This window comes from Pseudoalteromonas sp. S16_S37, assembly GCF_014694405.1.
Taxonomy (GTDB): Bacteria; Pseudomonadota; Gammaproteobacteria; order Enterobacterales; family Alteromonadaceae; genus Pseudoalteromonas.
Genome location: NZ_JAAUWV010000002.1, coordinates 173015 through 230685, shown reverse-complemented (window position 1 = coordinate 230685; position 57671 = coordinate 173015). Strand labels below are relative to the sequence as shown.

Here is a 57671-nt window from a genome sequence, read left to right as displayed (position 1 = left end):
TTTACAAAAAGAAAACCAAAAGCTCAGAGCGCTATTAAATGCATCTGCAAGAGAGAAAAATACTCGGCAGATAGCGCAGGTATTGTCAGTTCATTCAAATCCATACAGTCACCAAGTTGTAATCAACCGAGGCACCATAGATGGTGTGACTGAAAGTCAACCTGTAATTGATGAAATGGGACTTGTCGGGCAATTAACCCAAGTAGGAACCACCACATCGCGGGTTTTGCTGATGACGGATATCACTCATGCAACGCCCGTCAGGATATTGCGTAATGATGTGCGTACCGTCGTTGAAGGTATTGGCAAGATTAATAAATTAAAGTTATCCCATGTCCCGCATAGCTTAGACGTACGAATTGGTGATGTGCTGGTAACATCTGGATTAGGTGGTACCTTTCCAGAAGGTTATCCAGTCGCTGTTGTAACTGAGCTTAATCGTGATGAAGGCTTGCCGTTTGCACAAGTATATGCCGAGCCAATTGCTCAGTTAGATAGGGTTCGCTTGTTATTGATTTTAGGCCGGACTTCACAAGAGAACTTAGATAATGATTAAGCGCTATTACTTTCTTATTGCCTTTAGCGTCTTTTTAGCCTTAGTTATGGCGCTAATGCCACTGCCGATATCCGCTGAGCCATTTCGCCCTGATTGGGTTCTATTGGTGTTGATGTATTGGTCTTTGGCTGTGCCTCATCGTGTTAATATTGGTTGGGCTTGGGTGGCAGGTTTACTGATGGATCTCGCTATTGGTGCGCCACTGGGAGTTAACTCATTAACTTACTCTATATGTATCTATATCACGGTAAGCAACTTTCAAAAAATACGTAACTTCTCAATTTGGCAGCAGGCCATGTTGGTTGGGTTGTTTTTAACGCTTTACCACTTACTGCTGTTTTGGTTGAACCACTTTTTACTCGACGTGTATTTTAGTCCTCATTATTTGTGGCCCGCTCTTACTGGTATGTTATGTTGGCCATGGATCTTTTTATTGCTACGTAAATACCGTCGACAATTCAGGATCCGTTAATGACACCAAGTTTGTATTTGGCATCCGCATCGCCAAGACGAAAACAGCTCCTCGCTCAACTAAACTACGACTTTATTCAATTTTCAGTAGATGCAGATGAAACGCAATTGAACAATGAGCCCCCGTTGCAATACGTTGAACGCTTAGCGCGTTTGAAGGCTGAATCTGCAGTGGCTCAAGGCTACAGCGATAGACCGGTATTAGGCAGTGATACAGTGGTGGTGATTGATAATATAGCGTTGGGCAAGCCCAAAGATGAACAAGATTTTCTGAATACGATGAGGCGTTTATCAGGGCGTACTCATCAAGTGTATACTGCAATAGCTTTGGCAGATAGCAATCATACGATAAGTACAGTGGTCTGTACCGAAGTGACTTTTAAGCAGCTAAGTACACAAGAAATGCACCAGTATTGGTTAAGTGGTGAACCGTTAGATAAAGCTGGCGGCTATGGTATTCAGGGCATTGGCGGAAAATTTATAACAAAACTGTCGGGTAGCTACTTTGCAGTAATGGGTTTACCTTTATATGAAACTGATCAACTAATTAAAGAGTTTACTAAAGGCTATTATGAGTAGTGAATTATTAATAAATGTGACGCCAAGTGAGAGTCGCGTTGCGCTCATTGAAAACGGTGTCCTGCAGGAAGTGCAAGTAGAGCGGATCGGTAACCTTGGTATTGTTGGCAATATTTATTTAGGTAAAGTAAGCCGTGTGTTACCTGGTATGCAAGCCGCCTTTGTTGACATTGGATTAGATAAAGCTGCTTTTTTACATGCATCTGATATCGTCAACAGTGCCTCATTTGAAGAAGGTGTGGATGAGCAGCCTGTAAAGAAAGTTCAAGATATCAGAGAGCTCGTTAAGCAAGGCCAGTACATTATGGTGCAAGTGGTTAAAGACCCATTAGGTACTAAAGGCGCGCGCTTAACCACAGATATTACCATTCCCTCACGATACCTAGTTTTTATGCCCGATGCGACACACGTGGGGGTGAGCCAAAGGATAGAAACAGAGCAAGAGCGCGCTCGCTTGAAAGAAATTGTCTCTGAGTATAACGATGAGAATGGTGGTTTTATTGTTCGTACTGCAGCCGAAGGCGCAAGCGAAGCCGAGCTTAAACATGATGCCGAGTTTTTGAAAAAGCTGTGGCGAAAAATTGTCAGTCGACGTAAAAAAACCAGCAAAGCGACGATTTTGCATGAAGATTTAACACTCGCATTTAGAACTTTAAGAGATTATGTTGGTGAGGATATGGAGCGTATCCGAGTCGACTCTAAGTTAACCTATCAAGAACTAAAAACTTTTACAGAAGAGTTTGTTCCTTTACTAGGCAAAGCGCTAGAGTATTATCCTGGTGAAAGACCTATTTTCGACTTGTTTGACGTTGAAAGTGAGATCCAAAAAGCGTTGCACAGAAAAGTTGAGTTGAAATCTGGTGGATATTTAATTATTGATCAAACTGAGGCAATGACTACTGTTGATGTTAATACAGGCGCGTTTGTCGGTCATCGAAATTTAGAAGAAACAATTTTTAATACCAACGTAGAAGCCACTTCCGCTATTGCTAGGCAGCTAAGGTTACGCAACCTTGGCGGTATTATTATTATTGATTTTATTGATATGGTTTCGGATGAGCATAAGCGACGCGTGCTACACTCTTTAGAGAGCGCTTTGGCCAAAGATCGAGCTAAAGCCAACATTAACGGTTTATCGGCGTTAGGTTTGGTAGAGATGACCCGCAAACGTACCAGAGAAAGCCTTGAGCATATCCTCTGTGATGTTTGCCCTGCATGCTCTGGAAGAGGCTCATTAAAAACTGTAGAAACAGTTTGTTATGAAATTTTGAGAGAAATTGTAAGGGTTAATCGTGCTTACGATGCAGACAAGTTTATGGTTTATGCGTCACCTGCAGTGAGCGAAGCGCTCATCAATGATGAATATCATAATTTAGCGGAATTGGAACTCTTCATTGGAAAACAGGTCAGTATTCAAACGGAAAGCTTATATAGCCAAGAACAGTTTGACGTCGTAATGATGTAAGGTGACGTAGTGCCCAATGCAAGTTAAAACTTTTTGTTTCTTTTGTGTGCGTAAAGTATGGCAGGTGTTTGCGATAACACTTGTTACGCTTGCGGTGTTGGTGTCTGTTATCAAATACAGTTTACCTTACGCTAATGAGTACCGTGAAAGTATAGAAGATGTTATTCATCAGCAATTTGGTGTGAACTTAAGTTTAGGCTCAATTAGTGCTAGTTGGGAAAGTAGTGGGCCTGCGTTGGTGTTAGAAAATCTCACCTTTGTCGATAATGAAAGTGCCCCAATCGCGTTATCGATAAAAAAAACCAGTTTACAGCTGAACCTCCTCGAATCATTAAAAAACTGGCAGATAAGATCGAACTACTTTGTTATTGATGGATTTTCTGCGCAAGTTAATTTAGCACAGCTTGCGCAAGCTAACGATGAACAGAGCGCTGACTTTGAACAGCAATCACTGATTGAAAGTTTATTCCTAGGTGAAACTGGGCACTTTTCTATTCAATCTAGTCAGCTCAATTTGCGTACAAAAAATGGCTATATTCATACGTTATTGCTGAATGATTTGACTTGGCAAAATAGCCCACAAAGCCATAAAGGTGAAGGTGAAGTAGCCATCCCTGGGCTTCAACAAGGGCGTTTCTCTGCACGGTTAGCCTTAACTGGAAGTACACTTCGAGATCTGGCTGGGCAAGTCTATTTGCATGCGCAAAATGTAGATGTAGCAGAGTGGCTTACAGAGCGGCTATCAACTGAGCAAAAGCATGTTTCAACAGAACTAAATGGGGAACTGTGGCTTGCACTTGGCAATGGTAAAATTCAAGATGTCACAATCAACACCCTACCTAGTAAAGTACAATGGCAAGATGCACAACTGCCGCATCAATTAACTTTGCAGCAGGGTCAATTGCAACTCATCCCCACACAAGGGCAGTGGCAATTACGAAGCTCTGAATTGCTATTTAGTTTAGATGATAAAAACTACATTCCAGCAAAATTGCAGGGGGAATTTGCTGAACTAAACCGCTACGTTTGGTTTGAAGATGTCAGCGTTGGACTTATTAAAGAGCTGTCGCAATTGCTAAACATCAAAGGCATTGAAGCACTAGCCGATACCGATGTTACAGGACAGCTCCAAGGGCGTATCGCTTGGTCTGCAAGCTCCTCTTATCAAGTTTGGCTAAACATGGAAGATTTAGGATGGTCGGCATTTAGTGGTATCCCAAGTTTAACTGACGTGAGAGTTGAATTATCGTGGCAAAACGCCGGCGCTGCGGTGCATATCTTTAGTGAACAATCACAACTGGCATCGCCAGGAGCATTTAGAGCGCCACTCGATTATGAGCAACTCAATGCAGAGTTACAAATTTATCAACAAGATGATGTTTGGTATGTCAGCAGTGATTCTTTATGGTTCAATAACAAAGAGCTGACGATTGCCGCAGAAATGCACCTAGCATTGACGCCGCAGCCAACGTTAGACCTTTATGCTGAAGTGTTAGGTGGGAATGCGAAAACGGCAGGAGATTACTATCCGCGCTCAGTCATGTCTGAAAATTTAATTGAGTACCTTGATAGAGGTATCTTGGCGGGACAACACCGTAAGAGCCAAGTTTTGCTATCAGGCGCATTGGACGAATTTCCTTTTGAACAAGGTCAAGGCCAATTTGAAGTGCTATCTCATATTGACCAAGCCGAGTTTTTATTTGCGCCAGATTGGCCTGCAATCAAGAATGCGGATGTTACCTTGCACTTTGCAAATGAACGTATGGATATTTATGCCAACCAGGGCGAGCTTATCAACCAGCAGCTTAGCAGCCCTGTTATTGTCACCTTACCTAACCTTAATCAGGCGGATAACCTTTACGTTGCTATTAATCACGAAACAGATGCGCAAACATTGTTGCCCTTTTTTGATGCTACGCCACTAAAAGAGCCGCTTGTTAATGTATTACGAGTTGTTCAGGGCCGAGGGCAAGTAAAAGGACAAGTGAGCCTTGATATTGATCTGAACACTTTGGATGTTCATGCTTTCGGAAAAGTTGATTTAAATAACGCGAATGTATTTTTAACTCAGCTAGGAATGCTGTTATCCGATGTGCGCGGTATCTTACATTTTGATGATGACCGTATAGAGCTAAAGCAAAGCTCAGCAACATGGCTTGATATGCCGCTAAGTTTTAATGTGGTAGGAGATGGTGATAATCGCAACTACGAGGTTAATGTTGATGCGATATTAGCGGCACAAGCTGACAAGCTCATTCCTTATTCTCAAGGATTGTTGGATGGTTTTATTGAGGGAAGCAGTGAGCTGCAAAGCAAAATTAATTTAAAATTTAAGGAACAAGGGTTTAATTACAGCGCGCAATTTAATGCCAACTTGAATGGTGTTACTAGCTATTTCCCAAGCCCATATCAAAAAAGTAGTGATGAAGAGTGGGCGTTGAGAGCTTTAGTACAAGGTGATGATATTTCTAACCTCATTACTGCTAACTTAGCCGATAGACTGTTCTTTAATGGTATTTTAGATAACCAGACTGGTCAGCTAAGTCAGGCACAATTAAGTGTGGGGCAAGAAAATAAAGGGCTAGTTGGCAAAGGCTTCCATGTTTCAATTTCACAGCCAAGCATTGTGATTGATCCATGGTTAACGTTTATTGACCGATTAATTTCCCTGCCAAGCTCTGCAAAGCAGAATGACTCTTTATTGCCACCACTAGAAATGATAACGGCTCAGTTTGCTAAAGCGCAATTTACTGATATTCCTTTTACTGATCTAGAAATGCGACTATCGCCAAGTAGCGATGGTATGACTATGAAGCTAAATGCAAAAGAGCTCAGAGCAAATGTACTGCTTCCTCAAGAGGGGTCAAGCCGACCTATCAGAATAGATAGTGATTACTTACGAATTAACCTTATTGAGCAGTCTGAACCCGCTGAAAAACAGCCCGTTTCTGAACTGGATTGGTTAACACGTATTCCTGCAATCGAATTTAATTGTGGTGATTGTAAGTTAGGAAACTATCAACTCGACAAAGTGAGCGCTTCATTATTTGGAGATGGAAAACAACTTACCATCTCAGAATTGGTTGTAGACAAAAATGATCATGTACTGCGAGGTCAAGGTCGCTGGATTGATGGACGCAGCTACGTTGATGGGATCTTAAATAGTAAAGATATCGGTGAGTTATTTGATGAGTTTGATCTTACCTCGACGATTAAAGACTCTCGAGCGAATGTGGCGTATCAACTAAATTGGCAAGGCGCACCCTATGATTTTGATATTGAGACACTATCAGGTGAAATTAATTGGCAATTGGGAGAAGGCCACTTAACTGAGATAAGTGATCAGGGAGCTCGAGTTTTTTCATTACTCAGTTTAGACTCGCTAATAAGGAAGTTGAAACTAGACTTTAGAGACGTGTTTTCGAAAGGTTTCTTCTATAACCAGATGAAGGGGAGTGTTCAGATAGACAAAGGAATAGCGTATACAAAAGATACCAAGCTGGATGGTGTTCCAGCTGATTTGAGTATTCAAGGCTATGCAAATCTGAACACCCAAGAAATCAATTATGATTTAGCAGTAGCACCGCAAGTGACTTCAAGTATTCCTGTGATAGTGGCATGGATGGTTAACCCGGTTTCTGGATTGGCGGCATTGGCGTTGGACAAGGTAATACACTCAGCAAGGGTGATTTCAGAAATCAAATTCAAAGTAACCGGCACCATGAGTGAGCCTGTGGTACAAGAAATAGACCGTAAAAGCCGTGAAGTTGAAATACCACAAGCAGCACAAAATGAGCCACCCAAACCTCAATTAGGCCTTGAGCCGGTAAAGTCCTTACAACTAAATGACCAAGGAAGCACGCCAGTTGCGGGGTAACTGCGTTGTTTAATTGCGCATATTGGAGTCGCTATATGTCAATATCACATGTGATAGCAGTACAAATGTGTTCTACGATGAACCCTGAGAAAAACTATTTACAGTTAAAGCAGTGGTTAAGTGATTTTAATCTAGAAAAACCAGCACTGGTTTGCTTGCCAGAGACATGGCTGGCGTTTATGAAAACGGCAGAGCAATCTTTAAGTTTATCGAAACAATATGACTACTGGATAACTAAGTTGGGACAGTTATGCAGAGAGTTTAATATTTGGATTGCCGCGGGCACAATGCCAGTTTGTGGTGAGCAAAATAAGTATTACGCAGCGAGCTTTTTACTCAATGAAAAAGGTGATGTTGTCGCCAGATATAACAAAATTCACTTATTTGATGCCGATGTTGCTGATGGCAGTGGTGGATATCGTGAGTCAAAATCAACCATAGCAGGTACAGATGTAGTGGTGGTTGATAGTCCATTTGGCAAGATAGGCTTAAGCGTGTGCTATGATCTGCGTTTTGCTGGGCTATTTCAAGCTATGCGAGAGCAAGGAGCTGAGCTGTTTTTAGTACCAAGTGCGTTTACAACTGCAACAGGGCAAGCTCATTGGACGCCTTTACTGCAAGCTAGAGCAATCGAAAATCAGTGTTATGTCGTGGCGGCTGCACAATGTGGTGAGCACGAAAATGGCCGCAAAACACATGGACATAGCCTAATATTATCACCATGGGGTGATATTATGGCTGATGCGCAACAAACGTTAGGCTTCATCAGTGCACAGATAGACTTGGCGCAACTACATCAGCTTCGCACGGATATGCCAGTACAGATCCACAACAGATTTAAGAGTGAGTTTTATGAATAATGTCGAACAACGTTTACTAGCAGATAGTCAACTTGATAGAGAACTGTTAGAGCAAACATTAAGTTATATCCATCAACATAAAGTCGACTATGCGGATTTGTATTTTCAATCAAGCCATAATGAAACTTGGGTGTTAGAAGATGGCTCAGTGAAAGAGGGTAGCTATAACATTGAGCGTGGTGTTGGTGTTCGAGCTGTCGCAGGCGAAAAAACAGGCTTCTCTTATTCCGATGCAATTAATTTGGAGGCTTTAAACAAGGCTGCAATGGCGGCGAGAAGCATTGCGCAAGCAGGTGAAGAGAAAAAAGTTCAGGTATTTAGCGAAGCGGATGTTAAGCGTCAATTTGAACCTGCTCAGCCAATCCAAAGTATGACGGATGCAGATAAAGTCAGTTTGCTCAAGGAAGTGGAAAATGCAATCAGAGAGCTGGCACCAGATGCTCAGCAAGTTGTCAGTTCTATTTCTGCAGTCTATGAAGAAGTGCTCATCGCGGCCAGTGATGGCACATTTGCTACAGATATCCGCCCTTTGATCCGCTTAAACTGCTCTGTGCTATTAGAAAAAAATGGTCGTCGCGAACGCGGTAGTGCCGGTGGAGGTGCCCGTTTGGATTATGGTTATTTTAAAGAGCTGGTGGATGGTAAGCCCCGCTGGCTAGAATACGCCCAAGAAGCCGTCCGCCAAGCGCAAGTGAACCTAGAAGCTGTGGATGCGCCAGCGGGTACAATGCCTGTGGTATTAGGTGCTGGGTGGCCTGGCGTACTGTTACATGAAGCTGTTGGTCATGGTCTTGAGGGTGATTTTAACCGCAAAGGTGCATCGGCATTTAGCGGCAAGGTAGGTGAAAAGGTTGCTTCTAGTCTATGTACAGTTATTGATGATGGCACGATGGCAAATCGTCGCGGTTCACTGAATGTAGATGATGAGGGCACTCCTGCGAGCTTTAACGTGTTGATCGAAAATGGCATTTTAAAAGGCTATATGCAAGATAAGCTAAATGCCCGTTTGATGGGCGTGGCGCCAACAGGAAATGGGCGCAGAGAGTCTTACGCTCATTTACCGATGCCTAGAATGACGAATACCTATATGTTGCCTGGTCAAGATAGCAAAGCTGATATTATTGCCAGTGTGAAAAAAGGCATATACGCCCCAAATTTTGGTGGTGGACAAGTTGATATTACTTCAGGGAAGTTTGTATTTTCTGCATCCGAAGCGTATCTCATCGAAAATGGTAAGATCACTCAACCCATTAAAGGCGCAACCTTGATCGGAAATGGGCCTGACGTAATGAATAAAATCTCCATGGTAGGTAATGATTTAGAACTAGACCGAGGTGTTGGGGTATGTGGTAAGGACGGCCAAAGTGTACCGGTAGGTGTTGGCCAGCCCAGTCTTAAAATTGACGAAATTACGGTTGGAGGCACAGCCTAAATCTGCTTTTCTGCGCGTTTGTTCGGGCTTAAGGCTGCTTTAAGCCCGACTAAATTATTGCTTGCGCTTCTCCTTGATTAACTCTGGCGTATACTTGCTGTCGTAACTCCCGCTTTAATATTTAAAAAAGAGAACTAAGAATTTATTGGCTGAAAATTACTCGCAATTTGGTACTTTTGGATTACAGTTAATTTTGTACTTAACCCAACTTAAGAGTAATGGATATGTTTTTAACTAGGTTAATTTATGCTAGCACCATAGGTGATAACTTTTCACAGCACACGATAGAAGATATTCTCGAATCTGCTCGCCATAATAATCTTAGGCATAATATCACCGGAGTGCTGTGCTTTAACTGTAGTTATTTTTTACAATGTTTAGAGGGTGCAAGAACTGAGGTTAACGAGACATATAAACGCATTCTGAATGATGAGAGACACCAAAATGTCGTGATGCTTGATTATCGGGAGATAGACTCTAGAGAGTTTTCCGATTGGACAATGGGATACATCCCGAGCTCTACCATTTCCATACCAATTAACTTAAAGTTTTCAGAAGCCTCTGAATTTAATCCGTATGCGATGTCGGGGGCGAGTGCCTATATGATGTTACTAGAACTAAAACGCTCCGTACCAACGCTATAATAAATTTGCTGCAATAAATAAAAAACCAGCCTGATGCTGGTTTTTTATTTAGTAATACGTGCGACAAGATTAAGGCATAATCACTTCTTTCAAATATTGAAACAGCTCTTTGTAGCCCTTTGCTGGTTTTTCAGCTTTAAACTCTTTACTGGCTTGTCTCACCAGTTGGCGCATTTTTTGGCGCTCAAGCGTTGGGTATTGCTCAAGTAAGTCGTTTATTTTGCTGTCACCTTGCTCAATCAACTCGTTTCTGATCAGTTCTACTTTATTGAGTAGCACGTCAGCTTGGTTATTTTTGTTTAACATCACAGCGATCGCGGCTTCAATTTCAGCTACATTTTCCGTTAAACGTAATGTTTTGGTTATATAGTTGATATGACGTCTATAAGCTTCAGTTTTTTGGCGAATTTTGTCAGCGACAACCATAGCTTCAAGCAAATCACCCGTTAGAGGTAATTTATCCCGCTGCTTTTTAGGCATACTTGCTAAGTCTTGTGCTAATTGTTGATATTGCTGCGCATCGCGTTTAAGTTCGCTTTTAGATACGTAGATGATTTCTTCTTCAATATTTGGTTTATTTTGCTTAGCCATGATTTATTCAGGTTTTACCGATTTATACTTCAGTATACCAATTTTATGACATAAATGCTTTGTCATAATGGGGCGAACGTTTAGATGTGTGTTAGCATTAAATAAGCATATAAATTACAAGAGATGGGAACGATGGTGCAATCTCAACAACACCCAATTTATAAACACATAGATGAAGTAAAACAAGCAGTTTCAGAGGCCCTAAGCCATGCTAAAAAACTTGGTGCAACGGCGGCTGAAGCGGCTATGTCGAGTACATCAGGGTTATCTGTTAGTACCCGTATGGGAGAAGTTGACACGATTGAGTTTAACCAAGATGGCGGCTTAGGTGTTAGTGTTTATGTAGGTAATCACAAAGGCAATGCATCAACCGCAGACTTAAGTCCAGCTGCAATTAAAACAGTTGTTGAGAAAGCGATTGATATTGCTAAGTTTACTTCCGATGACCCTTGTAATGGCGTTGCAGATAAAGAGTTACTAGAATTCTTTCCCCCAGATTTAGACTTATTTCACCCTTGGGAGGTTACGCCTGAACAAGGGATTGCAATGTGTTTAGAGGCTGAAAAAGCCGCCTTAGGAGCAGATGAGCGCATTGTTAACTCTGATGGTGCGAGTTTTGCTAGCCACCAAGGTTTGCGAGTATATGGTAACAGCCATGGACTGATTGCAGGTTTCCCGAGAACACGTCATACACTCAGTACAGTTGTTATTGGCAAAGACGGCGAGCAAATGCAACGAGACTCTGCTTACACCATTTCCCGTGAGCAACAAGGCTTAAAGTCTGCTACTGAGGTGGGCTTAGAAGCGGCGCAGTCGACTTTGGCCAAGTTAAATAGTCAAAAACTGCCGACCATGAAAACCCCTGTTATATTTCGTGCAGATATCGCAAATAGCCTGTTTGGGCACCTTGTTTCTGCGATTGGTGGTGGCGCTTTGTATCGTAAATCGAGCTTTTTATTGGACCAACTAGGTAAGCAAGTATTTAACTCGTGTGTCAATATTACTGAGCGTCCTCATTTGCTAAAAGGCCTTGCTTCAAGCCCATTTGATAGTGAAGGTGTTAAAACGATAGACCGAGATATCATTCATGGTGGAGAGTTACAAACTTATCTATTAGCCAGCTATGCAGCCCGTCGATTAGGTATGACAGCGACAGGTCATGCCGGCGGTATTCATAATTGGCTGGTGCAGCAAACGCATGATGATCTATCTGCCTTACTGAAGGAAATGGGCACTGGTTTATTAGTTACAGAATTAATGGGTCAAGGAGTCAGTACTGTAACTGGTGACTATTCGCGAGGTGCGGGGGGATTTTGGGTTGAGAATGGGCAAATACAGTACCCAGTAAGCGAAATCACTATTGCTGGTAACTTAAAAGACATGTTTCTTGGTGTGCAAGCGATAGGCGGTGACATTGAATATCGTGGCAGTGTCCAAACTGGCTCAGTACTTATTGATTCTATGCAAGTTGCAGGTGCTTAGTATTTTGAAAAAGGAGCCTGAGGCTCCTTTTGCTTTAAACTAAGAACCAAGTTGCGGTGCCTAAAAATGCAAAAATCCCAACAATATCGGTAACAGTTGTGAGTACAACACTGCCAGCTAGGGCAGGGTCTATATTCATACGTTTTAGAATAATTGGAATACTAGCACCTGCGATACCTGCAGCGAGTAGATTCATAAACATTGCGAAAGCAATAACTGCACCAAGTACAAAATCCCATTGCCATAATGCCACTACGCCTGCGATCAAAATTGACCATAGAACACCGTTGAGTGCGCCGATAGCCAGTTCTTTACTGAGAATAAAACGTTGGTTTGTTTGGTTAATGTGACCCAGTGCAATACCACGAATAACTAAGGTTAATGTTTGGCTCCCTGCGACTCCCCCCATGCTTGGTACGATGCCATTTAGTACGGCTAAAAATGGCAAAATATCGAGGGTGTTTTCGAAAAAGCTGGCAACAAATGCAGCGAGTAAGGCGGTTAGTAAGTTTATACCTAACCAAATCGAGCGTCGTTTTGAGCTTTTGAATACAGGCGCGAAGGTATCTTCTTCATCATCTAGACCCGCCATGCTCATTAAGCTGTGCTCTGCATCTTCACGAATTACATCAACGATGTCATCGATAGTAATACGTCCTAATAGATGCGCATTATCATCAACAACCGCAGCTGAGATCCAGTTATAGCGTTCAAATAGTTGCGCAACTTCAGTCTCATCCATAGTGATAGGAATAGACTCTTTATCCGTATCCATTAATTCGCTTACTAACTTATCCGGAGAGTTAGTTAGCAAGCTATTTAAAGACAGCGCACCAATAAAGCAATTGTCTTTATCAACCACATATAAGTCATCGGTGCCTTCAGGTAATGTTCCTCGTAAACGCAAATAGCGTAAAACAACGTCCAAAGACACATCCGGTCGGATGGTTACCGTATCGGTATTCATCAAAGCGCCAGCAGAGCGCTCTTGATATGACAAAGCGAGCGTCGCACGTTCCCTGTCTTGGGAGTCCATTGCCCCGACAACATCTTGATAAACAGTTTCAGGTAAGCTTCTTAAAACTTCACCTAAATCGTCGTCATCCATATCTTCGGTTGCGGCAGCGATCAGTTCAGGTTCCATTTGAACAATAATGCTCAAACGCACATCTTCAGACAGCTCTTCGAGTACATCACCTTGGATGTCAGGATCGACAAGCTGCCACAATTGACGACGAACTTTATGAGGCGAAGACTCTAAAAGCAGGGCTGTATCACAGGGAGCCGTTTCAGCCAAAATACGCCTAACTTGAACAAACTGCCCACTATTTAAAGCCTGCGTTACTTGTTGCAGTTGTTGCAGTGTATAGTCTTGTTCAAGGGCTTCAGGCATAGGCTTCCTTCAATACATTGATGTTTTAATTTTAGTGCCTAAGAAGAAAAGCTGAAGAGCCAGCTAAGATATGGTTGGAAAGTTAGGCACGCTTCACGACTAAGAGTTTAACTTAAATACGGACAGCTTACCAAGGTATAGGGGAATTTTAATTGCTTTACCACAGAGCTAACTTATTCTTGTTCATAAAACTTTTGTGCGATAAGTTCGCCTATTGCTTGCAATGCACCTTGTGCATCGGGACCATCACAGACCACTTTAACTTCTTTACCTTGGCTACTTTCAAGTAAGAGCAAGGCGAGCACACTGTTGCCATCAGCGGATTTGTCGTCTTGGTATAGTGTTATTTGGGCATCAAATTTAATAGCAAGTTGTGCCAATACGGAAGCGGCTCTGGCATGTAGACCACATTTATTTTGAATTAAAAAAGTATCTTCACAACGCATAGGTTATTTGTCTTGCTCTCTGTGGCGAATTTTTATGTTTGGATGCGTGCGAGCAAAGCTCTCACCGATAGTTTGCGCTAAATAAACTGAACGATGCTGGCCACCAGTACAGCCTATTGCGATGGTTAGATAGCTGCGATTATTACGCTCAAGATGTGGCAGCCAAGTTTGTACAAATGTTTGAATCTGCCAAGTAAATTTTTGCACAATACTATGACTTGCCAAATAATCTTTAACTGGCTGATCTAACCCTGTCAAAGGCTTAAGTTCAGGCTCCCAATGTGGGTTTGGTAAAAAGCGTGCATCAAACACGTAATCGGCTTCTTTAGGAATACCATGTTTAAACCCAAAAGACTGAAATGTAACAATTAGCTGCTTGTCTTTTTTACCCAAGATACGCTCACGTATTGTCTCGGCTAATTGGTGTACGCTTAAATCTGTGGTGTCAATCAATACATCTGCACGAGTGGTTAGCACATCAAGCAGCTGCTTTTCTTCTCGTATTGCTAAGTCTAAAGGAAGATCATGCATTGATAGCGGGTGCAAGCGGCGGGTCTCAGAAAAGCGCCTGATAAGCGTGTTATCGTCACTGTCTAAATAGAACAGCATTGGATTAGCAAAGCCAGGAAGATATTCGAGAATATCATTAAAATCTTGCTGTTCTTTGGGCAGGTTACGTACATCGATACTGACCGCAATTTTATCGAAGTTGTCAGATACACTGCGCACTAAAGATGGCAACAAGTTTACTGGGATATTATCTACACAATAATAACCTAAGTCTTCTAATACGCGCAGCGCTACTGATTTACCCGAACCAGAGCGGCCGCTAATGATGATTAATTCCATTATGCTTCTCTTGGTAACCTAATCTGCAGAAGCAATAATGGCATAAAGTTCCTCATCATTACCAGCGTTCCGTAACTGTTTACAAAATTCTTTGTTATTTAATTTCTCCGCAATGGCAGCTAACGTCTTTAAATGTTGCTCGTTATCACCTTCAGGAACGATTAAAGCGAGAAAGATATCTACAGGTCGGTTATCGATAGCATCAAACGGGACACCCTGTTGGTTGACCAATAACATGGCCGTCACTTGGCTAATGCCTTCAAGGCGACCATGAGGAATTGCGATACCTTTACCGATGCCTGTGCTTCCTAGCTTTTCTCTAGTCATTAAAGCATTAAGAATATCATGTGGGTTCAAATCGGGTAGCTGCTCGTGTGCAAGCTCGCTAATGTACTCTAGTACGCGTTTTTTGCTATTAAAAAGGACCGCAGCTTTGGTGCAGTCCTTACTTATTATAGAGCTTAATTTCATGATTAGTGTCGAGTAAGCTTCTCTTTATGTTTAATTACTTGGCGATCTAGTTTATCAATTAAGCTGTCGATCGCGGCGTACATGTCTTGATGTTCGGTTGAAGCGAACAGCTCTGCACCATTAACATGCAAGGTAGCTTCAGCTTTTTGTACAAGCTTCTCAACATCTAGGATCACATGCACGTTATTAATGTGGTCAAAGTGCCTTTCTAGCTTCGCAAACTTGTTGTTGACATAGTCTCTTAATGAATCTGTGATTTCTACGTGACGACCAGTTAAATTTAGTTGCATAAGCATTTTCCTTCTTTGGTAATCGCCTAAATCAGGCTTTTTCGCTGATTAGACGGTGGAATGGCTAACGACTCCCGATATTTGGCTATGGTGCGTCGGGCCACCTTTATTCCTTGCTCCGCTAATATGTCTGCTATTTTACTATCGCTTAACGGTTTTGCGGTATTTTCTGCAGCAATTAGCTTTTTGATAAGCGCTCGGATAGCTGTAGATGAGCACTCACCTCCGTTTTCAGTACTAACATGGCTTGAGAAGAAATATTTCAACTCGAAGATGCCTCTGGGTGTGTGCATATATTTTTGTGTGGTTACGCGAGATATAGTCGACTCGTGCATTTCAACCATCTCGGCCACATCGTTTAACACCATAGGTCGCATTGCTTCTGGGCCATGTTCAAAGAATGCCTGTTGTTGTTGCACAATGCAATTAGTAACTTTCATTAATGTTTCATTTCTACTTTCTAAGCTTTTAATGAACCATTTGGCTTCTTGTAAATGTGAACGAATAAACTGACTATCGGTGCTAGATTTGACCGAGCGAGACATGGCAGCATAATGATCATTCACACGAATTTTGGGCATGCAGTCAGGGTTTAACTCAACAACCCACCGGCCTTTAACCTTTTTCACTGAAACATCAGGAATAACGTACTCAGACTCTTCTCTGATGATGCTTGCTGCTGGCTTAGGATTCAAAGAGTGAATTAGTGTCATTACTTCTTTGAGATCGGCTTCCTTGAGTTTCGTTTTTTTCATCAAAGTGCGGTAATCACGACTTGCTAGCAAATCAATGTGCTCATTGAGGATCATCTTTGTTTCATTCAACCAGGGAGTTGTTTTTGGATCAAATTGATTCAGCTGAATGCATAAGCACTCTTGCAATGAGCGAGCACCGATACCAACAGGGTCAAACAGTTGGATCCGTTTAAGTACGGCCTCTACTTCATCTAGTTCGATGAGTTCACCACTGTTGCCATCGTTTAAGCTTTCTAAAATGTCTTCGGTGCTAAGCGTTAGCGTACCATTATCATCAATAGCCTCAACGATTGCCACTGCGATACCACGATCTGTAGGGCTAAAAGGAGTGAGCTCGAGCTGCCACATTAAATACTCGTGTAATGTTTCAGTTGTCTCACCTTGATAGATGGTTTCGTCCTCAGGCATGGGACCGCTGCTAGAGGCGGGGGCTGCACTCATGTATTCGTCCCATGTTACATCCATAGCTAGTTCGTCACTGAGTGTCTCTTTACTTAGTGCAGCATCAGAGTCAATTTCATAGTCGCTAACGGGCTCAACATCCTGATTATCAGAATGTGTGTCGTCATGACTATTATCTTTACCATTTTTTTCGTGTTCGCCGTTTGATGCACCTAGGTCTGAATCTGAATCAGACTCATCTACTTCAAGAAGCGGGTTACTATCCAGCGCTTCTTGTATCTCTTGTTGTAAATCCAGCGTACTCAACTGCAACAAACGAATAGCCTGCTGTAGCTGTGGTGTCATGGTAAGTTGCTGCCCCATGCGCAGCTGTAACGATTGCCTCATGTACCTTTAACAATCCTTCTTGTTCTCTATTATTATTGTGACTAAGCGTATATTAACTATAGCTTGAATTGCTCACCAAGGTAGACATCTCTGACCGTTTGATCCGCTAAAACATGTTCAGGGGTACCGGATGCAATCAGTTCACCGTGTGACACAATGTAAGCTTTTTCACATACATCAAGGGTTTCTCGAACATTATGATCGGTAATAAGTACGCCTATGCCTCTATTTTTAAGATGTTCAATTATTTTCTTTATATCTAACACTGAAATAGGATCAACACCAGCAAAAGGCTCATCTAAAAGAATAAACTTGGGATTTGCGGCTAAAGCGCGAGCAATTTCTACTCGACGACGCTCGCCACCCGACAGTGCCATACCCAAACTATCTCTGATGTGTTGAATATTAAATTCATCCAGCAGCTCATTTAAAATTTGCTCGCGAGCTTCTTTATTGAGCGAGTTACGAGTTTCTAAAATGGCCATTAGGTTTTGATAGACAGTCAGTTTTCTAAAAATAGATGACTCTTGTGGCAGATAACCAATGCCTAAACGGGCACGGTTATGCATTGGTAACAAAGTGATATCATGGTCATTAATACAGACTTTGCCATGATCACTGGGTACTAATCCAACAATCATATAGAAACTTGTCGTTTTACCTGCTCCATTTGGCCCGAGCAAACCGACTATACTACCCGCTTCAACGGTGAGACTGACATTTTTAACAACCTGTCGGCCCTTATAGCTTTTTGCCAAAGCAGTTGCAGTTAATACACTCATAGTTAGTTACCTTGCCCTACTGACTTGGTTTTTTTCTCAGGTACGAGAATGGTATGTACTCTTGCACTGTCTTGTTCGCCGCGTTCGGCACTGATCAGTTGTTTATCCATATCGTAAGTGATTGACTGAGCTTTGATAATTTGCCCTGCTTGGTTGATAGTCGCATTGCCTTTTATTATTAAGGTGCGATTAGCAACATCATAGCGAATTTCCGAGGCACTGGCGGTTAATATACTGCCATCAGGTTGCGTTTCTGAAAAGCGAGCGGGTGTGCCCGTAGCTACCAATAACTGCTTATTGTCACCTAGCTCCTCGCGGCGATGGACTTCCAATCTGTCTGCGTTAATTTTACGGCTACCGTGAATTATCTCTACATTTTGCTCAAAAATACCTATGTTAGTTTTAAGCTGAGCCTGTTGTTTGCCCGCTTTTATAGAAACTTCATTGGCAATGCTGCTCTGTTGAGCGAAGCTAGGTTGGCACAACATCGCTCCAACAAGTATGGCAGTAATAATAAGTTTATTGGTCATAATAAATGGTTCGTGTATGGTTAATAAGTTCAATGATATCAGTGTTTAAATCAGCATATAGGCCTTTGCCAGTGATTTTTAAACTTGGGCCGGTAATCTCAACCGGGCGCTCTGATTGCATCAGTCTTTCGTCTATTTCAACACGGATGTTGTCCGCTTTTATCAAAGTTATCATCGCACCTGTGGTTAGATTTCTAGCTTCGACATTGCCTTCTAACATTAAGGTATTGTTCTCATATAAAGTGGCTTCTTTAGAAGATATAAGCCAATTCTGTGGACCGTTGTAAAGCGTAAATACCGGCATTGTAAAATGACTAAATCCAAGCTCTTGATAGAGCTCCATTTTATCAGCGGTCACAGTATAACTGCGAATACCAGCTTCATTGTATGATGTTTGCTCTAACTGTGTTGCGATATAATCTGGCTTAGCAATAACATCGCTTTGATTTCGTGTTTTAGGCGTTGTTTGTGTCAAAAAGGGATACCAAAGCCAAGTCATTGCAGCGACGAATATGATAAACAGGGCGACGCGATGACTACTCATAATTCTACTCTTTGCATTAGGTTGGTGCTTAATTCAAATGGCGCAGCACAGCTTTGTTCATCACTTGATAAAGTAGAAGTCATCAAATGAATCGACAATGAATTACAGGAACTTTCAAATTCAGCCGTTAGCACGGTAGCCATTTATAGCACTCCTGCTCTTAACAAATCTTGGGTATTTAGCGCACCGATAGGGCGTTTATTCTCATCTATGACAACTAAGCCGTTGATTCGTTTAGTTTCCATAATGTTTAGCGCCTCGGCAGCCAACATTTCTTCATGCGCAGTTGTACAGTTGACGGTCATGGCTTTGTGAATGGGGGTTGTGTGCAGGTCAACTCGTTGTTCAATGATGCGGCGTAAGTCGCCATCGGTGAAGATACCTACTAGTTGTCCTTGTTCATCAACGATGGTCGTCATGCCAAGACCTTTTGCGGACATTTCAAACAGAGCATCTTTGATGGTACTTAAATGAGACACAATCGGTACTTGTTGTTCTTTGTGCATAATTTCACTGAGCGTTAAAAGTAAACGCTTGCCAAGTGCACCACCTGGGTGAGATAACGCAAAATCATCAGCAGTGAAGCCTCTGGCTTCGAGTAATGCCACGGCTAGTGCATCGCCCATCACAAGTGTTGCAGTAGTACTTGCTGTTGGCGCTAAACCTAGCGGGCAGGCTTCTTGAGACACTGCAACGCATAAGTGCACATCTGATAGCTTTGCCATTGAAGACTGAGGATTACCTGTCATGGCAATCGTTTTAGCACCGATACGTTTAATAACAGGAATGATATTTAGAACTTCGCTGGTCTCACCTGAGTTGGAAATAAGTACGACCACGTCATCTTTGGTGATCATGCCCAAATCGCCGTGACTCGCTTCCCCTGGGTGAACGAAAAAGGCAGGGGTGCCTGTGCTTGCAAAAGTGGCAGCAATTTTATTGCCAATATGACCAGATTTGCCCATACCTACAACGATTGTGCGACCTTGGCAGTCATAGATAGTTTGGCATGCTTTAGCAAAGTGTTTATCTATATGTTGACCTATTTCGTCAATGGCCTGTCGCTCTATGGCAATAACTCGTTGCGCGGTATCAGTAAACTGCTTTGATAACATGAGTGATGTTCCTAGATAATGTAATACATATAGGCAATAAACGCAGCCACCAAAACGCCACCTTCGAGGCGATTAATACGACGGGTTCCAGTAAAGCTTAAGCTCATGAAAACCAAAGTGAGTGTTGCCCCCAGCATGATAAAGATATCTCGCCCAGCAATATTAGCATCTATATTTGAGGGGTTAATGATCCCTGTAATAGATAAAACAGCCAATATATTGAATATATTAGAGCCAATTATATTGCCAAGCGCAAGGTCGTCTTCTTGTTTCAGAACGCCTGCGATACAGGCTGCTAATTCTGGCAAACTGGTACCCACTGCAATAATCGTTAATCCAATTAGTAAATCACTCATGCCAAAATATTTAGCGATGTCTACCGCAGCATCTACTAAATACCCAGAACTAATGGGCAGTAATACCATGCCTACTACTAGCCAAAATAGCGCTTTACGTGTTGGGACATCATTTGGTACTTCATCACATGCTTCACTAATGAGTGGGTCACCCTCAGCCCCCCCCTTTTTGGTTATTACCATCAATAAGAGTAGGAAAATGACAAAGCCTGCTAGCAAAGCTGCGCCTTCCAAGAAGCTAAAGTGGCTATCACTCACTATGAACCAAGCGGCTAGAGAAACGAGGATTAATAGCGGCATTTCTCGCTTTAAAATGCCAGAGCTTACGGACAGAGGTCTTAACAGTGCAGTAACGCCAAGAACTAACAGAATATTTGCAATATTGGAACCAATCGCATTACCTACGGCTGTATCTGTTTTGTCTGCTAGTGCGGCTTGGGCAGCAACCATCATCTCTGGTGCCGATGACCCCATGGCAACTATGGTCAAACCCACAACTAGAGTCGGTACGCCAAAGTTACGCGCTAGCGCTGCGGCTCCAAAAACGAAGCGATCAGCACTCCATACTAATGCGGCGAATCCCAAAATAAGGATGACAAAAGATAAAAGCATAAAAAAGCGAGGCCATTGTTAAAGTTACAATGGCGCAAATAATATCAAATACGTACTCAAAAGTATAAGTAAAAGAGGCCGCTTAGTGATTATGTAGTGCCTTATTCAGGAGTAAGTCAGACAAGATATATTACAAAAATTTACGAAAACTTTTTTCCTTCGTAAGGCAAAAAAACGTATTATGTCACAATTCGTAAATGTAGATGTGGAGAGCGACTTGTCGCAAGCAATTGTAGAGATCAAGGATGTTACTTTTTCACGGGGTGAAAGGATCATCTATAAAAACATGAGTTTCTCCGTTCCGAAAGGAAAAATCACAGCCATTATGGGCCCAAGTGGTATTGGTAAAACGACAATGCTGCGTTTAATTGGTGGCCAGCTCAAACCTGATAGGGGTGATATTTTATTCGAGGGACAAAGTATCCCAAGTATGTCTCGCAAAGCGCTTTATGATGTACGTACTAAAATGAGCATGTTGTTTCAAAGCGGTGCGCTTTTTACTGATATGTCGGTTTTTGATAACGTCGCATTTCCATTGCGAGAACACACCCAATTAAGTGAAGATTTAATCCGCCTTGTGGTTTTGATGAAGCTACAAGCTGTTGGCCTGCGTGGTGCAAAAGACTTAATGCCATCGGAGTTATCTGGTGGTATGGCAAGACGAGCCGCATTGGCAAGGGCGATTGCGTTAGACCCGGAATTAATCATGTATGACGAACCCTTTGCGGGGCAAGACCCCATATCAATGGGAGTGTTAGTAAAACTGATTAAATCACTCAACGAAGTGCTAGGCTTATCATCCTTGATTGTGACACATGATGTGAATGAAGTTTTGGGCATTGCCGATCATGTAGTGATCATTGCTGAACAAGGCGTTATCGGTAGCGGTACTCCTGAGCAAATGCAACAACATGACTCTGCGTTAGTGCAGCAGTTTCTCAAAGGTTTATCTGATGGTCCCGTGCCATTTCATTATCAAGCACAAGACTATCAAGATGAACTGCTATCAGGGAGTCAGCTGTGATCGAATTTTTTCAATCAGTTGGGCACAAAACGCTGAGCCGATTTGCTTCGTTAGGCCGAGCGACACGTATGCTGATTGGTGCACTGGTTAATGTGCCAAATTTGCGAAAAGGGCCTGCCTTACTTGTCCGTCAACTGTATATGGTTGGGCATCAGTCTTTACTTATTATCATGGTATCGGGATTGTTTATCGGTATGGTACTGGCCCTACAGGGTTATACCGTACTAGTAGGCTATGGCGCTGAAGATAGTTTAGGGCCACTGGTTGCTTTGAGTTTATTAAGAGAGCTGGGGCCTGTGGTAACCGCGTTGTTGTTCGCTGGTCGTGCTGGTAGTGCGTTAACTGCTGAAATCGGTTTAATGAAGGCTACTGAGCAGCTTTCTAGCTTAGAAATGATGGCGATTGACCCTTTAAGAAGAGTTGTTTCTCCGCGTTTTTGGGCGGGCTTCATTAGTATGCCTTTGCTCGCGTTAATCTTTTCAGCGGTAGCAATTTTGGGTGCACATCTTGTTGGTGTGGATTGGCTTGGTGTTGATTCAGGTAGCTTCTGGTCAATAATGCAGTCTCAGGTGTCTTTTGAAAAAGATATTGTAAATGGCATGATCAAAAGCTTTGTGTTTGCACTTATTGTGACATGGATTGCGCTGTATAAAGGTTATGATTGTATTCCCACATCCGAGGGGATCAGTAAGGCGACGACCGAAACAGTAGTCCACTCTTCATTGGCAGTTTTAGGGTTCGACTTTTTATTAACTGCTGTGATGTTTTCAGGTTAAAAGGTTTTAAAACAAATGAATACACGGAAAATTGAAATATTAGTTGGCTTATTTGTCGCATTGGGCGTAGCTGCATTTGCGGTACTGGCTTTAAAGGTTGCAAATTCTGGTATCTCGGGGAGCGGAGAAACCTACACGCTTAACGCTAAATTCGAAAATATAGGTTCGTTGAAAACTCGAGCGCCTATTAAAGTGGGTGGTGTGGTAATAGGTCGTGTAGAGGGGATCAGTATTCATCCACAAGAGTTTGTGCCAGTGGTTGCTATGAGTATCGATGCAAATTATGAATGCCAGTTTTCGGATACAACATCAGTGTCTATTCTTACTTCTGGGATTTTAGGTGAACAATACTTGGGAATTTCTCCGGTGATCGCTTCAGATGCGGCTAAACAAACATGCCTTGGTAATGAAGTGACAGACACAAGCTCTGATTTAGATGATTTATTTGGCGTTCAAAGTAAAGCATTAAAAGATGGAGACTTGGTGACAGATACAAAATCAGCGTTAGTATTAGAAGAGCTGATTGGACAATTTTTATTTAATCAAGGTAGTGAGTAATAGCCATGTTAGTAAGAATATTTATTGCTGCTGCAACACTGCTGTTTAGCAGTATTACGTTGGCTAACGAGCCAGTTGATATGAATGACCCCTACAAAATGGTACAACAAGTAGCGGACAATACTTTCAAGCGCATCACCAAAGATCAGGATGTCATTGTTGCCAATAAGGAACATCTAAGAGTAATCGTAGAGCAGGAATTATTACCTTATATTGATTATAAGTATGCGGCTTATCGCGTCCTAGGTAGCTATATCCAAAAGGTTAGAAATATTAAGGATAAAGAGGAAAAGGAGCAAGCGATAACACACATCAAGCAGTTTATTGAAGTGTTTAAGAACTACTTAGTTGCGACGTATGCAGGTGTGTTTACACAGTATACAAATCAACAAGTGGAGTTTTCTCCCGCTAAAGAGTTTGCAGACGAGCAAGTTGCTATTGTTAAAACCACGATTGTTGAGCCGGGCAAGCCTGATATAAAAATTGATTTCAAAGTTCGTAGGGACTCCAACAACGAGTGGCGAGCTTATGACATGATGGCTGAAGGAATTAGCTTATTAGATGCAAAACAGTCTGAGTTACACGGCATTTTGCGTCAACAAGGCATAGAGCATGTCATTGAACTTTTGGATAAAAAAAGCCGCCTACCTGTGCAGTTCAGGGGGGATGATGGCAGCAAGTAAAGTTCAGTTCCGTGAATTAGAGAGCGATCTTATCCAAGTTAGTGGTGAATTGACGAGAAATAGCTTAGTCGATGAACGGCTTCTTAATCAACAGATAGAAAACGTGCAGTCAGTACGTTATTTTGACCTTTCTGAGGTTTCTAGGGTTGACACGGCGGGCTTAGCTTGGTTAATTCACTCTTTAGGTAAATTGCAGCAGCAAGGCAAGCGCCTTGAGCTTAAAAATATACCTGATCAGCTACATAATTTAATGGCATTAGGTCAGGTGTCGAACTTATTTGAGTGAGTCTAATGGAAACAAACCAAGTCGAAACTTTATTAAAAGAAGCCCTATCTTTAGAAGAAGTCATAGTTAAAGCCAATGGCAACCACTATGAAGTGATAGCAGTAGGGGAGTGTTTTGACGGGTTAAGTCGCGTGAAAAAGCAACAGCTTGTCTATGGTCCGTTAATGGGCTCTATCTCTGATGGGACAATACATGCGCTAAGCATCAAAGCATTTACGCCAACGGAGTGGCAAAGAGAACGCAAATTTATTTTACCGCAATAACGGAGTCACAATGGATCAATTTGTTATCCAAGGTGGCACCACTTTGGCGGGTGAGGTCACTATATCTGGTGCTAAAAATGCGGCACTTCCTATTTTATTTGCAGCGTTACTTGCCGATGGCGTAAGTCACTTTTCTAATGTTCCTCAACTAAGAGATATTGGCACTACAGAAGCGCTTTTGAAAACATTAGGCGCAGGAATTAAATGGCAAGGCGATGTGCTGCAAGTTGATGGCAGCTCGGTAGACAAAGTACTTGCGCCTTATGAGTTAGTGAAACAAATGCGCGCCTCTGTGTTGGCACTCGGCCCTTTACTTGCGCGTTTTGGTGAAGCGCAGGTTTCTTTACCTGGCGGGTGTGCAATTGGAGCCCGACCTGTTGATATTCATATTCGTGGGCTTGAGCGCATGGGGGCGAGTATTAGTGTCGACAACGGTTATATTAACGCACGAGTAGACGGTCGCTTAAAAGGCGCGGAAATTTACATGGAAATGGTGAGTGTTGGTGCGACTGAAAACTTACTCATGGCCGCTACCTTAGCCCAAGGTACTACTATCTTAGAAAATGCAGCGCGTGAACCAGAAATTGTTAACCTTGCAGATTGTTTGATTGCTATGGGCGCCAAAATAAAAGGTGCGGGCACGAGTAGGATTGAAGTTCAAGGTGTTGAAAAACTCACTGGTTGCGAGCATAAAATTCTGCCAGATAGAATTGAGACAGGTACATTTCTTGTAGCTGCAGCGATGGCTAAAGGAGAAGTGCTGTGTAAGAACACCGATCATTTGTGCCTTGAACCTGTATTGGATAAATTACGTGCAGCCAATGCTATTGTCGAAGTGAATGACGACAGTATTTATTTGGATATGAGAGGTCGTGATTTAACGGCAGTCAATATTAAAACCATGCCTCATCCGGGTTTCCCAACGGATATGCAAGCGCAGTTTACAGCACTTAATGTCGTTGCTAAGGGGAGTGCGACGATAACCGAAACCATTTTTGAAAACCGTTTTATGCACGTGCCTGAGTTGCAGCGTATGGGCGCCAATATTCGTTTAGAAGGCAACACTGCAATTTGTGGTGATACCGATAAGCTAAGTGGTGCTCAGGTTATGGCTACCGATTTAAGAGCTTCTGCAAGCTTAATTTTAACGGGTATAGTTGCTAGCGGAGAGACATTAGTGGACCGTATCTACCATGTTGATAGGGGTTATCAGCGTATAGAAAATAAGTTGAGTAAGTTAGGGGCAAAAATAAAACGCCGACATAACTAACTGAATTGTTTTTAAACTAAAAAGCGAGTTTTGATACTCGCTTTTTAGTTATGTAATACCTGTTTAGTTGGCTCTGGTTTCGAGCTCAGCGACGACTAAAGTGAAGGTGCGCAGTTCATCGCCTCTATAAACTTCAAACTCGAGTCGCGTTCCTGGCCTAGTATTACCGATGAATTTTAAAGTACGTTGTGGATTGGTGACCGGTTCTCCAGCGACTTTTACTATAATGTCGTTCTCTTGCATACCTGCTTGCCATGCGGGCCCAAGAGGGTCTAAATCACTGACTCTTAAGCCAACGATACGAGTGTATAAATCGGTAACTTCCTTACCAGTACTGTCAACTGCAGCGCCTCTAAAGCCCAAATAACCACGTACTACCCGACCATCCACAATGAGCTTTTGCATCACTTCTTTAGCGAGTTTGTATGGTACGGCAAAAGAGATACCTTGTATGTCGATGTTGTAGCGGGTACGAAACTGAGCCGAGGTGATACCTACAAGTACGCCATTGGAATTGACAAGTGCGCCGCCAGAGTTGCCAACATTCACAGCTGCATCCATTTGTAATAGGTTATTGTACGGGCTATCGGTGAGCGTTTGCTTGCCTGTTGCACTCACCACACCCTGAGTAATGGTTTGACCTAAGTTCAGAGGGTTACCTATAGCAAGTACAACATCGCCAACGCGAGGGTTAAAACTATCATCAATGGGGATCACCGGCAGGTGTTGGGCATCGATTTTTAGTAATGCTAAATCTGTTATCGTATCAAAACCAATGACTTGTACATCATTGAAGCGGCGCCCATCCGTAAGTATGACCATGATTTGGTCGGCGTCATTGACAACATGGTAGTTCGTTAAAATATAGCCATCATGGGACATAAGCACCCCTGAGCCTAGTTCTTGAGTCGTATTTGCGCGCATATAACGAGGCATCGATGAAATACTTTCGGAGAAGATAGTGACAACTGCAGGTGCCGCTTTTTCAACAGCATCAGCAAAACTCATGTGGCTGCTAGTATAGTGTCCGGTGACGTCAAATTTGGGCAACACGGTATTTTTTAGGTTTGGAGAAAACCAAATAATTAGAAAAGCGATACAAAGTCCCGCCACAAAAGGAGGGAGTAAAAAGCGAATTAGTTTTAGCACAAGCGCAGTCTTATTAGTTCTAAAGGTTTTATCATGCACAAAGAAAAACACAGCGGCAAGTGCCGCTGTGTTTTTTAATACAAACTTATATTATTGAATAAGCAAGAATACCGAGTCTCTGCCGCGTTTGATACCAAGCACGATGTTACCTTGAATATCATCTATTAGGCTGCTCATATCGCGAATACTATCAACTCGTTGACGGTTTACTTGCATGATCACATCGCCTTCTTCTAAACCAACTCGCGCTGCAGGAGAGCGTGGTTCAACAGAAGTGACAACTACACCTTTATTGCCATTGCGCTCGCCGCTTTCAAGTACCGCGCCGCGTAGCATAGGGTGTACTTTGTCGGCCGGAGCTTGAGCTTCACCTTGACCTTTAAGTGTAACTTCAATGGTACGCTTACGACCATCTCGATAAACGCCTAGTTCTACGGTTCTGCCTTCACCAATTGTGGCAATTTTACTAGCAAGCTCTGCAAAGCTATGAATATCGTCACCGTTAACACTGACAATAACATCGTTGGCTAATATGCCGGCTTCTGCGGCTGCTGACTCTTTGATAACGCGTGCAACATAGGCACCTTGCTTAACATCAAAGCCTTGTGCTTTAGCAATACCCGCATCAAGTGTGCGACCTTCAATGCCCAATGAGCCGCGACGAACTTGACCAAACTCAATGATCTGATCAACCAGATTTTTCATCATGTTGGAAGGAATAGCAAAGCCGATCCCCACGTTGCCACCTGAAGCACCTAAGATTGCGGTGTTAATACCAATCAGCTCGCCTCTGAGATTCACAAGTGCGCCACCTGAGTTACCTTGGTTAATTGCCGCATCAGTTTGAATAAAATCTTCGTAACCTTCAATATTTAAACCGCTACGTCCTAGCGCACTGATGATCCCTGATGTAACCGTGTGGCTCAAGCCAAACGGGTTACCAATGGCAACGGCAAAGTCACCGACGCGAAGCTTGTCAGAATCGGCAAGTTTAATCTCGGTTAAATCTTTGCCTTCTATTTCCAGTAACGCAATATCGGATTCTTTATCTGTGCCGATGAGCTTGGCTTCAAATTCTCGGCCATCTTCTAGTGTGACAACAATTTTTTCGGCATCTGCTATTACATGGTTGTTGGTCACCACATAACCTTCATCAGCATCTATGATTACACCAGACCCTAGACCGCTAAAAGGACGTTTTTGACTGCGAGGTTGCGGATTGCCAAAAAAGTAGTCAAAAGGGTCAACACGACGGCGTACTTCTTTTGCGCCTGAAACTTGAATACTTACTACACCAGGTGTAACACGCTCTAGCATTGGTGCAAGTGTTGGCATACTTTGGCCATCTACAGCCATGGGAAGTTTAGCTAAAGCAGCATTAGGGCTAATAAGTAGGGCGGTTGATAGGATAGCTGCTGTTAATAACGAGTGTTTCAATTTCATAGTCAGTAAATACTCCGCAAAAGCGTTAATGCATTGAAAAGGCAGGTACTAAAATTTATAGGTGCTTGCCGTTTCGCTATTGTGAAAAACTATATCTACTGACTATGGGGTCAAAAAAAAGTTCATCAAGAGGCTTTTGATTGCTCAACTTCTAACCGTTCGCCAGAGAACAAGCCGCTTTCTCCATCTACATAGTCGGTTGGTTGTGAAAAGCCTTCGTTAGCTCTGTCATTGCGGCGGCGCTCAGGGCGGCTCTTTAATGAAGCATGTAGTTGCTCAGTTGTTTCTTTTGAGAAAAATGGCTCGCTAGGGTGTTTTGGTTTTTCAGCAAGAAGTACTTGGTTTGTTTCTTCTACATGGCTTAACAGTTGGCTATAGCTGTCTTGCATTTTACCCATTAATTTTTTGGTGCTTGCAAGGTGGTCGGCAACTTCTTGTCGGTATTGCTCAAGCTCGTGTTTTGCTTGTTGAGCTTGTTGCTCAAGTTCACTGTGTTTGAAATGCTTTTTAGTCCATACAGAGCCAATAAAAAAGGCAGCAATGGCAACGATTACGATAAGGCCAATCCAGGCAAATGAGGTCATATATCTCTCCTAATAACATCGCGAAGCGCATAAGCTTTGAAAACCGGGCGAGTTTGCGACTAATGATAAAATCTAATGATAAGCTAAATATACGCCTAGAATCGATGCGTGTTAATATAATACGCAAATAAAAACGTAGAACTATGTAACTGACTATGACACCGTGGGAAAAATATCAGCAAGATTTACAGCGCGAAGACTTTCAATACGATAGTGCACAAGAGAACGCCGTAAAGCATTTGCAAAGGTTATATGATGATTTATCTGCAGCGCCTGAACCAAAAAAAGGGCTGTTCGCTAAGTGGTTTGGTAAGCCAAATGCACAAAAAGTAAAAGGGTTATACTTTTGGGGGGGCGTTGGCCGGGGTAAAACTTATTTGGTCGACACCTTCTATGAAGCCTTGCCAACACAAAGAAAAATGCGCGTGCATTTTCACCGTTTTATGCACCGCGTGCATGACGAGTTAAAGTTGTTGAAAGAGGTTAAAAATCCGCTTGAAACCGTTGCTGATAAGTTTAAGGCCGAAACGGATATTATTTGTTTCGATGAATTTTTTGTGCAAGATATTACTGACGCCATGTTACTAGGTGGCTTGATGCAAGCGTTGTTTGCCAGAGATATCGTGTTGGTGGCGACTTCTAACATTGTGCCCGATGAATTGTATCGTAACGGTCTGCAGCGAGCGCGTTTTTTACCTGCAATAGAGCTGGTTAAAGAAAATACCGAAGTTGTGAATGTTGATTCGGGTATAGATTATCGTTTGCGAACACTTGAGCAAGCAGAGATTTTCCACAGTCCATTAGATGAGCAAGCAGATAAAAATCTGTTTGAATACTTTGATAAGTTATCACCAGAACCGGGTCGTTTAGACGAGAAGATTGAAATAGAAGGGCGCTTAATTCAAACCCGTAAAGTTTCAGACTGTATCGTTATGTTTGACTTTTCAGCTTTGTGTGAAACAGCGCGTTCTCAAGTTGATTACATGGAAATCAGTCGGTTATACAATACTGTGATTTTATCGAATGTGAAACAACTAGGGCAGCATAACGATGATGCTGCAAGACGCTTCATTGCATTGGTCGACGAATTTTACGAACGAAATGTTACTTTGATTATCTCTGCGGCTGCTCCTATCGCTGAGCTGTATACCCAAGGGACTTTGAACTTCGAATTTAAGCGCTGCATCAGCCGTTTACAAGAAATGCAATCACTTGAATACCTAGCCAGAGAACATCTTGCTTGATGGTTGTTTTTTTGTTCTACCTGCATAAGTAAACTTGATGCAAAAGTTTTTTGTAGAAAAAACAATCTCACGCTAGTCAAGCATAAATAGAGTTGCTATAATCCGCGGCCTGCCACGTTGCGTTCTATTGCCCTCGTCGGCTTAGCCACTGACTTGAGCGGCAAAAAAGTCTTAAACTCGAAGGGGTTAAAGCACTCATATAGTAAGCGGTAATCTTTTGATTACCTGTGGTTTTAAATAGAAAACATTGGATTTTTAAATGAAAACGTTTGTTGCTAAACCAGAAACTGTAAAACGTGACTGGTACGTAGTTGACGCTGAAGGTAAAACTTTAGGTCGCATCGCTACTGAAATCGCTCGTCGCCTTCGCGGTAAGCATAAAGCTGAGTACACTCCTCATGTAGATACTGGTGATTATATCATCGTTATCAACGCTGAAAAAGTTACTGTAACTGGTAACAAGACTCAGGACAAAATGTACTACGCTCACACTGGCTTCCCTGGCGGTCTTAAGTCTGTGAACTTCGAGAAACTTCAAGCTAAAAAGCCTGAAATGATCATCGAAAAAGCGGTTAAAGGCATGTTACCTCGCGGTCCTCTAGGTCGTGAAATGTACCGTAAACTTAAGGTTTACGCAGGTAGCGAGCACAACCACGCGGCACAACAGCCGCAGGTTCTAGACATTTAAGGAGCACACTCATGGCAAATCAATACTACGGTACAGGTCGTCGTAAAAGTTCAAGTGCTCGCGTATTCTTACGCCCAGGCACTGGCAGCATCGTAATTAATCAGCGTTCTATCGAAGAGTACTTCGGTCGTGAAACTTCTCGCATGGTTGTTCGTCAGCCTCTAGAGCTAGTTGATATGACAGAGAAGTTTGACCTTTACATCACTGTTGAAGGTGGTGGTATGACTGGTCAAGCTGGCGCGATCCGCCACGGTATCACGCGTGCACTTATGGAATTTGACGAGTCACTTCGTCCTACACTTCGTAAAGCTGGCTTTGTTACTCGCGATGCTCGTAAAGTTGAGCGTAAGAAAGTTGGTCTTAAGAAAGCACGTAAGAAGACACAGTTCTCAAAACGTTAATTTTTACGTTTCAAGAATTCAAAAACCCAGCTTTTGCTGGGTTTTTTGTTTTTACGCTATTCCTGCCTGCCTTTTAAATTCAGTTCCAGTCATTTTTATTTTTGCTCAATTAGTAGTCTCTTTTCCTAATCCTCAGATTTTCTGATAAAAAAAGTGCAATATTTAGGGATTTAGTGCAAATCTGACGATAACTCAGCGGTTTTTTTTGCTACAATTGCATGGCAAGTAAAGTGAGCGAGTTTCAACCCCGCATTCGGTGGTTCTCTAGCCTCTGTTGAGGTTGATCTTGGTCAGTATATTGTTTTTTAGAATAGCGTATCATATGCCATCGGCCTCATGCTCAAAGTAACCTAGCTAATTTAGCTTGGGTTTATTAGGGCATGAGTCTGTAATAACCTTGTTTTAATCAAGGGATTTATTTATGATCGCTTCTATTTTGTAGTTTCTTAAAATTAACCTGCTGTAACTGATGTTCTCAATATAGCAAGTGTTGAGAATCATAGTGGAGATAAGTGGATGAGCAATGCGCCTGTAGACAATGGCCGACGTCGCTTTTTAACCATAGCTACCTCTGTTGTTGGTGGTGTTGGTGCGGCTGGGGCTGCTGTTCCTTTTATTGCGTCTTGGAATCCAAGTGAGCGAGCTAAATCTGCAGGTGCGCCTGTAGAAGTAGATATCAGCAAGCTTGAACCTGGACAATTAATTCGTGTTGAGTGGCGAGGTAAACCTGTTTGGGTTATTTCTCGTACGCCAAAAATGCTTGAGCAGATGAAAGCTCATGAAGATAAGCTTCGTGACCCTGCATCTGAAGAGCCTCAACAGCTAGATTCAGCGAAAAACCCATATCGTTCTAAGCGTCCTGAAATTTTTGTGGCGGTTGGTATTTGTACTCACCTTGGCTGCTCGCCTAGCTTCTTACAGGGTGGTTTTGGTGAGAAGGTTGAAGGTACCGAAGATGGTTTCTTCTGTCCATGTCACGGTTCAAAATTTGACATGGCTGGTCGTGTATTCCAATCAGTACCAGCGCCATTAAACCTTGAAGTTCCGCCGTATACCTTTATTGATGACACCACGATTATAATCGGTGAAGAAGAAGGGGTTGCGTAATGTTTGGTAATATTATCAACTGGATCGATGAACGTATTCCAATGACTCGCGTTTGGAATATGCACATTGCTCAATATCCTGCGCCAAAAAACTTTAACTTTTGGTACTTATTTGGCTCACTTGCCATTTTAGTATTAGTTAACCAGATTGTTACTGGTATCTGGTTAACTATGAACTTCGTACCATCAGCAGAAGGTGCGTTTGCTTCTGTTGAATACATCATGCGTGATGTTGAATACGGCTGGCTACTGCGTTATTTGCACTCTACTGGTGCATCAGCGTTCTTTATTGTTGTTTACTTGCACATGTTCCGTGGCATGATCTACGGTTCTTACCAAAAACCACGTGAACTATTGTGGTTGTTCGGTATGTTCATCTTCTTAGCGTTAATGGCAGAAGCGTTTATGGGTTACTTGCTACCTTGGGGACAAATGTCTTTCTGGGGTGCTCAGGTAATTATCTCGCTGTTTGGTGCTATTCCGGTCATTGGTGATGACTTAACACTTTGGATCCGTGGTGACTACGTAATTTCTGGTGCAACATTAAACCGTTTCTTTGCATTACACGTTATTGCACTGCCACTAGTATTAGTCATTCTTGTATTCTTGCACATTGTTGCTCTACACGAAGTGGGTTCAAACAACCCTGATGGTGTTGAAATCAAGCGTAAGAAAGGCACTGTTGCTGAAGAAGACAAGCCAAAATTCAAGTTCCATGAGTATTACACAAGCAAAAAAGATATCGTGGACGCTATTCCATTCCACCCTTATTACACAGTAAAAGATGTGCTCGGTGTGGCTGGTTTCTTAATTTTGTTCTGCTGGGTAGTATTCTTTGCGCCTGAAATGAATGGTTTCTTCCTAGAAGCACCTAACTTTGAAGCGGCTAACCCGTTGAAAACGCCTGAGCATATTTTCCCTGTTTGGTATTTCACACCGTTCTATGCAATCTTACGTGCTATTCCTAATAAATTGATAGGTGTTGTGGCAATGGGTGCATCGATTGTTGTACTTGCTCTGCTACCTTGGATTGACCGTGGTAAAGTGAAATCTATTCGCTATCGCTGTGGCCTGCACAAGCTTAACATTGCACAGTTTGTTGTGACGTTTGTTATCCTTGGTTGGATTGGTGCTACACCGCAAACAGACTTCAAGACATTGTTGTCGCAAATCACTACCGTGACATACTTCATGTTCTTCGTATTACTGTTTGTGTACTCGAAGAATGAAAAGACAAAACCATTGCCAACGAGGTTGACGAAATGATGAAAAAGCTAATTATCGGTTTATTCGCATTATTGCCAACGTTTGCCATGGCAGCGGGTCCATCGGTGCCACTGATGGATGCGGGTAATGATTTAACTGACAAAGCGTCATTACAACGTGGTGCTAAGTTGTTTATGAATTACTGTCTTGGTTGTCACCAAATGCAGTATCAGCGTTATGAGCGTACTTTTAGAGATATCGGTATTCCAACTGATATCGGCCAGCAGCAATTGATTTTTGATGGCTCAAAAGTGGGTAGTCATATTTTGAATGCGATTGAAAAAGATGACGCTGCTAAGTGGTTTGGTGCTGCGCCACCAGATCTTACTTTAGTTGCTCGTGTTCGTGGCACCGATTGGATTTACACTTATCTTAAATCTTTCTATAAAGATGAGTCTCGTCCATTTGGCGTTAACAACACCATCTTCCCTTCAGTAGGGATGCCGCATGTACTACAAGAGTTGCAAGGTTTACCAGTGCCAATTACTGAACAAGTAGAAGAGCATGGCCATACTGTAACCAAAGTAGTTGGCACTCAAACTGATGGTTCTGGTGAGATGAGTACTGATGAATATGATCAAGCAGCACGCGATATTACCAATTTCTTGGCATATGTAGGTGAGCCTTCTCGTCTAGAGTCAAAAGCAATTGGTTATAAAGTACTAGGGTTTTTAGTTATTCTATTTATCCTTGCGTTCTTCTTGAAGAAAGAATACTGGAGAGATGTCCACTAAGTTGGTCATATCTAAGGTGATTTTTGTAATAGGGGCTTTAGCCCCTATTGCTGTTTAAAGTGATTTATTACTTTTTGTAATTATTAATGGAGGTAGGCATGGCCGTTGCTGCCAATAAGCGCCCTGTAATGACTCTTTTCTCTGGTGCAAACTGCATGTATAGCCACCAAGTGCGTATTGTACTGGCTGAGAAAGGGGTAAGTGTTGATATTCACCTAGCAGAGAAGGATAACCTGCCAGAGGCTCTACATGAGATAAACCCTTATGGTACGGTCCCTACTTTAATTGACCGCGAGTTGGGTTTATACCAAGCGAATATCATCAATGAGTACCTTGATGAGCGTTTTCCACATCCACCTTTAATGCCTGTCTACCCAGTAATGCGTGGCCGTAGTCGTCTTATGATGCACAGAATTGACACTGACTGGTACAGCCTAGCTGCAAAAATTATGGATGGTGGAGCTGAAGAAGCACAAGCGCGTAAGGAGTTAACAGAAGCATTGTTGGCTGTTGCGCCAATTTTCAATGAAGCGCCTTACTTCATGAGTGAAGAGTTCAGCTTAGTAGATTGCTATTTAGCACCACTACTTTGGCGTTTACCACAATTAGGTATTGAACTCAGTGGCGCTGGAGCGAAAGAGTTGAAAGACTATATGTTACGTTTATTTGAGCGTGACTCTTTCCAAGCTTCATTGACTGAAGCTGAGCGTGAGATAAGAGCATAATGACTCCTAATCGCCCATATTTACTGAGAGCCTTTTTTGATTGGATCGTTGATAACGAGTGTACACCACACCTTGTTGTTAATGCTGAGTATCCAGCTGTTCAAGTGCCTACACAGTTTGTACAAGATGGGCAGATTGTGTTGAATATTAGCCCATCAGCAGTCACACAATTTGCAATGGATAATCACCAATTGAGCTTTAATGCTCGTTTTGGTGGTCAACCTATGCAAGTGTATGTGCCTATCGCTGCGGTATTGGCCATATATGCACGTGAAAATGGCGAAGGAACAGTCTTTACGCAAGAAGAGTTTCCTGAAGAAGATATTCAAGAAACGCTTGAGACACAATCAACAGAGTCAGAAAAAGCTGAACCAGAAAAGCCAAAAGGGTCACACCTTAGAGTTATCAAGTAGTATCCAGCTTTACGTCTGAACATAAAAAAACCTGCTGCTAGCAGGTTTTTTTATGTGTGATAAATTGATATTACAAATATTCGAACGCTTTTATAACACGAGCTACGCCATTTACATGGCGAGCAATTTCGACCGCTCTATTGGCTTCTTCTTGGCTTACTAGACCCATCAAAAATACTTCGCTATTTTCTGTAACCACTTTTATATTATTGCCACTGACATCGTCAGCTGCGAGTAATTTGGTCTTTACTTTGGAGGTTAGCCAAACATCATGAGTTTGGGTTGCTACGCCAATGTTGCTACTAATTCTTAATTGATTGTGAATTTGTCGAATAGCTGCAATACCTTGAAGGGTTTTTTGCGCTTGCTCCTTCATCTCGATATTGGCGACTTGGCCAACCATTAATACAACCCCGTTGACACTGATCAGGCTAATATTGGCATGCTCTTTTAAGCGTTCAACATTTCTAATCGCAATCATTCCCTTGATTTCTATATTGTTATCATCAAGTTGAGAGCCTATTGTGCGACGGTCATCAGCCGCAGAAATAGCGCCCGCAGTGCCAGCTACAACGGCCGCAGCACAACCTTGTAACAGCGTAATACTTAGTAGCAGTGCGATAGGTTTTACCAACATTGTTTACTGCTCTCCTTGTGGGAATAAAGTGTTATCAATTAACTGGCTAAGACAATGTATGATGAATAAGTGAGATTCAACTATACGACTAGGGCGTTTGCTTGGCACGCGTATCTCTACATCACTGGGGCCTAATAGCCCAGTTAACTCTCCGCCATCATCTCCAACCAGTGCGATGACTTTCATATCTTTGGTAAGAGCTGCCTCTGCAGCGCTAACGATATCTTTTTCATTACCATTAACAGCGAGCACTAATAGTATATCGCCTTGCTGAGCAAACGCTCTTACTTGTCTAGAAAAGCGATCAGCATCGTCTGATGCTATGTATTGGCCAAGATGAACTGAGCTTTGCGCCAGTGCTACTGCCGGCAAGCATGGCCGCTCAGTTTCGTAAAAGTTGACCAGTAACCCAGCCATATGCTCAGCAAGCATATGGCAGTTATCAGCGCCACAGCACAATAGTTTGTTGCCGTTTATTAACCCTTGCACAATTGTGAATGCTGCTGACTCTAGCGCATCGGGTAGGACTTCCCCAGCAGCTATCTGTGCCTGAATACTTTCAGTAAAAATGCTTTTAATAGATTCTTGCATACTAAAAAACGCTCTTAATCCATTGTATATTAGGAGGGTTTTTCCCCTCAATCGCAATAAAGTCTACGCGCACTGGTACATTATGCAACTGTTGCGCGCCCAAGTAGTGATAAATGCTACGTTTTAGCTTTTGTTGTTTAGCCTGACCTAGTGCAGCCAGTGCGCCACCAAAGCGATGAGAAGTTCGATATTTCACTTCAACAAAGACCCAGCAGTTGCCATCTCGCATGATCAAATCGATTTCGCCGTAAGAACAATAATAATTGCTCTGTACATAATTCAGTCCTTGCTTTTGCAAATAGGATTTTGCTAGGCGTTCGTAATGCTCACCTTTATCTCTGGTATTTTTGAATAATCCTTTAAACATTGGCATCCTGCCTTAGTTCATAACCTGCTCGTCGGTTTTTTGTGTTTGGCGCATATAAAGTGGTGCCGGAGGTGTTTCATTAAGTTTAACCAAACGAACCTTGTTTTGTTTGTACTGTGCCCAACTTAAAGTCCTCGTAAGGATGTTATCGCGCTTTATACTTATTTGTCCTGTAAGACCAGAAAACTCTTTTCCTGGAATACGTGCCAGTTGTTTTATCTGTGGGATCAAGTTTAGTGAGTCGTATGCCATAGCGAATAGTCGCTGCTCTATATCCGCTTGCTCGGGCCACAGTGTTAAGTACTTTTCTCGTAAGTCGTTTTGTTGTACGGCTCCCGGCAGCATCCACGGCTGCTCGGTAAAATATAAGCCTTCCAAGTCACCCTTATCTGTGGTGTCTATACGCCTACTGTAGCTTTTAGAGGTGGCATACAAAGGAATGCGCTCGGCAAACGTACTGACATTTACATCCAGATACGGTTTTAGCAGTCGAGTTTCAATTGTGTCACCCAAAATATAGATCACATCAATGTCTCCACGGGAGCGGGTTTCACTTTCGACCTCTTTGCTAAATAAAGACTTGATTGTACTAATACGCTGTTTTGATTCATCGACTTCGAGCAAATTAGCCACAACTTTAGCCATATTTTTACTGTCGGTATAAAAGCCAACCTCAGGTTGAGTCTCACTGAATCTTTGCCATTGTTGTTGAAAATGGCTGATGAGTCGGTGCCCAGAGTTATTGTCAGGAGCTAAAAGCATAGGCTTTTGATACTCTTTTGCTAAGAAGTGCACCAAAGCTTGTTCAACTTCATGCTCGGGGTTGAGTGCAAAGTAATAATGTTGTGCATTATGATTAAGCTGACTCGGCGTGTTTAGATAAATGGTCGGCAAGGCGGAAAGCACTTCACTACCAGCTAGTTTATCAATATTACTTTTGAGCAATGGGCCAATCACAAAATCAATTTGATGGCGCGCAATGGCTTGTTCTATTTCTTGTGTGCTTTGTGCTTCGTCAATAAAGAACACTTCATCGATATTATGCTTGTCTAACGCTGCTAGAAAGCCATTTTTGAGGGCAGCGCCAAAGCGCTCACTGCTACCAGATTGCGGCAATAAGATGGCTAATCGCTTTGTATCATAGGGTACTAAGCTAACAGACGTGGCGACTTCTTCAGGCAATAAGTAGCTAGCTGGATGATTTACAAAACGACGCTGCCAGTTATTGAGGGCCTGATGAAGCTGTACTCCGGCGCCAAGATAAACAAGTTGGTATTTAGCAAGCTTAACCCATCCTTGTTGAATGACAGAGCCACTATCTAGCTTTTCTAAAGCAAAAGAAGACAACTGTTGTAGGGCTTGCCAGATATCATCATTTAGGTTCGCGATTGTGACATTGCTCTGAGCACTTATATTGGCAGCATTAAAAAAGTAGTTGAGCGCCTGATTAGGGAGGCCTTCAGTGGCATAAATACTGCCAGTTAAGTATTGATGCCATGCTTTATGCTCGGGTAAAGAGAGCTGTTCTTCAAGTGAATTAAGAATCGCCAAGGCGGCACTTGCGCGTTGCTGGTTTTTGCGTGCCAGTGCGATATATAACTTGTTTTGGACGTGATCGACACTGACTTTGCTTTCTAAGGCTAGACAAATTTGTTCAAGGAGTTGCCAGTCTTTACCACTAATAGCTGCATCTCTTGCATAATAAAGCAACTGTATTCTGTTTGCACCGGACTTAGATTGGGCTTTTTCAAACAAGGCAAGCGCATCAGAATAATCTAATGTGTGCTTTGATTGCTGATTTTGTGGCTTGGAGTTAGCTGTTGGTACTTTTTCGGTTGTACTACAGGCTGATAACCCTGACAATATAGCGATTACAAGACTAATTATTTTCAGTCGCACAACAACGCCCTAGTTGATTTACTTTCTAGGGGCTATCTTACTGACTGAACTGGGAGAGCTCAATGATAAAAGCACAGAACACCGATAAAATAGGCACCCTTTATGTGGTAGCCACGCCAATTGGCAATCTTGCCGACATCAGCGAGCGAGCTTTAACCACGCTATCTAATGTCGACTTAATCGCAGCTGAAGATACCCGCCATACAGGTAAATTACTGAGCCACTTCAACATCAAAGCGAAAACGTTTGCTTTGCATGATCACAATGAAAAACAAAAAGCGCAGCAAGTTGTCGATTGGCTCAATGAAGGCTTAGATATCGCTTTGGTATCGGATGCTGGGACTCCTTTGATAAGCGACCCAGGTTATGCGGTTGTAAACCTATGCCGTGAACAAGGGGCAAATGTAACGCCTGTGCCAGGAGCATGCGCTGCCATTACGGCTCTGTGTTGTTCTGGCTTGCCTACGGACCGCTTTCAGTTTATTGGTTTTACGCCAGCAAAAAGTCAGGCGCGTCAGCAGTTTTTTCTAGATGCCTATGAAAGTGGCATCACCAGCATTATGTATGAGAGCACACACCGAATTATGGCAAGCTTGAATGACTTGCAAGCAGCCTTAGGTGAAGAGCAACAAGTTGTTTTTGCAAAAGAACTAACCAAAACATACGAAACATTTTTTAGTGGCTCGGTGGCTCAGTTGATTGAATTTCTAACCGAAGAGCCTGAAAAACAGCGTGGTGAATTGGTACTGATGTTACCGGGAAAGCCAAAACAACAAGAAGAAATTCCAGCGGATGCTAAACGTATGTTGTCGTTACTTGAAAGTGAAATGCCACTGAAAAAAGCTTGTGGTGTTGTGGCTGACTATTTTAACTTAAAGAAAAATGCCTTGTATAAAGCGGCAATCGCCGAAAAAGACGCGTAAAAAGCGTGAGCTTTGCGCTTAGTTACCGTATAATCCGCGCCGAGTCAGCCGGATAATCGCTGCCTGTGACGAAAATGATCAGGGGGAGGAAAGTCCGGGCTCCACAGGGCAGGGTGCCAGCTAACGGCTGGGGGGCGTAAGCCTACGACAAGTGCAGCAGAGAGGAGACCGCCAATCTTCGGATTGGTAAGGGTGAAAGGGTGCGGTAAGAGCGCACCGGGCCACTGGTAACAGTTGGTCGCAAGGTAAACTCCACCCGGAGCAAGACCAAATAGGGTTCCTTATGGTGTGGCCCACATCGGAACCGGGTAGGTTGCTTGAGCCTAGGAGCGATCCTAGGCCTAGACGAATGATTATCGCTCGCAAGAGTACAGAACCCGGCTTATAGGCTGACTCACTAATTTTAGTAGCCGCTTGGTTTACATATGTAAATCAAGCGGTTGTCTAAAAAACTTACCCATAATCTCGCCAATTTAAGTTGCCATTGGTACGTGCTTTACAACTTCTAAACTCCAATCACACTACAACATCTATTTCTCAAAATATCCTAATAATTTGGCTAACTGGGTTACCTGATATACCCTTTTGAACCGTATGATTTTTTATACTTAACGCCACGGTATTTAAACCCGTGACGTTAAGTATTGAAGGGGATTTCTTCGTGGCAACTATTTGAAGAATTACAACAAGAAACCTTCACTTCACTCGCTTCGTAACCTGCTTCTTTAATAGCAGCAGTCACTTCCTCTGCTGAAAGATCAGACTCAACAGATACGGTTCTACTTGCTAGATCGAAGATTAGTTTTGCATCTTCATCGAGTGTTAGTAACGCTTTAGTAATTGCGCCCGTGCAATGATTGCATGATATTTCTGCGACATTAAATTTCATCATTATTTATCTCCTATTTAGTATTCGGGCACTATGCTAAAAGTTACTCCTTTGGCAGTGTCAACAATTTTTAAAAAGTTATTTGACCTTAACCTTATGGCAAGGTTTAGCCTTTCATTATTGAATCCAAATTGTCAGATAGGAGATTCTAAAATGACAACAACTATAGACTTGCCTCTAAAAGGTATGACGTGTGCTTCTTGCGCAAATAGAGTCGAAAAGGCGTTAATGGCGGTATCGGGCATTGATAGTGCGAATGTTAATCTGGCCTCTGACACGGTGTCGATTTCAGGTGATATAAACATGACAGCGCTAAGCAATGCAGTTAACGCAGTAGGATACCAACTTGACTTTGCAACTAAACAGTTCGAGGTTAAAGGTATGACATGTGCTTCATGTGGTAGCCGAGTAGAGAAGAGTTTAAACAGTCTTGCAGGGGTTATATCTGCAACAGTAAATTTAGCGACAGAGCAAGTGAGTGTTGTAGTAACGCCAAAAGTGAATGATGCTGAGTTACAGCAGGCCGTTAAAAATTCAGGTTACGAGTTGGTCATCACCAGCAATATTGAAAAACCTCTGGATGACAAGAGCAGTACGGCTTTTTACCACAAAGATGGTTGGCCTGTCATAGGGGCTGCAATGTTAACGTTGCCTCTTGTTCTGCCAATGTTCGGGATGTTATTTGCTCAAGATTGGATGTTAGCACCTATTTGGCAATGGATTTTAGCTACCCCGGTACAATTCTATTTTGGCGCGCGCTTTTATAAAGCAGGTTGGCATGCACTTAAAGCATTTACCGGTAATATGGACCTTCTTGTGTCTATTGGAACCAGTGCAGCATATGGGTTATCACTTTATCTGTGGCTTACTTTTGATGGGCATCACGGATCACCGCATCTATACTTTGAAAGCAGTGCAGCGGTTTTAACATTGGTGTTGTTAGGCAAGTTTCTCGAAAAGAGAGCCAAAAAGCAGACAACCAGCGCACTCCAAGCGCTAGAAAATTTGAAGCCCACCTCAGCGACTGTATTAGTCGATGGACAGTGGCAAACGCTTTTAGCATCTGAGATAAAAAAAGCGGATGTGGTCAAAGTCAGACCTGGAGAGCGTATCCCTTGCGATGGTATTGTCATTAATGGCAACAGTAATGTTGATGAGGCTTTGATTAGCGGAGAAAGTATCCCTTTAAACAAAACGAACGGTGATAAGGTTACTGGCGGTTCTGTGAATTTAGATGGAGTACTTGAAATTGAAGCCTCAGCTGTCGGTTCTGAGTCAACTCTATCAAAAATCATCCGCTTGGTTGAGCAGGCTCAAGGTGCAAAGGCTCCGGTTCAAGCGTTGGTTGACAAAATCAGTAGCATCTTCGTTCCTGCTGTTTTGGTATTTGCTCTATTAACCGTACTTGTTTGGGGGGGAATGCTAGGTCAATGGTCGCAAGGCATTCTGTACGCTGTTGCCGTGCTCGTTATCGCGTGTCCATGTGCGCTTGGTTTGGCTACGCCTGCAGCCATAATGGCCGGAACAGGCACTGCTGCACGACATGGTATATTGGTAAAGGATGCAGTTGCGCTAGAAAGTGCTACACACATTGACTATGTCGTGTTTGATAAAACGGGAACGCTTACAGAGGGCAAGCCAGTCTTAACACAAATTACAGCACTAAAAGGGAGTGAAGATGCGCTCTTGGAGTTAGCATATGCACTGTCTGAACATAGCGAACACCCGTTGTCTAAGGCCATCGTTAATTTTGCACAAGATAATGATATCCAACTAGCGGACATCACTGGGTTTAAAGTGATCGCCGGCAGCGGTGTTAGTGGAGAAATCGACAGTCGCGCTATAATTATGGGCTCTAGTAAATGGATGACCCAGCTGGGTGTGACATTGCCAACAGAGCTTATTCACTCACAAGGAGCCTCGGTATCTTGGCTCGCCGAGAGCACAGCACATGGTACAGAATTACTAGGCATATTATGTTTTGCTGACAAACCAAAGCAGGGGGCGTTGTCTGCAGTGCAAAGTCTTCAACGTGACGGAATAATGGTAGCCATGATCACGGGAGACTCTCAAGCAAGCGCCGAGTATGTAGCTAAACAATTGGGTCTAGATAATTTCGATGCTGAGGTTTTACCACAGGGCAAAGCAGCTGCTGTCGCTGCTTATCAGGCGAAAGGTTATAAAGTAGCGATGGTTGGAGATGGTATTAATGATGCGCCTGCACTTGCACAAGCGGATCTAGGTATAGCAATGGCGACCGGTACTGAAGTTGCTGTGAGTGCATCAGCCATTACGCTAATGCGAGGTGATCCTGAATTAGTATCCTCTTCGTTGAAACTCGCGAATGCAACTTATCGAAATATCAAACAAAATCTATTTTGGGCCTTTGCATTCAACACCATAGGTATACCTCTGGCTGCTCTGGGATTTCTAAATCCAATTTTAGCGGGAGCTGCAATGGCATGTAGTAGTTTACTCGTCATTACTAATGCCTTGCGACTTCAAAGAATGTCTTTCTAGGAGTACAAACATGGGAACTCTATTGACTATCGGTGAAGCCGCTAAAGTAAGTGGCTTAACTGCAAAAATGATCCGTAACTACGAGCAATCGGGCTTGATCCGAAAATCACCCAGAACAGAGAGTGGGTATCGGTTATATAATAGTGAGCAATTAAATCAGTTAATGTTCATTAAAAGAGCGCGAAATCTAGGTTTTTCACTTTCGGATATTCAATCTTTACTCTCTTTGTGGCAAAACCCGGAGCGAGAAAGTCGACTAGTAAAGCAATTAGCACAATCCCACCTTGAGCAGATATCTACTAAAATCGCAGAGTTAGAACAAATGCAACAGGTGCTGATTAAACTGGCTGACAGCTGTAAAGGTGACACGAGTCCGCAATGCGGCATTCTAGAACAGTTAGCGCAATCCAGTATTTAAATTCAAGTCTGGGCCTAGAAGTTTATAGCTTCTGGGCCTCTCTAGTAGAAGCAATGAAGACTATGGCCTTTAGAGTGTTTTGACTCAACCTTATCTAGTACAGGTTATTAATAGGGTTATGTGCTCCTAGTTTCGACTCTGCTGCTCAAATTGATTGAGGCAAAGGAAAATGACTCATTGAAGGTGTGAGGCCTATGCATCACCTTTCTATGACACGAATATCTTACTCATTATGGGGAATAAATAGCCTGTTATCGCAACGAACCGCCATTTTGTAACTAAACTTACACATATCATTAGGGTTTTATACCCCACAAATACGTGAGAGTGAGATCAATGCCAACAATTACATTTTATGGTGCTGCGCAAGAAGTCACAGGATCATGTCATCTAGTTAGTTCTTCATCACTGGGCGATGTGCTGCTTGATTGCGGTATGCACCAAGGTATGAGAGCAAAACACCTTATCTCCAAAGAGCAATTTTCTTTTAATCCCAACAGTATAGATATGGTTATTTTATCCCACGCACATTTAGATCACAGCGGCAGATTACCTTGCTTAGTACATGAAGGCTTTGTTGGCCCGATTTATTGTACTGAAGCAACCGCGCAGTTATTACCCATTATGCTGTTCGATGCACTGAGCTTGTATGAAAATGATTTGCGAAGAGAAAATCGCAAGCGCTCGCGCAAGGGCTTAGCTGATATCGAGGCTCAGTATAACAAGGAAGATGTATTAAGTGTTTTAGAGTGCCTCAAGCCACTCCCCTATAAACAACAGATAAACATTGGTAATGGCGCATTGCTACGTTTTTACGATGCGGGGCACATACTTGGCTCTGCCATCGTCGAACTGACATTGGACGAGAGTGGCAAGCAGAAAACGTTAGTTTTTTCGGGTGATCTGGGCAATAGCGACACCGTCCTGATGAATGACCCCGTGTTTTTGGAAGAGGCTGATATAGTGCTGATGGAAGGCACCTACGGGGACCGTGAGCATAAGTCTCTTGGTGATACGCAAAAGCAACTGCAAGAAATTTTGCACGATGCCTTTGCTCGCGGAGGTAATGTGATGATCCCTGCTTTTGCGGTGGGTCGTACGCAGGAGCTGCTGCTCTATTTAGGAAAACTACAGCAGGCGGGGCAGCTGGATAATTGGCAGGTTTTTCTCGATAGCCCTATGGCTATCGAGGTTACGTCCGTTTATGACCAATGGTTGCCAGATCTAGACTGCGAGGGAATAAAAAAGCTGTGTACGGGTGAGCAAACGTTGTTAGAAAACTTTCTTTCTACCTTACATCTGATGGTAGATGCAGAAGACTCTATGGCTATCAACACCATCAGTAGGGGCGCGTTGATCATCGCTGGCAGTGGGATGTGTACAGGAGGGCGGATCACGCATCACTTTAAACATCGTATTTGGGACAGCCGCAACACAGTTATTTTTGTTGGTTATCAGGCCAATGGTACGCTTGGCAGAATATTGGTCGATGGCGCGCAGCATGTGAAGTTATTTGGTGATGACATTATTGTCAAAGCAAACATTGAAACGTTAAATGGCTTTTCAGCACATGCTGGGCAAGCGGCATTAATTGAATGGATCAGGCACTTTAAAACCAACCCTAAAGTGGTATTAGTGCATGGTGAGCCGGATGCTCTAGAGGTGCTAGCTTGTAAGCTCAAACAAGAGCACGGCATACAGGCTGAAATTCCAATTTTAGGAGACACGATTGAGTTTTAAATAATCACGATAATTGGCGCAATATAAACTGCGTGGTGTCTTGGTATTTATTTTACTTAACACTTTGATTTTAAATTGTATTACGTGTGTGAACTTCGCTATTTATTTGCTTTTTTCACCACTATTATCTTTATATTTTGAAACGGACTTTTGTAATCTATTGAAATTAAAGGTGTTTTGTTGTGGTACGATAGTTGATAAGGAGTAACTATCTGTCTATCAAAATGGGTAAAGGACATATCATGGGTAAGAATAATATTTCAGTTATTGCTAGCTTTTTATGTGGTGCGCTGATGTGTGTTGCGGCGACATCTTCGAAGGTTTGGGCGGATCCGATTGATCAGTTAATTAAAGTGAAGATGCAACAAAGGCATATACCAGGTCTTCAGTTAGCTGTTGTAAAAAACGGTGAGTTGGTCAAGCAAGCAAATTATGGCTTTGCTGATTTACAGCATCAAGTTCCCGTGACAGAGAATACTATCTTTCCAATTAATTCTATGACTAAAGCCTTCACGGGAGTTGCCATTTTGCAACTGGCAGAGCAAGGATATTTTCGTGTGGATGATGAGATAGGCAAACATCTATCAGATTTACCGAACTCTTGGAAGTCTCTAAAAATAAATCAGTTGATGGGACATAGCACTGGGCTGCCAAGAATTTTATCATCAAACGAAACGGTAGACACCATTGTTCCAAGGGATGCAGAAGCGTCTTGGCAAGAAGTGCAAAAACGCCCTTTTCAGTTTACACCCAATTCCCGCTTTCAATACAATCAAACAGGTTATGTGATATTAGGTAAGCTCATAGATAAGTATGTGCCTGAAGGGTTTACAAACTATATCACAAAGAAGCAGTTTAACCCTGTGGGAATGACACAAACTGCACAAGCAGGGTTTGATTATTTAGAATTGGTGGTACCTCATCAGGCTCGTCAATATATCCATGTCGGTGATGGTAAATATAAAAACTTTTATGGCGAGTTTCCTTATATGCTCAGAACCGCGGCTGGCATGAGTTCAACGGCAAAAGAGCTAGCTAATTACATCGTGTCATTGCAACAAGGCAAACTTGTGAAAAACTTGGATACGCTTTGGACCCCAGTTAGATTAAATAATGGTCGTACAGAAGGCTTCAATAATTTCGAAAATGGCTACGCACTGGGCTGGCAAGTGATCCAACGTAAATATCACCCAGCTGTTAGTGCCAGTGGTGCCAACGCGGCTACACTCATTACTTACCCTAAAGACAATGTGTCGATTGTTGTATTAACTAATTTGCTAGGGGGGCTGCCAATCGAGTTTGTCGATGATATTGCGGCTCACTATATCGCCGACTTTAACAGTGAAATTAAGCAAAAATCATATCATCCAATGGCCTATTTAAAGCAACTAACCAATGAACAAGGTTTTAAAGACTTTTCAGCCACTTTTGAGCAAGCTCAAGCTGACACGGGTGTGATGTATGATCTAGAGATAGTGACTGAGTGGGGTGAGCAATTAGTTAAAGAAGGTAAAGTTCAACAAGGAATTGCAGTATTTAAATTTGCACTGTCGATGAACAATGAGCAAACATATTATTTGAGCGCTCTGGCTGAAGCTTATGAAGCGACTAAGCAGTACCCGTTAGCGGTTGAATATTATAAGCGAATACTGGCAATAAACCCCGATAGTCAATATGCCAGCGACAAAGTCGATGGTCTGAAAAAGTACTTGTAAGCGTATACCATTCATAATTTGAGTGGTGAAACATATAAAACAAGAAATGGCTTGGCAAATATGCCAAGCCATACATAGTGCGAAGTTACTTTTGCTGATTAAGTTGTGTCAGCTTATCTCCAACAGGTTTTGAGAAGTTGTAGCCATCGTACTTGTCCCAGTTAATCGACCAAGTCATCACCCCGCCAAAATTAGGGTAACGTTTGCTTGGCACGATAGACGAGCAGTTAGTACCTTTAACTAAGCAATCGAGTGCGGCAGTAATGTTACCAATTGGTGCTTGTCCTGAGTTGGCAGACTTCGGCCCAGATGGTAAACCAATCGCAACCTGATCATCCCGTAGCGGCATAAAGCGTGAACCGTCAGCAAGGTCAAAACCTTCAACCAGCATTTTCGCGTGGGCAACCATCATATTCACTGACCCTTCGGGTGCGCTGCCGGGTTCGTATGGATTAGGTAAACCACCATTGTTGTAAAGTTGCACATGTAGTAAATCTAGCGTGTCTCTAAGCTCATTAATCAGAGGAATGTACGCACCCCAAATACCAGAGTAGGCAATCATGCCACCATGCACATATGGGTGTTCAGGGGCCATGGTGAGCACCATGTCACCACCAATATTTTGTTCAATTTGCTTGAGTGCACGTGGTAAACGGGCTTGAATTTGCGAGCCATGTACAAGGTTTGAACCACTTTCTAAGTCAATATCTAAACCGTCAAAGCCCCATTCTTTGATGATATCCGTCAGGCTCGATACAAAGTTAGCTTCGTCATTATCTGTATTGAGCGTGATAGTGCCTTCGGCGCCACCTAAGCTCAGTACAAAAACTTTACCGCGCGCCTGTAGGTTTTTCATATCTTGCTTAAATTGTACTGGGTCAACCGCTGGACAACTTGAGTGAATGTCTTTTTCAAACAAATTGAAGTGCACGGTGCCATTGGAGTTTCTATCGTTATCAGCAAACGCGATATCAATAATATCCCATGCATCAGAGATTTGATTTAAAGGAATTGGACAGCCAGCTGGATTGACGAAATTATGCCAATAGCCAATCAATTTATGAGTTTTGCCAAGTGGTTTCTCAATCACCCTTAAGCTTACTCCCTCACTTTGCGCTTCATTACCTAGGTTATCCTTGGCTGTTGCGGTGATGGTTTTCATACCAAGGCTTGCAGGCGTATAGGTTGTTGTATAAGGCGCTGTAGTGTCAGTGGCGATAACAACGCCATCGATAGAAAAGCTAACTTGTGTTACTTGTCCTTGTAAAGCTGATGCTTGCGCTTTAATTTGTACAGAATTACCCAACGTAAGCTGAGTGCCAGCACTTGGTGATGTGATTGATGCAACAAGCGGTTTATCGGTCACGGTAACTGATTGCGCACTGTTACCTGTGTTGCCTTCGTTATCTGTCGCGACTGCTTTAAGTGCAACCGCTCCGAGTGGCTGTGCTTGCCAAGTGACAGAATAAGGTGCTTGTGTGAGGCTGGCGAGCAATGTGTCATTGGCGTATAGGTCAACCTGAGATATTTGTCCATCGGCGTCTTGTGCCTGAACGTTTATCTCGTATTGATTACCTTTGAGCAACGTACTATTTGGTGCCGGTGATGTAAAACTTACTTGTGGTGCAATGGCGCAAATACCTTGATCAGTCCAAGCGTCTTGCCAGTATTGCCCAACGCCTGGTTCATAAGCCCAAAGCGCACTAGAGCTGCACCAAGGGCCAATGTCACATCGATATTTATGATTATTGTGAGATACTAAATCTCCCGCACTATAATTTCCTCCACCCTGATATGCAGGAATATTGGCACAGCCACCTGAACTTGGCTCAGTCACATCAATCGTAACAAGCGCAGTAGCAGTGGCGGCTTTGTCATCGGTCGCAATAACTTTGAGTTGATGTTTACCTACGGTTGTAAGCCAATCATATTCATAAGGTGACACAGTGTCGGTTGCAAGTTTGGTATTGTTGAGCCAAAACTCGACAGATTTTATTTCACCATCACGGTCTTTTGCATCAGCGCTAATGCGCACTGTTTCACCTTTTTTAAATTGCGCATTGTTTGTAGGGCTTAGTAACTCGACCGTAGGTGGTAAGTTTTCCATGCCATCGCGTACAGTCAGTTGCGCAAGAGCACTGGTTTTTGTCGCACCTTTATCATCGGTTGCGACCGCGCTGACACTGTATTGGCCTGCAACGGTTTGCCACGTTATTTTATAAGGAACTTGGCTTGCGATACCGATAGACTGTGAATCTAAGAAAAATTCAACTCGTGTTACCTGCCCATCAGAGTCTGATGCATCGGCACTAAAAACAGCGCTGTCATTTGCGGGTAAAACAGCACCATCTGCAGGGCTGGTAAGTACCACATTGGGTGCTTGGTTACCGCCACATTGTCCTAGGTTTTTCCAGACAGAATAAGGTGCCGAATTGTCCGCAGGTGGTTGATTAAGTGTCCACCACTGTGCTTCAAAGGCTGTATTTTGTTGGGTGACTAAGTCCCCTTTGGTGTAAACCAAAGCGTTTGACCAACTCGATAGCCCTTGGCAGTCATATGCCAAAGTACTCATTGGTAATGTTGCCAGCGCTAACAAGGCGTGAGGCAGTATAATTTGTTTAGATAGCTTCATGATTATATCCTTTACAGTTGTATTAATTTTGCACAAGGCAAATTCCAGCATATAACCTAGGTACATGTTAAGCAATTGTGATTTAGTTATAAGTAGTCAAGGTTTGAGCATAATACTCAATATTAAAGACATGATAGGGGATATAGCTGCTATCTGTTATACTGGTAATCTTGCTTGCATGTATATAGCGATAGCGCGCATCAAGTGAGTGCAGTTGGCTGAGTATAATAACAAGATTGTTTGCTCGGGCTTATGCCACTGTAGTTATCCTATCTTTTGTTGATGATAAGCCCCAACACATGAGAGTTTAAATGACATTTTCTGATTTGGGGTTATCTCCCGCTATTGTTAAAACCATCAATGAAAAAGGCTACACCGTTCCGACACCAATTCAAGAGCAAGGGATCCCTGCCGTTTTGAGTGGCCGAGATGTAATGGCAGCCGCCCAAACGGGTACTGGTAAAACAGCTGCTTTTACACTACCCATCATAGAGCAACTGCTGCAGCATGAGCGACCTCGTGCCAATCAAGCTTTGGCTTTAGTACTTGCGCCAACCAGAGAGTTAGCATTACAGATCGCCGAAAACGTGGAAGCCTATAGTCAAGGCACGCGCCTGCGCAGCGCTGTGGTATACGGTGGTGTGAAAATTAACCCACAAATGATGCAGCTTCGCAAAGGCGTAGATATTCTAATTGCAACACCAGGCAGGTTGATTGATTTGTTTAGCCAAAATGCGGTTAAGTTTAATCAACTACAAACCCTAGTGCTTGATGAAGCCGATCGTATGCTTGATATGGGTTTTATCCACGATATAAAAAAGATTATTAAATTGCTCCCCAGTAAACGTCAAAACTTACTGTTTTCAGCGACGTTTTCTGAGCAAATTCAAGCACTCGCAAAAGGCTTAATCATTGATCCGCTAGAGATCTCGGTATCACCAAAAAATACCGCATCGAAAACGGTAACACAGTTTGTTTATGGCATTGATAAGTCTAAAAAGACCAAATTATTAAGTCACTTGATCCAAAGTAAAAAGTGGCAACAAGTTTTGGTATTTTGTCGCACTAAACATGGCGCGAATCGCTTAGTCACTCAGCTTGAACGCGATAAAATTTCAGGTGCCGCAATTCATGGTAATAAATCACAATCGGCGAGAGTAAAAGCACTTAACGGATTTAAATCTGGAGAGATCTCGGTGCTGGTTGCCACGGATATTGTAGCAAGGGGGCTGGATATCGCCGAGCTGCCTTATGTTGTCAATTATGACTTGCCGAATGTGTATGAAGATTATGTGCATCGTATTGGCAGAACCGGACGTGCGGGAAGTGAAGGGCTTGCTGTATCTTTTGCAACAGTTGATGATGCGGATGACTTGTACGGCATCGAGCGATTTATCGGGGCCTTAATCCCAAGAGCGCAGGAGCCGGGTTTTGAGCCACAACACCCTGTACCAGAAAAGGCACTAGATACACGCCCAATTAAACCAAAAAAGCCAAAAAAACCAAAAGTTCATCAAGAGCATCAAGCTGTGGATCATGCTAAGCGTCAGCAAAATAGTAGCGCTAAAACGGCTAAACCAAACGCTGCGAATAAAGCTAAGCAACAGCGTGTAAAGGCGGCCATTGATAATCCAACCAATGCCAAGCCTAAACGCCGCCGTTTTAAACCTAAACCAGCCAATGCCCAATAATGTCTGATTGGGCATTGTGTTATTGAGCAATTTGCCCCATTCTAGAGATATCGATTAAGCCGTTGCTAGGCAGCGGTTTTTTTCGCTCTGAAAGGGAATAATATGACTGACTACGCATTAGCCTGTGTAGGCGTTGCCATTTTTATCTATTCAATTAGTGTGCGACAGATTAAACGTGCAGAGCTGACGGGTCCTATATGGTTTGTATCATTGGGTGCTTTGTTGGGCTGGTGGTTTGAAGACGGTTGGCATTTTCAGATTCAAGACAGTGCAATTGTGTTGCCAATTATAGAGCTTACTCTTGCAGTAGTGTTGTTCACAGATGCGGCAAAAACGCGTTTACGCGTACTGTTTCATTCATATCAATTACCCTTACTGATGCTGCTGGTTGCGTTGCCCATCACAATGGTGCTTGGTGCAGTGCTTGCTCATTGGTTATTGGCATTAAGTTGGCTTTATGCGGCGTTATTGGCAGTTATTATTACTCCGACCGATGCGGATTTATGTAAAGGTTTTATCACACAAAAAAAAGCACCTGCAAACCTGCGAGAAGCAATCAATATTGAAAGTGGCCTCAATGATGGCCTTTGCATTCCCGTGTTTGTTTTTCTACTTGCGGTCGTTGATGGCCAAGCACAATCCAGCTGGTTTGGGTTGCTCGGACTGTTTGCTAAGGAGGTGGGGGTTGCATTGTTGGTTGCGGCCATTCTTACAGGTGCTGCAATAGCGGCAATATCAGCGGCGCATCGTCGGCATTTATTTGCTTTAAATTCAAGCCCATTTCTTTTTATTGGTATTGTCATCGCTATCTTTTCACTGACCGAATCATTACACGGTAGCGGGTTTATTGCGGTGTTTGTGAGTGGTCTGCTGTTTGATAAGTTTTATCAGCACAGTTTTAAAGAAGACTTAATCGAAGATAGCGAGCACATTGCTGATTTTGCATCGCTGCTTATCTGGGTGCTGTTTGGCATGGTTGTGAGTCAAACTCTGAGCTTTAGTGGCAACCTATATGAATGGCTTTATGCACTTTTAGCAGTGAGTGTGATCCGTATTATTCCAGTTTTATTAAGCTTGATACCCACTCAGATCAGCCTTGAAGGCAAGCTAACATTAGCCTGGTTTGGTCCAAAAGGACTGGCGTCTGTCATACTGACTTTAATGTTATTGCAAGCAAATATTGAAGGCACTGAGCTGATAGCTCACGTTGCTGCTTACACTATTTTACTGAGTGTGTTTTTACATGGGATCAGTACGCGGCCTATTGCATTGCGTTTTTTTAAAAGAAACGAAGAAGCTAAATAATGTTTCTATCATCGCGTTAAGTGAAATAGTAACTATTAGCCTATATAGATTTAATCTATTGAAATAATTTGATAAATATCTTTTCTCTGGTTTTTACGTGAATAGAGTCTGAACTCAAACTGTCATTTTTCTGCAATCAAAAAGTCATGATCCGTCCCTAAACTGTGCCGCAATTTAATCAGTTGCGATTTTGGCAACTGAGCGCTCACGTTACAGGAAATTTACCATGAATAAAAAGTTGCTGGCAGTCGCTGTATCGGCTGTTTTATTAACCGCATGTAATGATAACGACACCAAAACCGTTGAGGTCATTAAAGAAGTTGAAGTGATTAAAGAAGTGCCTGCAAAGTCAGTAACTTCAGTTAAAAACGTGATCTTAATGATCGGTGATGGTATGGGCCCTCAACAAGTAGGTCTACTTGAAGAGTACGCAACGCGCGCACCCAACTCAACGTATAACGGTCGTGGCAATCAAACGGCACTGTCTAAGTTAGCTAACAGTGGACACTTAGGATTATCACTAAACGCACCACATGGTGCCAATGGTAGTTTGGTAACCGACTCAGCATGTTCTGCAACACAACTTGCAACAGGTAAAGCCGCTGGCTCTGAAATGATTGGTTTGGACGACCAAGGTAACATCGTTGAAACCATTTTAGAAAAAGCGAAAAAAGCAGGTAAAGCAACAGGCTTAGTATCTGACACACGTATTACGCACGCAACGCCAGCGGCTTTTGCAGCGCATCAACCGCACCGCTCTTATGAGCCGGAAATTGCTGAGCAGTTGATTGAAAGCGGCATGGTTGATGTATTGCTATCAGGTGGCGCACGTGTATTTGTACCATCAGATATCAAAACAGATGAAGCTGATAGAAAAATCATGGCAGACCTAGGTGCGCCTGAAAGCGTTTATAAAAAATCAAAGCGTAGTGACGATCGTAACCTAGTGGTAGAAGCAAAAGAGCAGCACGGTTACTCACTTGCGTTTGATAAAGCGCAGTTGGCGAGCAATGAGTCGAATAAAATACTAGGTTTGTTCGCAAACTCAGGTATGGCTGATGGTATTGCTTACAAAGCGTGTAAAGCAGATAACAGCTGTACGCAACCTTCACTAAAAGAAATGACGGTTAAAGCACTTGAGGTCTTATCTAAAGATGAAGATGGCTTTTTCTTGATGATTGAAGGGGGCCAAATCGACTGGGCCGGTCATGCAAACGATGCTGGTTGGATGCTAAACGAGTTATTAAAGTTTGATGAAGCGGTTGAAGCGGTTCATGAGTGGGCTAAAGACCGCACTGATACACTTGTGGTTGTTACTGCTGACCATGAAACAGGCAGCTTTGGCTTTAGCTATTCAAGCCATAATAAACCTGAAGCGGTTACGCTGCCAGGTGATGGTATGAGAGGTAAAGACTACAAGCCTAAGTTTAACTTTGGTGGTTTGGCACTACTTGATACTCTTTATGCACAAGAAGGTACCTTCTTTGATGTACTTGGTGAAGTAAACGGTAATTACGATTACTCAAGTGCAACGGATGCGCAGTGGAAAGCGGCAATTGAGAAATATACGCCTTACGTGATTTCGTATGAAGAAGCACAAAAGGTTAATGCCACTGAAGGTGTAAACGGCGATGGTTATCCGCTGCCGAAGTTTGAAGATTTCTCTGATTTCTATGTATATGAAACAGAAGACTTCACCGGAAAAATTGCGCGTGTACTTGCTAAGCAACAAAACGTAGTTTGGGGTACAGGTACTCACACTGCGGCACCAGTTCCAGTCTATGCATTTGGTCCTGAAGGCGTTACTAAACAGTTCTCAACGATGCAGCACCATGTTGATATCTCGAATAAAATGATGAGAGCACTGGGTCTAATCGAAGAGTAATTGTGCACACAAACATATTAGTAAGCACAACCCTGAGACTTTAAAACAAAGCCACCATTAGGTGGCTTTTTCACTATAATTATCAGCCACTAATGCTAGCAGAGCTTCTTGTGGCATTGGCTTGGCGTAATAGTAACCTTGTCCAAAATCACATCCCGCTTGTAGTAATAACTTGTGTTGTTCATGTGTTTCTATGCCCTCTGCTATTACTTGCAGGCCAAGCTGATGGGCCATCATTATCATCGCCTCACACAGTGCCAAGTCATCTTTATTATCGGCAATACCATCAACAAAGCGTTTGTCAATTTTGATGTAGTCGGTATCCATTTGTTTTAAATAGGCTAATGACGAGTAGCCTGTTCCAAAGTCATCCAACGCAAGTGCAAATCCTTGGGCTGTCAGGGCGGTTAAACGTTTTTGCGTACGAGGCTGGGCATTCATCATCAAGCCTTCGGTAATTTCAATAACGATGTCCTGTGCGTTTAGATTTTGGGCTTGCAGCTGTTTGTGCCACTTACTTAGATAACAGTGTTTTGAAGTAAACTGTACAGGAGACACATTGATACTTAACTGCAAATGCTTACCTGAGTCTTTGACTTTACGCAGAGTGTCGCAGGCACTGGTAAATATAAACTCTCCCATTTTGTGTATCAGTTGTGTTTCTTCTGCAAGGGGAATGAATTCATCTGGACGAATAAGGCCTTTTTCAGGGTGCTGCCAGCGTATAAGTGCCTCTGCTTTTTCAACTTTTTGTGTTTTTAGTGCGACAATCGGTTGGTAATGTAAGCAAAATTGTTGCTCTTGTTGGGCAACACGCAAATCTTTGAGTAAGCGCATGCGGCTTTCTGCTTGCTCGCGCATTTCATTACTGAAAAAAGCATAGCCACTACGCCCTTGCTGCTTTGCTTGATACATCGCTTGATCGGCAGCTTTAAGTAAGTGTTCACTACTTGTTCCATCATCAGGTGTTCTGGCTATACCGATACTGGCACTCATGTGAAACGACTCATTACCTATGTTGATTTTAGGTTGTAACTGAGTCAGCACTTTGTCGGCAAGTTCAGCCAGCGCGCTGTCATCTCCAAAATAATGGGTGACTAAAACGAATTCATCGCCACCAATACGTGACACCAAACTACAAATAGGACTGAGTTGATTTAATCTGTTAGCAACTTCAGTGAGTAGCTGGTCGCCGTAAAAATGGCCGAGTGTATCGTTAATATCTTTAAAGTGATCGAGGTCAAGAAGCAAGATGGCTAATTGCTGAGTACCTTGCGCCAAGCGACTTTTTAGATGACGCTTTAATTGAGTTCGGTTTGCCAGTTGCGTCAGCTGATCATAATGAGCTTGGCGCCAAATTAACTCATCTTGCTGTTTTTTCTCGGTAATATCAGTGAAAATAGCAACGCGTCGATAGGGTGCGCCGTTAGAGTCGTACACACTGTTGATTGTGAGCCATTCTGTAAATAGCTCGCCATTTTTACGACGGTTAATGATTTCGCCTTGCCATTTTCCTTGTTCCTCCAGCTGTTGCCACATATGGGCATAAAACGCTTCTTCATGTTGGCCGGATGCCAATATAGAAGTGGTCTTACCGATCACTTCTGAGCGCTTATAGCCTGTTACGTGGCTAAATGCTGGGTTTGTATCAAGGATATAACCATTGGCATCCGTGATCACCATGCCTTCACTGCTGTTGTTGTATACCAATGCCGCAAGGTTTATTGCCTCTTCTTGCTTCTTACGTTGGCTAATATCACGGATCATTAAGATCGCTTGTGGATGGTCGGTAATAGGGCTAAGTCGACATTCATAAACATGGCGTTTGTTGTGCTCTTCGAGCGAAAATTCTAATTGGCAATGAGACTGTTCATCAAGCTTGGCTAGCTGTTTGAGCAAGCGTTGGTAAATGTGGTCGGGGAAAATTTGCGGCAATTTAGGTGCTCTTTTAGCAAACTGACCATGTCGCATTAAGATATTGCCTTGTTTGTCGAGTCTTAGATAACTATCGGGTAAAGAAGCGAGTAAAGCACTTAACTCAGCGTGTTTGTGTGATAACGCAGATTCAACATTTAGCCGGATATTTGCCATCTGCTCAAAACGTAATGCAATGGCATTAAACTCAGGAGTTTGAGATTTTTGTGACCAACGTACAGGTTGCCCCTGCGAAAGATCTTCAATTGCATTTACTAAGTTTTCTAACGGCTTCAGGATGACTCGTTGTAAGCTCCAGCGCGCTTGCCAAATAAGCAGTGCAATGGCTAATACGAATAACACCAGCGTGATCGCAACCTCCTTATTAGCTTGGATGATTGCTTGTTCAAAAGGCAGTGATACATGAACTGTTAGTGCATTAAGTGTGCTATTTGATTTCAGTGGCAGTGTAAAATAAATTCGTCGATGGCCTTTGTTGTCTTCTAATATATGTGCTTGGTTGGCGTCGATTTGAGGCCAATGCTTGTTACTAGGACTACCCAGAATAATTTTGTTAAAGGGTGATAAAGCAATAATATTGTCATTGGTATCGCTGAGCATGACCTGGCTTCCTTGTGGAAGAGGCAGTTTTGCTAAGGTTTGGCTCCATTTATCCAGAGGCTTTACAGCGACAAGTACAGAATTAATTGCACCGTTTGCGTCAAAGATTGGTATTGCGAAATTGACGGTTGCACGGTGTACTGAGCGATCTTGTTGAAACTGACCTATCGCAAATTGCTTAGTCGATAAGGCTGTTTGAAAATACTCGCGGTCGTGAATATTAATAGCTTGATTACCAGTCGTTAGAGAACATATTACTTCTCCATTCGGCGCGACAATACCCATGTTGGCAATATCTGCAAAGAGCAGTTGCGCGTGTGATAGCAAAATGGGGCATGGACCATTTTTGAACTCTCGGATACTTGGATTTTCTGAAAGCGTCTTGAGCAGAGCTTTGGTATCGCTAATTTCGGTGCTTTGTA

The 57671-nt window shown here is 42.8% G+C and carries 55 protein-coding genes and 1 other RNA gene (2 of these 56 running past the window's edge); 33 read left to right on the top strand and 23 right to left on the bottom strand.

Annotated features, from left to right (window positions below; translation table 11 throughout):
• The 8 genes from mreC to HC733_RS02010 all read left to right on the top strand — a co-directional run.
• Positions 1–556, top strand: the 3' portion of a protein-coding gene (gene mreC / locus HC733_RS02045; RefSeq protein WP_190363389.1) for a rod shape-determining protein MreC. 287 nt of this gene lie to the left of the window's left edge; 556 of the gene's 843 nt are visible here — the last part of the coding sequence; the start codon falls outside the window, past its left edge; its stop codon occupies positions 554–556.
• On the top strand, positions 549–1028 hold the full coding sequence (gene mreD / locus HC733_RS02040; RefSeq protein ID WP_190363388.1) for a rod shape-determining protein MreD: 480 nt from the start codon (positions 549–551) through the stop codon (positions 1026–1028). Before mreC ends, mreD begins: the two co-directional genes overlap by 8 nt.
• Entirely contained in the window at positions 1028–1606 is a 579-nt protein-coding gene (locus tag HC733_RS02035; RefSeq protein WP_190363387.1) for a Maf family protein, read from the top strand. The genes mreD and HC733_RS02035 overlap by 1 nt, the downstream gene beginning before the upstream one ends.
• Positions 1599–3071, top strand: a complete 1473-nt coding sequence (rng, locus tag HC733_RS02030) for a ribonuclease G (RefSeq protein WP_190363386.1) — start codon at positions 1599–1601, stop codon at positions 3069–3071. The genes HC733_RS02035 and rng overlap by 8 nt, the downstream gene beginning before the upstream one ends.
• A gap of 16 nt (positions 3072–3087) precedes the next feature.
• Complete coding sequence (locus tag HC733_RS02025; RefSeq protein ID WP_190363385.1) at positions 3088–6948, top strand: YhdP family protein; 3861 nt, start codon at positions 3088–3090, stop codon at positions 6946–6948.
• A 35-nt stretch (positions 6949–6983) separates the two neighbouring features.
• Positions 6984–7808 (top strand): carbon-nitrogen hydrolase family protein, encoded by an 825-nt coding sequence (locus tag HC733_RS02020; protein ID WP_190363384.1) that lies wholly within the window; start codon positions 6984–6986, stop codon positions 7806–7808.
• Entirely contained in the window at positions 7801–9240 is a 1440-nt protein-coding gene (gene tldD / locus HC733_RS02015) for a metalloprotease TldD (RefSeq protein ID WP_190363383.1), read from the top strand. The genes HC733_RS02020 and tldD overlap by 8 nt, the downstream gene beginning before the upstream one ends.
• Before the next feature lie 224 nt (positions 9241–9464).
• Positions 9465–9884 carry a BLUF domain-containing protein gene (locus HC733_RS02010; RefSeq protein WP_190363382.1) on the top strand — a complete coding sequence of 140 codons (420 nt, stop codon included), beginning with the start codon at positions 9465–9467 and terminating at the stop codon, positions 9882–9884.
• A gap of 69 nt (positions 9885–9953) precedes the next feature.
• On the opposite strand, the gene yjgA is transcribed toward HC733_RS02010, so the two are convergent.
• Positions 9954–10478: a ribosome biogenesis factor YjgA gene (yjgA, locus tag HC733_RS02005; protein WP_190363407.1), complete on the bottom strand. Its 525-nt coding sequence runs from the start codon at positions 10476–10478 to the stop codon at positions 9954–9956.
• A 129-nt stretch (positions 10479–10607) separates the two neighbouring features.
• Here yjgA and pmbA point away from each other — a divergent pair, with 129 nt between their 5' ends.
• The gene (gene pmbA, locus HC733_RS02000) at positions 10608–11957 is read left to right on the top strand and encodes a metalloprotease PmbA (RefSeq protein WP_190363381.1); all 1350 of its coding nucleotides are present in this window, start codon (positions 10608–10610) and stop codon (positions 11955–11957) included.
• A gap of 34 nt (positions 11958–11991) precedes the next feature.
• On the opposite strand, the gene mgtE is transcribed toward pmbA, so the two are convergent.
• The 12 genes from mgtE to HC733_RS01940 all read right to left on the bottom strand — a co-directional run bounded on the left by mgtE (position 11992) and on the right by HC733_RS01940 (position 20889).
• Complete coding sequence (gene mgtE / locus HC733_RS01995) at positions 11992–13350, bottom strand: magnesium transporter (RefSeq protein WP_190363380.1); 1359 nt, start codon at positions 13348–13350, stop codon at positions 11992–11994.
• A gap of 173 nt (positions 13351–13523) precedes the next feature.
• Positions 13524–13796, bottom strand: a complete 273-nt coding sequence (locus HC733_RS01990; RefSeq protein ID WP_190363379.1) for an HPr family phosphocarrier protein — start codon at positions 13794–13796, stop codon at positions 13524–13526.
• Positions 13797–13799: 3 nt separating this feature from the next.
• Entirely contained in the window at positions 13800–14645 is an 846-nt protein-coding gene (gene rapZ / locus HC733_RS01985) for an RNase adapter RapZ (RefSeq protein WP_190363378.1), read from the bottom strand.
• An 18-nt stretch (positions 14646–14663) separates the two neighbouring features.
• Positions 14664–15116 (bottom strand): PTS IIA-like nitrogen regulatory protein PtsN, encoded by a 453-nt coding sequence (gene ptsN, locus HC733_RS01980; protein WP_190363377.1) that lies wholly within the window; start codon positions 15114–15116, stop codon positions 14664–14666.
• A 2-nt stretch (positions 15117–15118) separates the two neighbouring features.
• Positions 15119–15406 (bottom strand): ribosome hibernation promoting factor, encoded by a 288-nt coding sequence (gene hpf / locus HC733_RS01975; protein WP_190363376.1) that lies wholly within the window; start codon positions 15404–15406, stop codon positions 15119–15121.
• Positions 15407–15432: 26 nt separating this feature from the next.
• On the bottom strand, positions 15433–16950 hold the full coding sequence (locus tag HC733_RS01970) for an RNA polymerase factor sigma-54 (RefSeq protein WP_190363375.1): 1518 nt from the start codon (positions 16948–16950) through the stop codon (positions 15433–15435).
• A gap of 56 nt (positions 16951–17006) precedes the next feature.
• Complete coding sequence (lptB, locus tag HC733_RS01965) at positions 17007–17732, bottom strand: LPS export ABC transporter ATP-binding protein (protein WP_190363374.1); 726 nt, start codon at positions 17730–17732, stop codon at positions 17007–17009.
• Positions 17733–17734: 2 nt separating this feature from the next.
• Positions 17735–18262 carry a lipopolysaccharide transport periplasmic protein LptA gene (gene lptA / locus HC733_RS01960; protein WP_190363373.1) on the bottom strand — a complete coding sequence of 176 codons (528 nt, stop codon included), beginning with the start codon at positions 18260–18262 and terminating at the stop codon, positions 17735–17737.
• Positions 18252–18806: an LPS export ABC transporter periplasmic protein LptC gene (lptC, locus tag HC733_RS01955; protein ID WP_190363372.1), complete on the bottom strand. Its 555-nt coding sequence runs from the start codon at positions 18804–18806 to the stop codon at positions 18252–18254. The genes lptA and lptC overlap by 11 nt, the downstream gene beginning before the upstream one ends.
• The gene (locus HC733_RS01950; RefSeq protein ID WP_190363371.1) at positions 18803–18949 is read right to left on the bottom strand and encodes a hypothetical protein; all 147 of its coding nucleotides are present in this window, start codon (positions 18947–18949) and stop codon (positions 18803–18805) included. The genes lptC and HC733_RS01950 overlap by 4 nt, the downstream gene beginning before the upstream one ends.
• Positions 18950–19921 carry a KpsF/GutQ family sugar-phosphate isomerase gene (locus HC733_RS01945; RefSeq protein ID WP_190363370.1) on the bottom strand — a complete coding sequence of 324 codons (972 nt, stop codon included), beginning with the start codon at positions 19919–19921 and terminating at the stop codon, positions 18950–18952.
• Between the two features lie 11 nt (positions 19922–19932).
• On the bottom strand, positions 19933–20889 hold the full coding sequence (locus HC733_RS01940) for a calcium/sodium antiporter (RefSeq protein WP_190363369.1): 957 nt from the start codon (positions 20887–20889) through the stop codon (positions 19933–19935).
• A gap of 181 nt (positions 20890–21070) precedes the next feature.
• On the opposite strand from HC733_RS01940, the gene mlaF reads away from it, so the two are divergent.
• Genes mlaF through murA form a run of 7 tightly spaced genes read left to right on the top strand, consistent with a single transcriptional unit; the run spans position 21071 to position 25749 of the window.
• On the top strand, positions 21071–21913 hold the full coding sequence (gene mlaF, locus HC733_RS01935) for a phospholipid ABC transporter ATP-binding protein MlaF (protein WP_238937401.1): 843 nt from the start codon (positions 21071–21073) through the stop codon (positions 21911–21913).
• Positions 21913–22689 (top strand): lipid asymmetry maintenance ABC transporter permease subunit MlaE, encoded by a 777-nt coding sequence (gene mlaE / locus HC733_RS01930; protein ID WP_446727611.1) that lies wholly within the window; start codon positions 21913–21915, stop codon positions 22687–22689. Before mlaF ends, mlaE begins: the two co-directional genes overlap by 1 nt.
• Before the next feature lie 15 nt (positions 22690–22704).
• Entirely contained in the window at positions 22705–23247 is a 543-nt protein-coding gene (gene mlaD / locus HC733_RS01925; protein WP_190363367.1) for an outer membrane lipid asymmetry maintenance protein MlaD, read from the top strand.
• Between the two features lie 5 nt (positions 23248–23252).
• On the top strand, positions 23253–23930 hold the full coding sequence (locus HC733_RS01920; protein WP_190363366.1) for an MlaC/ttg2D family ABC transporter substrate-binding protein: 678 nt from the start codon (positions 23253–23255) through the stop codon (positions 23928–23930).
• Positions 23917–24216, top strand: a complete 300-nt coding sequence (locus HC733_RS01915) for an STAS domain-containing protein (RefSeq protein ID WP_190363365.1) — start codon at positions 23917–23919, stop codon at positions 24214–24216. Before HC733_RS01920 ends, HC733_RS01915 begins: the two co-directional genes overlap by 14 nt.
• A gap of 5 nt (positions 24217–24221) precedes the next feature.
• Positions 24222–24479, top strand: coding sequence for a BolA family protein (locus HC733_RS01910; protein ID WP_190363364.1), 258 nt, complete (start codon positions 24222–24224; stop codon positions 24477–24479).
• A 10-nt stretch (positions 24480–24489) separates the two neighbouring features.
• On the top strand, positions 24490–25749 hold the full coding sequence (gene murA / locus HC733_RS01905; protein WP_190363363.1) for a UDP-N-acetylglucosamine 1-carboxyvinyltransferase: 1260 nt from the start codon (positions 24490–24492) through the stop codon (positions 25747–25749).
• A 63-nt stretch (positions 25750–25812) separates the two neighbouring features.
• Here the strand turns inward: murA and HC733_RS01900 are convergent, their stop codons facing one another.
• The 3 genes from HC733_RS01900 to HC733_RS01890 form a co-directional block, all read right to left on the bottom strand.
• Positions 25813–26898, bottom strand: coding sequence for a trypsin-like peptidase domain-containing protein (locus HC733_RS01900; RefSeq protein WP_190363362.1), 1086 nt, complete (start codon positions 26896–26898; stop codon positions 25813–25815).
• A 90-nt stretch (positions 26899–26988) separates the two neighbouring features.
• On the bottom strand, positions 26989–28341 hold the full coding sequence (locus HC733_RS01895) for a DegQ family serine endoprotease (RefSeq protein WP_190363361.1): 1353 nt from the start codon (positions 28339–28341) through the stop codon (positions 26989–26991).
• Between the two features lie 125 nt (positions 28342–28466).
• The gene (locus HC733_RS01890) at positions 28467–28925 is read right to left on the bottom strand and encodes a YhcB family protein (RefSeq protein WP_190363360.1); all 459 of its coding nucleotides are present in this window, start codon (positions 28923–28925) and stop codon (positions 28467–28469) included.
• Positions 28926–29080: 155 nt separating this feature from the next.
• Here HC733_RS01890 and zapE point away from each other — a divergent pair, with 155 nt between their 5' ends.
• The 8 genes from zapE to HC733_RS01850 all read left to right on the top strand — a co-directional run bounded on the left by zapE (position 29081) and on the right by HC733_RS01850 (position 35502).
• Positions 29081–30169, top strand: a complete 1089-nt coding sequence (zapE, locus tag HC733_RS01885; RefSeq protein ID WP_190363359.1) for a cell division protein ZapE — start codon at positions 29081–29083, stop codon at positions 30167–30169.
• Between the two features lie 259 nt (positions 30170–30428).
• Entirely contained in the window at positions 30429–30857 is a 429-nt protein-coding gene (gene rplM / locus HC733_RS01880) for a 50S ribosomal protein L13 (RefSeq protein WP_070983177.1), read from the top strand.
• An 11-nt stretch (positions 30858–30868) separates the two neighbouring features.
• Positions 30869–31258 carry a 30S ribosomal protein S9 gene (gene rpsI / locus HC733_RS01875; RefSeq protein ID WP_190363358.1) on the top strand — a complete coding sequence of 130 codons (390 nt, stop codon included), beginning with the start codon at positions 30869–30871 and terminating at the stop codon, positions 31256–31258.
• Positions 31259–31774: 516 nt separating this feature from the next.
• Positions 31775–32365, top strand: coding sequence for a ubiquinol-cytochrome c reductase iron-sulfur subunit (gene petA, locus HC733_RS01870; RefSeq protein WP_190363357.1), 591 nt, complete (start codon positions 31775–31777; stop codon positions 32363–32365).
• Complete coding sequence (locus tag HC733_RS01865; RefSeq protein ID WP_190363356.1) at positions 32365–33630, top strand: cytochrome b; 1266 nt, start codon at positions 32365–32367, stop codon at positions 33628–33630. Before petA ends, HC733_RS01865 begins: the two co-directional genes overlap by 1 nt.
• A complete protein-coding gene (locus HC733_RS01860) occupies positions 33627–34364 on the top strand; it encodes a cytochrome c1 (RefSeq protein ID WP_190363355.1) in 738 nt (245 codons plus the stop codon). Before HC733_RS01865 ends, HC733_RS01860 begins: the two co-directional genes overlap by 4 nt.
• A gap of 98 nt (positions 34365–34462) precedes the next feature.
• Entirely contained in the window at positions 34463–35089 is a 627-nt protein-coding gene (gene sspA, locus HC733_RS01855) for a stringent starvation protein SspA (RefSeq protein WP_190363354.1), read from the top strand.
• Positions 35089–35502: a ClpXP protease specificity-enhancing factor gene (locus HC733_RS01850; protein ID WP_190363353.1), complete on the top strand. Its 414-nt coding sequence runs from the start codon at positions 35089–35091 to the stop codon at positions 35500–35502. The genes sspA and HC733_RS01850 overlap by 1 nt, the downstream gene beginning before the upstream one ends.
• A 70-nt stretch (positions 35503–35572) precedes the next feature.
• Here HC733_RS01850 and dolP read toward each other — a convergent pair whose 3' ends face one another.
• Genes dolP through HC733_RS01830 form a run of 4 tightly spaced genes read right to left on the bottom strand, consistent with a single transcriptional unit; the run spans position 35573 to position 38996 of the window.
• The gene (dolP, locus tag HC733_RS01845; protein ID WP_190363352.1) at positions 35573–36139 is read right to left on the bottom strand and encodes a division/outer membrane stress-associated lipid-binding lipoprotein; all 567 of its coding nucleotides are present in this window, start codon (positions 36137–36139) and stop codon (positions 35573–35575) included.
• A 3-nt stretch (positions 36140–36142) separates the two neighbouring features.
• Positions 36143–36730, bottom strand: a complete 588-nt coding sequence (locus HC733_RS01840; protein ID WP_190363351.1) for an SIS domain-containing protein — start codon at positions 36728–36730, stop codon at positions 36143–36145.
• A 1-nt stretch (position 36731) separates the two neighbouring features.
• The gene (locus HC733_RS01835) at positions 36732–37097 is read right to left on the bottom strand and encodes a YraN family protein (protein WP_446727610.1); all 366 of its coding nucleotides are present in this window, start codon (positions 37095–37097) and stop codon (positions 36732–36734) included.
• A gap of 12 nt (positions 37098–37109) precedes the next feature.
• Positions 37110–38996 (bottom strand): penicillin-binding protein activator, encoded by a 1887-nt coding sequence (locus HC733_RS01830; protein WP_190363349.1) that lies wholly within the window; start codon positions 38994–38996, stop codon positions 37110–37112.
• 62 nt (positions 38997–39058) lie between these two features.
• Between HC733_RS01830 and rsmI the strand changes: the two genes are divergently transcribed.
• Positions 39059–39919: a 16S rRNA (cytidine(1402)-2'-O)-methyltransferase gene (rsmI, locus tag HC733_RS01825; RefSeq protein WP_190363348.1), complete on the top strand. Its 861-nt coding sequence runs from the start codon at positions 39059–39061 to the stop codon at positions 39917–39919.
• Between the two features lie 40 nt (positions 39920–39959).
• Positions 39960–40320, top strand: an RNA gene (gene rnpB, locus HC733_RS01820) — RNase P RNA component class A.
• Positions 40321–40556: 236 nt separating this feature from the next.
• Here the strand turns inward: rnpB and HC733_RS01815 are convergent.
• Complete coding sequence (locus HC733_RS01815; RefSeq protein WP_203219198.1) at positions 40557–40811, bottom strand: heavy-metal-associated domain-containing protein; 255 nt, start codon at positions 40809–40811, stop codon at positions 40557–40559.
• Positions 40812–40961: 150 nt separating this feature from the next.
• Here HC733_RS01815 and HC733_RS01810 point away from each other — a divergent pair, with 150 nt between their 5' ends.
• The 4 genes from HC733_RS01810 (at position 40962) to HC733_RS01795 (ending at position 47201) form a co-directional block, all read left to right on the top strand.
• The gene (locus HC733_RS01810) at positions 40962–43328 is read left to right on the top strand and encodes a heavy metal translocating P-type ATPase (RefSeq protein ID WP_190363347.1); all 2367 of its coding nucleotides are present in this window, start codon (positions 40962–40964) and stop codon (positions 43326–43328) included.
• 10 nt (positions 43329–43338) lie between these two features.
• Entirely contained in the window at positions 43339–43746 is a 408-nt protein-coding gene (cueR, locus tag HC733_RS01805) for a Cu(I)-responsive transcriptional regulator (RefSeq protein WP_190363346.1), read from the top strand.
• Between the two features lie 336 nt (positions 43747–44082).
• Positions 44083–45486, top strand: a complete 1404-nt coding sequence (locus HC733_RS01800) for an MBL fold metallo-hydrolase RNA specificity domain-containing protein (protein WP_190363345.1) — start codon at positions 44083–44085, stop codon at positions 45484–45486.
• A 242-nt stretch (positions 45487–45728) separates the two neighbouring features.
• Positions 45729–47201, top strand: a complete 1473-nt coding sequence (locus HC733_RS01795; RefSeq protein ID WP_190363344.1) for a serine hydrolase — start codon at positions 45729–45731, stop codon at positions 47199–47201.
• An 85-nt stretch (positions 47202–47286) separates the two neighbouring features.
• On the opposite strand, the gene HC733_RS01790 is transcribed toward HC733_RS01795, so the two are convergent.
• Positions 47287–49833, bottom strand: a complete 2547-nt coding sequence (locus HC733_RS01790; RefSeq protein ID WP_203219197.1) for an Ig-like domain-containing protein — start codon at positions 49831–49833, stop codon at positions 47287–47289.
• Positions 49834–50144: 311 nt separating this feature from the next.
• Between HC733_RS01790 and HC733_RS01785 the strand changes: the two genes are divergently transcribed.
• The 3 genes from HC733_RS01785 to HC733_RS01775 all read left to right on the top strand — a co-directional run bounded on the left by HC733_RS01785 (position 50145) and on the right by HC733_RS01775 (position 54714).
• The gene (locus tag HC733_RS01785; RefSeq protein WP_190363343.1) at positions 50145–51524 is read left to right on the top strand and encodes a DEAD/DEAH box helicase; all 1380 of its coding nucleotides are present in this window, start codon (positions 50145–50147) and stop codon (positions 51522–51524) included.
• A 102-nt stretch (positions 51525–51626) separates the two neighbouring features.
• Complete coding sequence (locus tag HC733_RS01780) at positions 51627–52829, top strand: cation:proton antiporter (protein WP_190363342.1); 1203 nt, start codon at positions 51627–51629, stop codon at positions 52827–52829.
• Between the two features lie 226 nt (positions 52830–53055).
• The gene (locus HC733_RS01775) at positions 53056–54714 is read left to right on the top strand and encodes an alkaline phosphatase (protein ID WP_190363341.1); all 1659 of its coding nucleotides are present in this window, start codon (positions 53056–53058) and stop codon (positions 54712–54714) included.
• 57 nt (positions 54715–54771) lie between these two features.
• On the opposite strand, the gene HC733_RS01770 is transcribed toward HC733_RS01775, so the two are convergent.
• Positions 54772–57671, bottom strand: partial view of a bifunctional diguanylate cyclase/phosphodiesterase gene (locus HC733_RS01770; protein WP_342365975.1) — the 3' portion only. The gene runs 166 nt beyond the window's last position; 2900 of the gene's 3066 nt are visible here — the last part of the coding sequence; the start codon falls outside the window, past its right edge — the gene reads right to left on this strand; its stop codon occupies positions 54772–54774.

Excerpts from the sequence above, each read along its gene's own strand:
- mreD (WP_190363388.1), top strand. The coding sequence starts at position 549 with ATGATTAAGCGCTATTACTTTCTTATTGCCTTTAGCGTCTTTTTAGCC.
- HC733_RS02035 (WP_190363387.1), top strand. The coding sequence starts at position 1,028 with ATGACACCAAGTTTGTATTTGGCATCCGCATCGCCAAGACGAAAACAG.
- rng (WP_190363386.1), top strand. The coding sequence starts at position 1,599 with ATGAGTAGTGAATTATTAATAAATGTGACGCCAAGTGAGAGTCGCGTT.
- HC733_RS02025 (WP_190363385.1), top strand. The coding sequence starts at position 3,088 with ATGCAAGTTAAAACTTTTTGTTTCTTTTGTGTGCGTAAAGTATGGCAG.
- HC733_RS02020 (WP_190363384.1), top strand. The coding sequence starts at position 6,984 with ATGTCAATATCACATGTGATAGCAGTACAAATGTGTTCTACGATGAAC.
- tldD (WP_190363383.1), top strand. The coding sequence starts at position 7,801 with ATGAATAATGTCGAACAACGTTTACTAGCAGATAGTCAACTTGATAGA.
- HC733_RS02010 (WP_190363382.1), top strand. The coding sequence starts at position 9,465 with ATGTTTTTAACTAGGTTAATTTATGCTAGCACCATAGGTGATAACTTT.
- pmbA (WP_190363381.1), top strand. The coding sequence starts at position 10,608 with ATGGTGCAATCTCAACAACACCCAATTTATAAACACATAGATGAAGTA.
- mgtE (WP_190363380.1), bottom strand. The coding sequence starts at position 13,350 with ATGCCTGAAGCCCTTGAACAAGACTATACACTGCAACAACTGCAACAA.
- HC733_RS01990 (WP_190363379.1), bottom strand. The coding sequence starts at position 13,796 with ATGCGTTGTGAAGATACTTTTTTAATTCAAAATAAATGTGGTCTACAT.
- rapZ (WP_190363378.1), bottom strand. The coding sequence starts at position 14,645 with ATGGAATTAATCATCATTAGCGGCCGCTCTGGTTCGGGTAAATCAGTA.
- ptsN (WP_190363377.1), bottom strand. The coding sequence starts at position 15,116 with ATGAAATTAAGCTCTATAATAAGTAAGGACTGCACCAAAGCTGCGGTC.
- hpf (WP_190363376.1), bottom strand. The coding sequence starts at position 15,406 with ATGCAACTAAATTTAACTGGTCGTCACGTAGAAATCACAGATTCATTA.
- HC733_RS01970 (WP_190363375.1), bottom strand. The coding sequence starts at position 16,950 with ATGAGGCAATCGTTACAGCTGCGCATGGGGCAGCAACTTACCATGACA.
- lptB (WP_190363374.1), bottom strand. The coding sequence starts at position 17,732 with ATGAGTGTATTAACTGCAACTGCTTTGGCAAAAAGCTATAAGGGCCGA.
- lptA (WP_190363373.1), bottom strand. The coding sequence starts at position 18,262 with ATGACCAATAAACTTATTATTACTGCCATACTTGTTGGAGCGATGTTG.
- lptC (WP_190363372.1), bottom strand. The coding sequence starts at position 18,806 with ATGAGTAGTCATCGCGTCGCCCTGTTTATCATATTCGTCGCTGCAATG.
- HC733_RS01950 (WP_190363371.1), bottom strand. The coding sequence starts at position 18,949 with ATGGCTACCGTGCTAACGGCTGAATTTGAAAGTTCCTGTAATTCATTG.
- HC733_RS01945 (WP_190363370.1), bottom strand. The coding sequence starts at position 19,921 with ATGTTATCAAAGCAGTTTACTGATACCGCGCAACGAGTTATTGCCATA.
- HC733_RS01940 (WP_190363369.1), bottom strand. The coding sequence starts at position 20,889 with ATGCTTTTATCTTTTGTCATCCTTATTTTGGGATTCGCCGCATTAGTA.
- mlaF (WP_238937401.1), top strand. The coding sequence starts at position 21,071 with ATGTCACAATTCGTAAATGTAGATGTGGAGAGCGACTTGTCGCAAGCA.
- mlaD (WP_190363367.1), top strand. The coding sequence starts at position 22,705 with ATGAATACACGGAAAATTGAAATATTAGTTGGCTTATTTGTCGCATTG.
- HC733_RS01920 (WP_190363366.1), top strand. The coding sequence starts at position 23,253 with ATGTTAGTAAGAATATTTATTGCTGCTGCAACACTGCTGTTTAGCAGT.
- HC733_RS01915 (WP_190363365.1), top strand. The coding sequence starts at position 23,917 with ATGGCAGCAAGTAAAGTTCAGTTCCGTGAATTAGAGAGCGATCTTATC.
- HC733_RS01910 (WP_190363364.1), top strand. The coding sequence starts at position 24,222 with ATGGAAACAAACCAAGTCGAAACTTTATTAAAAGAAGCCCTATCTTTA.
- murA (WP_190363363.1), top strand. The coding sequence starts at position 24,490 with ATGGATCAATTTGTTATCCAAGGTGGCACCACTTTGGCGGGTGAGGTC.
- HC733_RS01895 (WP_190363361.1), bottom strand. The coding sequence starts at position 28,341 with ATGAAATTGAAACACTCGTTATTAACAGCAGCTATCCTATCAACCGCC.
- HC733_RS01890 (WP_190363360.1), bottom strand. The coding sequence starts at position 28,925 with ATGACCTCATTTGCCTGGATTGGCCTTATCGTAATCGTTGCCATTGCT.
- zapE (WP_190363359.1), top strand. The coding sequence starts at position 29,081 with ATGACACCGTGGGAAAAATATCAGCAAGATTTACAGCGCGAAGACTTT.
- rplM (WP_070983177.1), top strand. The coding sequence starts at position 30,429 with ATGAAAACGTTTGTTGCTAAACCAGAAACTGTAAAACGTGACTGGTAC.
- rpsI (WP_190363358.1), top strand. The coding sequence starts at position 30,869 with ATGGCAAATCAATACTACGGTACAGGTCGTCGTAAAAGTTCAAGTGCT.
- petA (WP_190363357.1), top strand. The coding sequence starts at position 31,775 with ATGAGCAATGCGCCTGTAGACAATGGCCGACGTCGCTTTTTAACCATA.
- HC733_RS01865 (WP_190363356.1), top strand. The coding sequence starts at position 32,365 with ATGTTTGGTAATATTATCAACTGGATCGATGAACGTATTCCAATGACT.
- HC733_RS01860 (WP_190363355.1), top strand. The coding sequence starts at position 33,627 with ATGATGAAAAAGCTAATTATCGGTTTATTCGCATTATTGCCAACGTTT.
- sspA (WP_190363354.1), top strand. The coding sequence starts at position 34,463 with ATGGCCGTTGCTGCCAATAAGCGCCCTGTAATGACTCTTTTCTCTGGT.
- HC733_RS01850 (WP_190363353.1), top strand. The coding sequence starts at position 35,089 with ATGACTCCTAATCGCCCATATTTACTGAGAGCCTTTTTTGATTGGATC.
- dolP (WP_190363352.1), bottom strand. The coding sequence starts at position 36,139 with ATGTTGGTAAAACCTATCGCACTGCTACTAAGTATTACGCTGTTACAA.
- HC733_RS01840 (WP_190363351.1), bottom strand. The coding sequence starts at position 36,730 with ATGCAAGAATCTATTAAAAGCATTTTTACTGAAAGTATTCAGGCACAG.
- HC733_RS01835 (WP_446727610.1), bottom strand. The coding sequence starts at position 37,097 with ATGTTTAAAGGATTATTCAAAAATACCAGAGATAAAGGTGAGCATTAC.
- rsmI (WP_190363348.1), top strand. The coding sequence starts at position 39,059 with ATGATAAAAGCACAGAACACCGATAAAATAGGCACCCTTTATGTGGTA.
- HC733_RS01815 (WP_203219198.1), bottom strand. The coding sequence starts at position 40,811 with ATGATGAAATTTAATGTCGCAGAAATATCATGCAATCATTGCACGGGC.
- HC733_RS01810 (WP_190363347.1), top strand. The coding sequence starts at position 40,962 with ATGACAACAACTATAGACTTGCCTCTAAAAGGTATGACGTGTGCTTCT.
- cueR (WP_190363346.1), top strand. The coding sequence starts at position 43,339 with ATGGGAACTCTATTGACTATCGGTGAAGCCGCTAAAGTAAGTGGCTTA.
- HC733_RS01800 (WP_190363345.1), top strand. The coding sequence starts at position 44,083 with ATGCCAACAATTACATTTTATGGTGCTGCGCAAGAAGTCACAGGATCA.
- HC733_RS01795 (WP_190363344.1), top strand. The coding sequence starts at position 45,729 with ATGGGTAAGAATAATATTTCAGTTATTGCTAGCTTTTTATGTGGTGCG.
- HC733_RS01790 (WP_203219197.1), bottom strand. The coding sequence starts at position 49,833 with ATGAAGCTATCTAAACAAATTATACTGCCTCACGCCTTGTTAGCGCTG.
- HC733_RS01785 (WP_190363343.1), top strand. The coding sequence starts at position 50,145 with ATGACATTTTCTGATTTGGGGTTATCTCCCGCTATTGTTAAAACCATC.
- HC733_RS01780 (WP_190363342.1), top strand. The coding sequence starts at position 51,627 with ATGACTGACTACGCATTAGCCTGTGTAGGCGTTGCCATTTTTATCTAT.
- HC733_RS01775 (WP_190363341.1), top strand. The coding sequence starts at position 53,056 with ATGAATAAAAAGTTGCTGGCAGTCGCTGTATCGGCTGTTTTATTAACC.